A 57,671-nucleotide genomic window follows, 5' to 3' on the forward strand; every position below is an offset into this window, starting at 1 on the left:
CTGGAACAGCCTTATATAATATTAATGAACGTCTTATTGGGTTATTTGGGAAAGAAACGATGCTTCATATCGAAAGTGAATTAAATAAAGGGACGGAGATTACCTTTATTATTCCAAAAAAAGTAGGGGAGGAAGAGCCGGGTGTTAAAAGTATTAGTAGTTGACGATGAAATGTTAGCACGTGATGAACTAAAGTATTTATTAGAGAGAACGAAAGAAGTTGAGATAGTTGGTGAGGCTGATTGTGTGGAAGACGCATTAGAAGAACTAATGCAAAGTAGACCAGATATTGTGTTTTTAGATATTCAATTATCCGATGATAACGGATTTGAAATCGCGAATATATTAAAGAAGATGAAAAATCCACCTGCAATTGTATTTGCTACTGCCTATGATCAATATGCGCTGCAAGCATTTGAAGTAGATGCGTTAGACTACATTTTAAAACCATTTGATGAAGAACGTATTGTGCAAACATTAAAGAAGTATAAAAAACAAAAACAAGCGCAAATAGAAACGAAGCACGAAATAAAGGGGACAGATGTAGCAGCAGAGATGCATAAATTAGCATTATCAATTGAAGAATCAATCGTACTTGTGAATATTGAAGACATTATATATGTAGGGCTTGTAGATGGGAAAGTAACAGTAAAAACAATGAGGGAAACGTATGTAACACATGATACACTTGTAATTTTAGAGAAGAAGTTACCACAAGCAAGCTTCATGCGCATCCATCGTAGCTTTATTGCGAATATTAATCATATTACTGAAATTCAGCCATGGTTCAATTCTACTTATAATTTAATCATGAAAGAAGGATCGAAAGTACCTGTTAGCCGTACATATGCAAAAGAACTTAAGAAGCTGCTTCGTATTTAAGAAGCAGCTTTTGTATTTCATCCTTTTATATTTGTAACTGATTCTGTATATTTGACGTTCTGTTATGTAAACGCTTACTTAAGTGTTTATATCCTATACAATAAAGGTACCAAATCGAAAGAGGTGGCCGAAATGAGTACGAAAAAAGTATATAGTTTCTTATCACAAGCATTTATATTCTCAGCTATTATGTTAATTTCAAATATTATTGCAACGCATTTACCAATTCCAATGCCTTCATCGGTAATCGGGTTAGTTATTTTATTTAGTCTATTATGTTTAAAAGTAATTAAATTGGAGCAAGTTGAATCACTTGGAACAGCTTTAACCGGTATTATCGGATTCCTTTTCGTCCCATCAGGTATTTCAGTTATTAATTCTCTTGGTGTAATGGGGCAATACTTTGTACAAATTTTAACTGTAATTGTTGTAGCAACAGTTATTTTACTCGCTGTAACAGGATTATTTGCACAATTCATTTTAGGAAAAGATGAAAAAGAAACAGAAGATACAAAAGAATTGAAAGTAGTAAATAAAGGACGCAAGCACGGAAAGGTTGCGTAACCATTGAATTTATATATTGTTAGGAGGTAATGAACATGGCAAGCACAATGACTCCATATTTCGGAATCGTCGTTTCATTAATCGCATATGGAATCGGAACATTATTATTCAAGCATTCAAAAGGGTTCTTCCTATTTACACCATTATTCGTAGCGATGGTATTAGGGATTGTCTTTCTAAAGGTAGGTAACTTTACTTTTGAAGAATATAATACTGGTGGAAAAATGATTAGTTTCTTCTTAGAGCCAGCAACAATTGCATTCGCTATCCCACTATATAAACAAGTTGATAAGTTGAAAAAATATTGGTGGCAAATTTTATCAGCTATCGTGGTTGGATCTATTTGTTCAGTAATTGTCGTGTTCATTGTTGCAAAAGCAATCGGTTTAGATACAGCAGTAATGAATTCAATGCTACCACAAGCAGCAACAACAGCAATTGCGTTACCAATTTCAGAAAGTATTGGTGGTATTCCTGCAATTACATCGTTTGCGGTTATTTTCAACGCAGTTATCGTATACGCATTAGGAGCATTATTCTTAAAAACATTTAGAGTAAAACATCCGATTGCAAAAGGTTTAGCACTTGGAACAGCGGGCCATGCATTAGGAGTTGCAGTAGGAATTGAAATGGGTGAGGTAGAGGCAGCGATGGCAAGTATTGCTGTAACGGTAGTTGGGGTTGTAACAGTAGTTGTCATCCCGATGTTCATGCCATTCATTGGATAGTAAAACTTACTTAAAAAATAAGAAAAGCAAGCTATTTGTAGGACAGATTTCTACTGATAGCTTGCTTTTTATGTTACAGTAGTGGTAAGACCTATTTAAAAAAATGTAAGTTTCCTTAAATCTTCATTAATACTATGTAGAATACGTTTTGAATTAGGTCATTGTATTGTAAAATAAGAAGTAAGCTACTATATACCTGTTAAGGTAGGCATATAATGAGTTTATAAAAATCTTAATATGAATGAATAATTAAAAGTAGAAAAGAGAGAGAAATCTACTTATTAACGTTTTAGTTTATAGGACAGGAGAGAGTATTCGTCGATTATGCAAATAAAAAACCTGTTTCAAAGCAAAGGATTTCAGAGGTTACTCGTATTAGTAATACTTGCTCTCGTGTTATACGGGCTGCAAAGTATGTTGAATTTAATATTAATTACGTTTATTCTCACGTATTTAATGGATCGATTCCAAAAGTTTATTTCCCGCAAATTAGATCATTTCATGCCTATTAATCGAAAAATTATTATAGCATTTCTATATGTAATGTTAATTGGTGGAATTGCTATTACGTTATTTAAATATTTACCAGTATTAACGATACAAATTTCACAATTGATTTACCAATTCAATGTATTTTTAAGAAACCCACCAGATAGCGAGCTAATTAAGTATGCAGTTAATGCTGTCAATCATATGGAGCTTTCTAAATATGTAGGACAAGGCGTAGACATTTTGTATAAATCGATTACGAATGTCGGGAAATTTGGCCTTCAAGTTTTACTTTCTTTAATTTTAAGTTTATTTTTCTTATTGGAAAAAGCTCGTATTTCTGCTTTTACTGCAAAGTTTAAAGAAAGTAGGCTTGCAATTTTCTATACTGAAATTGAGTACTTCGGAAAGAAATTTGCACGTTCATTTGGAAAGGTAATCGAAGCACAATTTTTAATTGCCGTTGTTAACTGTGTTCTTTCAGTTATCGCATTATGGATATTAGGATTCCCGCAATTATTAGGTTTAGCGTTAATGATCTTCTTACTTGGCTTAATTCCAGTAGCTGGGGTTATCATTTCGTTATTCCCACTTTGTATGATTGCTTACAATATTGGCGGTATTATGTACGTTGTTTATATTTTAGTTATCGTAACAGTGATTCATGCGCTTGAAAGTTACGTATTAAATCCGAAGTTTATGTCGCAAAAAACAAATTTACCGATTTTCTATACTTTTATGGTATTAATTTTCTCAGAGCACTTCTTAGGTGTATGGGGACTGATTATCGGTATTCCAATCTTCATTTTCTTACTAGATGTTTTAGACGTGACAAGTGATGAAATTGAGAAGGATGTTGGAACAAAATAAAGTGAAGTAGAGAAAAAGCATCGATGTTCGATGCTTTTTCTTTTATAACATTATGTTTCTTATGCCATACTGTAAGGAGAATATAGAATAGGGGTGAAGTAATGGCTGTAAATGAAAAGATAGAATTGGCTACATTTGCTGGAGGGTGTTTCTGGTGTATGGTTTCTCCATTTGAAGAGATGGAGGGAATTATACAGGTTGTTTCAGGTTATACAGGCGGTCATAAAGAGGACCCAACGTATAAAGAAGTGTGCTCAGAAACAACAGGACATTATGAAGCGGTACAAATTACATTTGATGCAAATAAAATGTCGTATGAGGAATTGTTACATATATATTGGAGACAAATTGATCCGACCGATATTGGAGGACAATTCCACGACCGCGGACAGTCTTATGAAACAGTGATTTTTTATCATAATGAAGAACAACATAAAAAAGCTGAGGCCTCAAAAGAAGAGCTTGAGCAGAGTGGACGCTTTTCAAAACCAATTGCGACAAAAATACTACCAGCAGCTACATTTTATCCAGCTGAAGAATATCACCAAGGATATCATAAGAAAAACACATTCCGCTATGAGTTATATCGTAAAGGCTCAGGACGAGATGCTTTTATTAAGCAACATTGGCCAAAGGATAATGCTCATTTAAAAGAAAAACTCAATGAGATGCAGTTTTATGTAACGCAGGAAAATGGTACAGAACCACCATTTCGAAATGAGTATTGGAACCATAAAGAGGAAGGTCTTTATGTAGACATCGTTTCAGGTGAGCCGCTATTTACTTCTCTAGACAAATTTGATAGTGGATGTGGATGGCCTAGTTTTACAAAAACAGTTATGTCAGCAAGTGTGAAAGAAAAGATGGATGTAAGTCATAATATGACACGTACAGAAGTGAGAAGTAAAGAAGGAGACTCACATCTTGGGCACGTATTTCCAGACGGTCCAGGACCAAATGGCCTTCGTTACTGTATTAATTCCGCAGCTCTTCGATTTATTCCAAAAGAGGAATTAGAGAAAGAAGGCTATGGCGATTTCCTAATCTTGTTTGGAAATAAAAAATAACCTCGCAGTTAGCGAGGTTATTTTTTGTTATTTTGTTTTTTTCTTTTTAAATTTGCTTAATACTTCATAAACGATTGGAACAATAAGAAGTGTTAATAACGTTGAACTTGTTAATCCACCAATTACCGTTACACCAAGTCCTTTAGAAATTAAGCCACTACCTTCAAATCCTAATGCAAGCGGGATAAGAGCACCGATTGTTGCAATTGCAGTCATTAAAATTGGACGAAGGCGTGTTGCACCAGCTTCTAATAAAGCTTCACGTGTTGATAGACCTTCATTTTCTTTATGAATAACGCGGTCGATAAGCACGATTGCATTTGTTACAACGATACCGATTAACATAAGGGCACCGATCATTGCAGATACACTTAATGTTTCACCAGAGATTAATAAGGCAACAAGAGCCCCGATGATTGTGAATGGTAGCGAGAATAAAATTGCGAATGGTGCAAGAGCACCGCCAAATGTAACGACAAGAACGAAGTATACAATGGCAATCGCAGCTAACATCGCTAAGCCAAGTTGTTTGAATGATTCTTGAATATCTTTAGTAACACCGCCCATAGAAACATCTACACCAGAAGGAAGATCCATTTTATCTACTTCTTTTTGGACTGCAGCAGATGCTTTTGAAACGTCATCAGATGTTAATTTTGCACTAACCTCTGCATAAACACGGCCATCTCGGTGTGTTACTGTATTCGATGTTTCACCTTCTTTTACAGTCATAACATCTTTCACAGCTACTTCATTACCAAGTGGCGTTGTAATTTTACGATTTGTTAAGTCATCAATTGTTTCATAATTTTGTTTTTCAGCTTCTACATATACATTGATATCTTTACCGTCTTTTTTAATTGTTGTCAAAACAGGTCGATCATGTTGATTAGAAAGTCCCATTCCAATTTGAGCAGCCGTTAAGCCCATTTTACTCAGCTTTTCTTGATCTGCGACTAAAGTGTACTCTGCATATGTTTTTGCAATACTAGAATCTATATCTTTTAAGTCTTTATTTTTCTTCATGATATTTTGAATATCTTTTACGACAGGCTTAATGTCTTCTGAGCTATCTCCGTAAACGTATAGTTTAATTTCATTACTACCGCCACTTGCTCCGAAGTCTTGGTTTTTCCATTCGCCTTTGCCAGACATTTTCTGTAAATCTTTAACGACTTGTTCTTTTTCTTTTTCGAAGTTTTTCGTGTCGTTATCATATTGAACGAAGAACATAGCTTGATTTGTTTGACCAGGGCTCATTGGGTTCTCTCCACCTAATGAGAACTGAATTGTTTTCACGTCTTTATTATCTTGGAAGTGCTTTTCAGCTTTCGTTGCAATTTTTTCAACGTCTTCTAATGTTTGACCTGGTTCAGGTTTGTATGTTGCGATAATCATTTTTTCTTCTTCAGAAGGTAAGAAACTTACACCGATAACGGGCACAAGTGCGAGACTACCAACTAATAGAAGGACAGCAATACTAGATGTAATAATTTTGTGATTTAAAGCCCATTCAAGTATACGTTTATACCCATTTGCTAATTTGCTCGGTTTCTCTTCATGATGTACCTCTTTTTCTCTCATGCTTTCTTTCTTAAATAAGGAATGAGCAAGCATTGGTACGATTGTAACAGCCACTAGTAACGACGCTAATAAAGCGAAGACGATAGTTAAGGCAAATGGTAAGAACATTTCACCAATCATACCTTTTACTAGTCCGAGCGGTAAGAATACAGCAATTGTTACAATGGTAGAAGACATAATCGGGATAAACATTTCTTTCGTAGCTTCACGAATTAAATCTTTTCCTCGTAATTTCTCTTCTGATAACGACATACGTCGATAAATATTTTCAATAACAACAATCGAGTCATCGACAACGCGGCCTATAGCAACTGTCATTGCTCCAAGTGTCATAATATTAAGCGTAATATCCATTTGTTTTATGACTAAAACAGCAATTAATAAAGAAAGTGGTATTGAAACGACAGAGATTAACGTTGTTCGAATATTTCGTAGGAACAGCATAATAATAACAATCGCAAAGATAGCACCGAAAATTGCTTTGCTCAGCATTGTTTCAACTGATTTTTCAATAGGTGCACCTTGGTCGAATGTTGAAATGATCTCTAAATCTTTATATTTTTTCTCAAGATCTTTTACTTTATCTTTTACTGCATTTACAACATCAACTGTATTTGCATCAGAGGCCTTCACAATTTGAATTCCAATTGCTTCTTTTCCATTTGTTCGAGAAATGGATTCTGCTTTCCCAACTTCTTTAATGTCAGCAATTTCGTCTAATGTAACTGTTGGAATTCCGTTCATAGCAGCTGGATTCATTTGCGGCGTTTGTGCACCAGCGCCAGCATTTTGACTACCTTGACCGTTAGGTGATGAAGGTATAGCTGGGATTTTAAGTTCTTTTAACGCTTTAATCGTTGTAATATTGCCATCTACAACAACTGATTTTTCCGTGTCTTTAAACGTGTATAAGCCAAGTGGTAAAGATACGTCCGATCCCTTAATCACATTTTTTACAGTATCTTCACTTAGTCCTAATTCTTTCATTTTATCTTTCTTGAAGACGAGCTGTACTTCATCTACTTGTTGACCTGCAATTTGAACAGATGCAACACCATCAAGTCCTTTTAATCCTGGTACAACATTTTTCTCTACATTTTCAGTTAAGGTAGCTAAAGATTCATTCTTGCTTGCTACGCTTAACGAAATAACAGGAAAAGCATTGAAGTTTACTCGTGAAACTTTAGGATCTTTAACACCTTCTGGGAGTTTTACATTCGTGAGAGCTTCTTTAATTTCTGTTTCAGCTTTTTCCATATTTTTATCAAAATCGTATTCTACTTGAATAGAAGATGCGTTTTGAAAAGATGATGAGCTCACAACGTTAACACCGCTTAAATTTTGTAGTTGTTCTTCCATCGGCTTTGAAACTTTATCAGCTACTTCTTCTGGTGTAGCACCAGGATAGACCGTAGTTACTGTCACAATCGGTGTTGTAATATCAGGAATTGTTTCCAGCTTCATATTGAGGCCAGAGTAAATTCCCGCAATAGTAACAATAATGGTTAGTAGCCAAACTGCGAACTTATTTTTTAACGAGAAATTGATGATTTTGTTCATGTTTGCGCTCCCTTTTTATTATATTGACCAACTGGTCAGTCTAATACATAATATAACTGACCGTTTGGTCAATCGTCAATAAAAAGAGATGGTATAATAAATCCATAATAAGATGCGAGATTAAATTTAGGAGAGAAGATATGAAAGAAAAAGAGCGTTTAATTATAGAATCGGCTATGAAGTTATTTGCTACTAAGGGTGTAAATGCGACATCAGTGCAGGAAATTGTGACAGCTAGTGGTATATCTAAGGGGGCTTTTTACTTATATTTTAAATCAAAAGATGAGCTTTTATTAGCGACACTTCGATATTATTATGACAAAATTCAAAAGAAAATGCTGGATATTGAGCAAGAGTCTTTGTTACCACGTGAAAAATTTGCAAAACAATTACATTGTCAGTTTAATGATATACAAAGGCATAAAGAGTTTATTATTATGCATGCGAGAGAAAATGCGATTCCGTTTAATAAAGAAGTGGAAGAATTTATGATGCGGATGAAGTTAGAGTCTCATGCATTTTATCGAAATAGTTTATTGTCCATTTATGGTGAAAAGATTATGCCATATTTATTGGATTTAGTAATTATGGTGGAAGGCATATGCCGTGGGTATTTAGAATTAATTATTTTACAAGCAACAGAAATTGATTTATCTTACGTCTCTGCTTTTATTTTAAAAAGAGTAGATAATCTAGTAGATGGCTTGGTAGAGTCTTCGGAAGAGCCTATTTTACATGAAGAAAAGCTTGGAGAATTTCTTTGTAAATCAGAGCTCATTAAGGAACAAGTTAAAGAGCATTTTTTAAAAGAAATTATTGGATTTAAGCGCACTCTAGCTGATCAATTAGAGGACGATGAGTTGCTAGTAACATTAGATGTTTTAGAGGCGGAAATGCGATTGCTTAATCCAAGAATTCCGGTAATTAGAGGTATGTTAGCAAATTTAGAGGCGTATCCGGAATTAAAAGAATTTCGATTACGCCTTATAGGATACTACAATATAAAAAATTCTTAATAAAAACAAGTAAAAAACTCCTTGTCTACACAAGGAGTTTTTTCTTAAAGACTACTTACTATTTTGAGACCATTCTTCAACATCCCAAACCTTTGTGATCCAATCTTCATAGAATTCCGGTTCGTGACATACAAGAAGAATAGTCCCTTTGTATGCTTTCATAGCCTTCTTTAGTTCTTCTTTTGCTGTAACATCAAGATGGTTTGTTGGCTCATCAAATAGTAGCCAGTTACTTTCTTCACCCATTAACTTACATAAACGAACTTTTGCTTGTTCTCCACCACTTAATTGACTTAATGGGCGAGAAATATGTTCGTTTTTTAATCCGCATTTTGCTAACATCGCACGAATTTGATGCTGGTCTAGGCCAGGGAATGTATTCCATACATCATCAATTGGTGTTATATTATCAGCTTTAACTTCTTGCTCAAAGTATGCAGGCTCTAAGAAGTCACCAAGACTTGTTTTACCGTTTAAAGGTTTAATTTTACCTAAGATTGTTTTTAGTAACGTTGATTTACCAACACCATTACATCCAACAATAGCAATTTTTTCACCACGCTCAATTGTCATTGATAGCTTTGGTAGTAGCGGATATGTATATCCGATTTCTACATTTTCACCTTCAAAGACGAAGCGGCTACTTGCACGACTTTCTTTAAATGAGAATTCAGGTTTAATTGCTGTTTCCGGACGATCAATAAGTTCCATACGATCAAGTTGTTTTTGACGACTCTTTGCACGACCTGTCGTTGAATAACGAGCCTTGTTCTTTGCAATGAAGTCTTCTTGCTTTTTGATAAACTCGCGCTGCTTTTCATAAGCGTTTATATGTTGATTTTTATTGATTTCTGCTAGTTCTAGGAATTTTTCATATGTCGCTGTATAGCGTGTCATTTTTGTGAATTCTAGATGGAAAATAACATCAACACATTTGTTCATAAATTCTGTATCATGAGAAATTAATAAGAACGCATGTGGATATTCTTTTAAATAAGTTGTTAACCAATGAATATGTTCAACATCTAAATAGTTAGTAGGTTCATCAAGCAATAACACTTCTGGTTGTTCAAGTAATAGCTTTGCAAGCAATACTTTTGTACGTTGTCCACCACTTAGTGCTGAAACATCACGATCTAAACCAATAGCATCAATTCCAAGACCACGTGCAGCCTCTTCAATTTTCATATCTAGTAAATAGAAACCACCTGCTTCAAGTGCATCTTGTATTTCTGCCATTTGTTCAAGAAGTTCTTCTAGTTCTTCTGGTGTAGCAGTTCCCATTTTTTCTGTAACTTCATTTAAAGCTGTTTCCTTTTCGAATAACGGTAAAAATGCATCCGCTAGTACGTCACGAATTGTACGTCCAGGCGTTAAAACCGTATGCTGATCTAAGTAACCGTAATGTGTGCCTGGTGTCCATTCTACACGACCTTCGTCATGAATAAGCTGACCAGTAATGATATTCATGAATGTTGATTTACCAACACCGTTTGCACCAACTAATCCAACGTGCTCACCTGCTAATAATCGCATAGATACATCTTTAAATAATGTACGATCGCCAAATGTATGTCCTAATTTTTCAACTGTTAATAAGCTCATAGTATCCTCCGTCCAACTTGAAATAGTACCTTGAATCATGATACTAAATTCTTTCATATAATGCCATCATTTCAAAATGTATATTTTTTCAAAAAAAGGGTTGCATTAATTTTCTGAAAATATATAATATAATTGAACAGTGGTTAATTAAATGTGTGAGGTATGAAATATGTCGCCAAGGAAAGCAGTTAAACAAGAACTAACAAGAGAAATGATTATGAATGTAGCTAGGGGGCTATTTATAGCACAAGGATATCAACATACTTCAATGCGCAAAATTGCAACAGAACTTGGATATAGCCATGGTTCGATTTATTATCATTTTAAAAACAAAGCAGAGCTATTTTACGCAATGGTGGAACAGGATTTTCAATTATTAAATAAAAAGTTAGATGAAATTTGTAATCAAAAATTATCGAGAGAAGAGCAACTAAGAGCAGTTTTATTCGGTTTTATTGAATTTGGTCTAAGAAATCAGAGTCATTATGAAATTATGTTTTTAATTAAAGATGACGGATTAAAAGAGTGTTTGGCAAATAGTCCTAATGTTAGCTATGAAAAATTTGCGAAGGTTATTTCTTCTTTATGTGATGGGAAATTAAATGCGATGATAATATGGTCTGTTTTTTTATCATTACATGGATTTGTAGCACATTATTGCAGAAGTGGCCAAACGTTTGAAGAACTACAAGGTTTGGCTAAGGTACATGTAGAGTTTATTTCAAAATCGCTTCTTATGTAAGTGATTTTCTTTTTAAAATTAATTGAACGATGGTTAATTAATTTAGGAGGGGATTTATAATGAAAAAAGCTTTAGTATTAGGTGCTTCCGGTTCAATGGGTTGTGCAATTGTAAACGAATTATGTAGCAGAGGGATTCATGTAGTTGCTTTTGCAAGAAATAAGGAGAGATTAGGTGCATTATTTTCTGGGAACAAACATGTAGAAGTTGTAGCAGGCGACGTATTTATACAAGAGGATATAATGAATGCTGCTAAAGATGTTGATATTATATTTCATGCTGTAAATATTCCGTATTCAGATTGGGAGAAACAACAAGAGAAATTATTAATAAACATATTAGAGGTATCGAAACATTACGGTATCAAACTAGGAATAGTTGATAATATTTATGCGTATGGAAGGCAAGGGGAAGGGCTTGTAAAAGAAGATGCTAAAAAGAGACCACAAACAAAGAAAGGGAAGATTCGTTTACAACTTGAAGAGATGGCAAAACAAGCTAATGTACGAATGTTTATTGCTCATTTCCCAGACTTTTATGGTCCAAATGCAGAAAATACACTTGTCCATCATACATTAAAGGGAATACTTGCAAATAAAATGTCTAGCTTTGTTGGAGATAAAAAGATTGCCCGTGAATATATTTTTACACCAGATGGTGCAAAAGCGATGGTTGAATTAGCTTCACATGATGAGGCCTATGGACAAAATTGGAACATACCAGGTTATGGTGTCATTACAGGTGAGGAAATGATTCAACACATACGGGAATTAACGGGATATACCAAACGAATAATAGCTGTAAAAAGAGGAATGATCCAGTTCATTGGTCTGTTTGATAAGCAGATGAATGAATTTGTGGAAATGCTATATTTGACGGAAAAACCAGTTGTATTAAGCGGGGAGAAATATGAGAGGTGTATCGGGGAGATACCAAAAACTTCGTATTATAATGGGCTAAAAGAAATGATTATATCTATGCAAAAAAAGGGTGTGTAAATGTTAGGATATAAAAAAGTTACTTCTACCTATAGAAGTAACTTTTTTGTTATGCCTTTTGTTTAACTTCACTAACTTTCTTTTCAGCTACAATAAAATGTGGTCTACGTTTTGTTTCATAATAAATACGACCGATATATTCACCAATAACACCTAGGAATATGAGTTGAATACCGCCAATAAATAGTATAGCGGAAATGAGAGTAAAGTAACCAGGAACTTCCACACCACCAAGGATGATTTGAACGAACGTAGTGATTACATATAAAAGTCCAAAAATGGTTGTTAGTAATCCGAGATATATAGATAGACGTAACGGTTTATTATTGAATGAAATTACACCATCAATTCCGTAATTTAATAATTTCGAGAAGGTCCATTTACTTTCTCCATCAGAACGTAATACATTTTCATATTCAATGATTAATTCGTTATAACCGATCCAAGAGAATAAGCCCTTTGAAAATCGGTTGTATTCACTTAAAGATACTAAAGAATCAACTGCTCTTCGACTTAAAAGTCTAAAGTCACCAATACCATCTACTAATTCAATATCTACAAACTTATTCATCACCTTATAGTAAAGACGAGAGACGAAAGAGCGAACGGGTGAATCACCAGTTCTTGTCCTTTTTGCAATGACTTGGTCGTAGCCGTCGTTATATCCTTCTAACAGTTCTTTTATTAACGTAGGAGGGTGTTGTAAGTCAGCATCCATAATAACAATTGCATCGCCTGTAGCATATTTTAAACCTGCTAACATTGCAGCTTCTTTTCCGAAGTTTCGACTAAATGATATATAGTGTACTGACGAATCTGAACTAGCTAAATCGCGTAAAATATTTAAAGTATCATCTTTACTACCATCATTAACAAAAACAAATTCATAATCGGTAGTTAATTTATGAATTTCAAGAGAAGTCTCTGAATAAAAGGCACGAAGCACCTTTTCTTCATTGTAGCATGGTACAACGATTGAAAGAGTCATTTTTGACACTCCTTGTTTGTAATGGGTTAAAACAATGTTATGCGTTTTATATGAAGCTACCCAATTGGATAGCTTCATGATTCATTGAGTGCTCATTATTGCTTTTTAAAAGAAAATTTTCGTCGTGCTTTTGGATTTGTGAAAATTAGTAAAGCTACACAAATAATTAGTGAGATGATTGATATAATCATACCTAATTTAAAGTAAGGTGTAACGTAAGTCATTTCGATTACATGTGAGCCTTTTGTAATGGGAACACCGATAAAGGCAGAATTCGCTTTCGTAAATTCCGTTTCTTTTCCATCAACTTTTATAGTCCAACCTTTACTATATGGAACAGATAAATATAGGAGCCCGTCTTTATTTGAGTTGATATCTCCTTTTAAATAATTGTTCTTATAATAAATATTTTCAAGTCTACTTTCAGTTAATTTTTTTGTTTCTTTTTGTACACTTTCATAGTTTACAATATTTGCTTGTAAGTCACCTAATTCATACTCACCTGCCGCATCAATAGAGATAGTTAGGTTTTCTGGACGCTCATTGCCTAAATTGTAAACAAATCTTTCTAACGGATACGAGTATGCACCAGCATCGTCACCTTTTCCTATCGTTTTTCCATTAACAGCTGCATTGAATGTACCTGCATTTTTCAATTTTAATTCTATCAGTAGATCACCAGGCGTATTAGGATAATTGATAGGTACGATCATATTTCCATAGCCATGAACAATTAGTTTGTTTCCTTCTTTTTCCATGTTTTCGAATTTTGCTTTTTCCGTTTTAATAGATACTGCCTTTGATTTAAGATCTTGTTTATTAAAATGGTTTAATGAAAATTCTTTTGTATTATTAACGACAACAGCATGTAATAATAATTGATCACGCTGAGCGAAGTTTAATTTAGAAAACTCTTCTTCACTTATAGCTGAATCATATACATATCCTAACGGTAAAGCATAGTCGTTTTTGTAAATATTATACGGTCCTACTTGCTGTAATAGTTTATATCCATAAGGTACATTCTTTGGATCTGTATCAGCACTTAATACGCGATATTTTACACCTAGCATATTTTCAAGTAGTAGTCGACTATCAGCTTGATAAAACATTGAAGGTGTATCGTACATTTGGAATACGCCATATTTATTTTTCATAAAGTCATGGACATAATAATTAACCAAGCTTTGATACGTACTTACGCCATGATATCCTTGTAGCATTGGTGTGTTATATTCGCTATATGGATTAAGAATACGATAAAAGTCTTTATCATTTTCTTGTATGTAGCGAATTGCAGCAATTTCTTCTTTATTATCATAGCCTGGTTCGTGTAACTTTTCAGTTGAAATCTGGCTCTGTCCGTAAACGGTACTAAGTATATTATTCGCATACATATAATTCATAGAAATTGTGCTAACGAGTATGTTCAATACAACTAAAAATTGTATGAAGGGTTTAGAAATATAACGCCATAAACATACTGTAATAACAGAAAGAACGACAGTTCCGAGTAAAATGTTATCAACGTCTTGTAAAGGTTTATCAGTTACATTTATATTTGCTTTTCTATAAAATGCATAAATGAATAATCCAATAGACACTAATAAACTTATTAAATAAGGTAATTTGTAGTCTTTCTTATGAACAATCATCCAATCTAAGATGTATGCAATTGTTTGGGCAATGACAAATACAAATAAATAAAACCATCTAGATTGCATTGCTGAAAAACCATTAAATACAGAATATGTATATGGAAGCATAAATAGAATGAACATGAATAACGTAAAGAATACTTTATTTTTAACGAGTTTATCACGTATAAACATTCCAAATACGATTAAGAATAAAATTAAAGCTGGTAAAGCTAGTTGATGATTTTCAGCACTATACATGAAGAAAATATTTTCCATTAAATCTTTATAAAATTTATCTTCAAATAATAGTGGTATCTCAAACTTTTTTGATAGTCGATCGGCGCTAAATACGGCATTAACTGATGGTAGGAAGCAAACGGCGGCTAAACCGAGTGATAGTCCGTACAATAAGCCGATTCTAATATAATAAGTTAGAAAAGAGACAATCGTTTTATTTTGTTGTGTCGCAAAGTATTGGAATAATGCATAAATGAATATGAAAATACTTGTGATAAAAGCAAAATAAAAGTTTGATGCTAACATTAAAGTAGCAGCGATTAGGAAAAGTCCGCGCTTCTTTTCAATAATATATTTATCAAGTCCCCATATTACTAATGGTAAAAATACAATGGCATCAGCCATGAAATCCCATAGTAAAGAGTGGCGGATGAAAGTAATACAGCCACCATATATAATAGCAGCAACAAAAGATGAGAATGCTGTTTTATTATGGTAACGTAAAGAGCCATACATGAATAACATAGCTAAAAAGTTTTTTAAAATACTCATGTATAATTTCACGTCATACACTTGCTCAAGACTTAGTTTAGGTAGTAACAGTGTAATCCAGAAAAACGGTGATGTGCTGTAATAATAACTAAACTCTCCAAATAAATCTCCACCTAACCCATAATCAAAAGACCAGAAAAGGTTGCCATCTTTAAAGGCATGTTGCAGAAGAAACGTAAAGAAGCCAAATTGGCGTAATGCATCCCCTGTACCAGAAAAGGCTTGATTAGATGTTAAAAAGAAATAATGAAAAGCAAAAGCACACAATAATAATATTGGCATAATTATTATCGTTTTCTTGGAAAAGAACTTATTATTCGGCTTTATGCTCATAAAAATTGATAATCCTCCTTTAAAAGTTGTTATCATGTAGCAACTAGTTTTTAGGTAGCATATAAAAACACACCAATTTTTAAAGGTGTGTTCTTTAGTTTTAACATGAGAAAATATATATTTTTGTTGAAGCATATATATTTTTACAGGCGTTGAAATTCATAGTTTACATGTAATTTAGTATAAGGCATTTTCAGAAAGTAAGTCAATTTGACCTGGAATATATAGAATTTTTTTACTGAAGAAAAATGGTGGTATATAAAAAAACAAAAAGCTTTTCCTATTTAAAAATGGAAAAGCTTTTTGTTTTTAAGCATGTTTACGAATGAGCTTTTGTTTTATAAACCCTAAAACGAATCCACGTATTTGAGGGTCAATTAAAACCCCGATTATACCGTATAGTATACCAGTAAGCGTTAAAGCAACTAATGGTGGTAAGTTGATTAATGTAAATCGGTATATGCCATAACTAATAAGAAAGGCTAAGGAATTAAATATAATTCCTTTAACTAATAATTGTATGCCTTTACGAATAAAGAGGGTAAATCCGATTAATAGTGTAATTTCGGTAAGGATAGCTGCGACAGCTGCCCCCATCATTCCGTATTTACTACCTAATACAATATAACTTATGATGGCAACAACTAATCCAATAGTCATTGTTGTTGCACGTTTCCATTGCTGGCCAATTGTTGTTAAATTGTCGGCTAGTGGATAGTTAATTGATTGTAAAATAACCATAAACGCTAAAATAGCAAGAGCGTCACCAGCGGGAGCGTACTTTTCTCCTAATAAACTAACAATCCAGAAACTTGGATCAGCAATAAAGGGAATAGAAATTCCCATTCCTAAAAAAGACATAAGTTTTAATTCAAAACTTGATAATTTTCTATGTTCTTCAATGTTTTTCTCATTACCAAAAGCAAAAAGCCTTGGATAAAAGGCAGCTGCAATTACTCCAGGTATTTGATATAGTACAGCAGGTATTTTAGATGCAGCACCAAAGAATCCAACTTGATTATATGTTGAAACTTTTTCTAATATAATAGGCCCCAATTGTGGTAAGAGCATGATGATGATTCCATTGATTGTAAAAATAAGTAGTTGATCTAAAATACCTTTATCCCAACCCTTATGGACTTTCGTATAGCGTATTGTCATTATAAAGGCGATAACACCTGTTACAAGACTAGATACCCCGTACATGGCAGCAACCATCATAAGTGACCATTGAAAAGACATTCCTAGTAATAAGGCAGCAGCAGCTGTTACACCTTGTAGTACAGAAATAATAGCTGTAAATTGCATGCGTTCTGTTACTTGGAAGTAAGCCATTCCAACACCTTGTAAAGTTGCTCCGAACATTGTTGGTAGAACAACCCAATATACCATCGCACGTAAGTAAGCATCGGGATAGAAGAACTGGGCAAAAATGGCGAAGAGTACAGAAATTACGATAGCTAATATTAAACGAATACGTAAATAACTACTTATTAGTACACTAATATTAGCATCGCTTCTCGTTCCTTCACGCATAAACGTATGTGTCAAACCTGCATCTGTAAAGTAACAAATAACAGCTGAAACTGCTAATGCAGTTGTAAACATACCGTAATCCTCTGGAGAAACATATCTTGCAAAGAGAATTGTTGCAATGGCCAGTACAAAGCGGACAGTAATGTTTCCTACAAATAGGTAGGATGCGTTTTTTAGAATTTTATTTGTTTTCATGAGAAAGGACCTTTCTATTCTTTAGGACCCGGTTAGCTTGTCCTATTTGTAAATTTGATTTGTTCACAGAAAGAGAGAGTATCGTTATATTTTCGGTTTAAGAAAACAGAAATTTAATTCGTACAAACCAAAGCATTGCATATAGCTTTTTACTACGCTTTCCATTTTTTGAATAGATTTTACGGCAATATCTCTTTATATCTTTTTTGATTAATTGAACTTGGGCATTATTTAATTGAGAGTTTTCTTTAATGTATATACAAGCATTATTGATAACCGTATAAGGGAATAAATAAGTCTCAAGAATTTCAATAAGTGACTGAGAATCTTTTGTAATGAAATCTTGAGATTTATTATGTACCCAGTCCTTCATACGATTGAATACTTCCAGCTCTTTTGTTGTTTTTAATTCATAATCTTTATACTTAGAAGAAAGATTTCCTTCTGATAAGATTCTATAATATGTTAAGTATTCATCGACATAACATACATTTGTCACACTCATAAGCTTAAATAAAAACTCCAAGTCTTCGCCCCAACTACATCCTGGTGTAAAACGAATGTTATGATCCATTACGATGGATCGTTTGAAAATCCAAGTACTTGTTTGAGCAACAACTTGATGTGTTAGGAATGCTTTTGCCATATCGCCTTTAATAAAGTTTGTTGTATGTTCAACCTTCTCGCCTGTTTCTTCGTAGAAATTCATATAACCACAATAGCACGCGTCCATGTTGTTTTTATGCATACTTTCGACTTGCTTCTCAATTTTAGTTGGATGCCATAAGTCATCACTATCAAGGAAAGCGACATATTCTCCGCTAGCACTTTCGATACCTGTATTACGAGCTACCGAAACACCTTGGTTTTTTTGATGAACGTATTTTACTTGCCTTGGATATTTTTCGGCAAGGTTTTTCACGATAGAAGGTGATTGATCTTTACTTCCATCATCTACAATTACAATTTCAATGTTTTTATATGTTTGATCTAGTATTGACTGCATTGTTTCTTCAATATATTTTTCCGTGTTATACAGAGGTATGACAACAGAAACAAGTTGCTTTTGTTCCATCATAGAATTTTTATCTCCTCAAGTTTTTTATGTCTTGCACCATATATACAAGCCCTTTGAAAGGGAGAAGATTACAAGAACATCTGTATAAGTTTAACGCATATAAACTTTGTAAATCAACTTTCTATTAAAAAGGTGGCGGGAAGTGAGATTCTTATGGTTAATTCTCGTATTTCAAACAGCTTTAACATGTTTATTGCATATAAATTCTTATTTATACCATTTTAACTTATTAGTAAGTAGGATGTATTTATTGTAACGATTGTGAAGGCGAATAAATTATTATTGAGAATAAAAAAACCTCTTAATTTTTGAAATAAATTAAGAGGTTTTTTATATTAACTTTGAAATATTAGGTTAGTCTTTGTCTGGCTTAGTTGCATTTAATTTTTGCTTTAGTAACGCATAATCTTGCGTTAATGTTACAAGTTGATGATGTTGTTTAGAAATTTTTCTTGTTAGGTCAAAAATTAAGATGAAACAGAATAATAGTCCAAATAAGAATAAAATGGAAGGGGGATATTCTACTTTTAATAGTTTTCCAATCCAGTTTATAATTTTATCAGTAGAACTTAAAATAGCCATTGCAATACAAACTAAAATCCATAAAATAGCATATTTCGTTTCTAAAGTTCCACGGCGAATGGAATTAATAATTAATAATAATAATAATAAAATAAAGATGAATGAAAAGGTAATTATAGGCATTTATATTATCAACCTTTCACGATTTTTTGCATCAATATAGCAAGACTTACTTTAATCATGTAATATGCAGATTTAAAAGGTGTAATGGAAGATTGTCCACCTTGTCGCTCTTGCATATTTACAGATATTTCATTAATGCGAAGTTTTTTCTTTTTTAAATGAATAAGAACTTCTGGTTCTGGATAATCTTTTGGATAGTTGTGTGCAAAAATTTTAATTACCTCTCGATTGATAGCACGATATCCAGAAGTTGGATCCATAAATGTTTGTTTTGTTAGTACTTTCAATAGAGCAGTAAAATAAAAAATACCGATCCTTCTAGAAATACTACCTTTATATGCTGTTTTTTCTGTAAAACGTGACCCTAGCACCATATCGCATTCATCTTCAGCGATAGGCTTTATAATTTTATATAAATCATCTGGATTATGTTGTCCATCAGCATCGAACTGAATCGCAATATCATATCCGTTCTCATATGCGTATTTATATCCAGTTTGTACAGCTGAGCCAATACCTAGGTTATATGGTAAATTCACAAGGTGAACAGGAAAATCTTTTACGATTTGAGCTGTTTTATCGTGTGATCCATCATTAATAACGCAAATGCTTAATCCTGTAAAATGCTGTTTTAGTTTTAATAATCTTGTTAATGTATCTGCAATTGCTTCTTCCTCGTTATACGCTGGAATAATAATTAACGTTTTTGGTATTGAAATTGGTACTTCAATAGTCATTACCGCACCATCCCTTATATACTTAATCATATTATGGTTATTTTTAAACGAACTTTATTTAATATACCATTAACAGTATAACAAAATAAAGGAAAAGCTGATGCATGATTTAGGAGAACAGATTGAGAATAAAATGGTAAGAGGTGATATTTTGTATAAAAAAATACATGCAAGGAAGAACCTGTGCATGTATGATGAAAAGATTGTATTAAATATTCCAAGGCTTACTTAAAGTTAAAACTTCAGCCATCTCCTTGCTTTTTAAACGTCCTTTTTTTCGATTTTCCGCGCGTTCTGAACCGGTTGTGTGTAACCAATGTTCTTCCTCAGTTTCAGGAAGTACTTGTGGTACAGATGAAGGTTTTCCATCTTTTATTGCTACAAATGTAATAAAGCAAGTAGCAGCAATTCTACGCTCGCCTGCTAATAAATTTTCTGCAATTACTTTTACGAAAACTTCCATTGAAGATTTCCCTGTATAACATACGAATGCTTCATAACAAACAGAATCAGCTTGGTGAATTGGAGTTAAAAAATCAACTGAATCGATAGATGCTGTTACGCAATGTTTACGACTATGTCTTGCAGCCGCAATTGAAGCAATACTATCAATTTCTGCTAATAATTTCCCTCCAAAAAGTGTTTGGTGATTATTTAAATCGTTAGGAAAAACACGTGTTGTCTTAATTGCTTTAGATTCTCGCATGAATTTCTTTTCCATATATTCAGCCCCTATAGTCTGTTTTCAATCAGAATAATATGTGTAAGCGGAGTACTCATATTAGATATTTAATGAAGTAAAGTGTATTCCAAAAGAGGATTATTTAAACTTCTGTATTTGTATTCATGTAACTGAAAGAAAATTTATTTTATCTAAAATGTAGTGTAAAAGAGGATTCGCTTACATTGCAAGTGAAAAAGTAATGACTATGTATTTGTCATAGAAATTTCCTATCAGCCGTGTACCCATTCATGATAGAATCGTTTTGTTATGAATGGAAATAGAGGTGCAATGGACATATGAATCATATACAAACAAATTTTTCATCTTTTTTCAATAAAATTATGATCGGTGCGATGCTCGCATTTTTTGTTTATAGTTGTTGGGCAGCATTTGAGACAAGTAAGCAATTTTTTGGAGGAAGTACAACAAGTGTAACAATCATATTGGCAATTTTCGTCATACTCATTTTGTTAGTAGCATCAATACTACAATATCGTTTTACAGATAAACAATTTCTTATTTTTCTTATAAGTATATCTATAGTTGTGAGACTTAGTATGCTTTTATTTGTAGATGCTCCAATAATTGGTGATATGAAAGTGATGTATGAGTCTGCAAAGCAGATTGCAATTGGTAATAATATAGGGACTGTAACTCATTTGCCTTTTATTATATATGAGTCAGTAATTATTCGTATATTTGGTGATACATTATTCGCTTTACAACTATTTAATGTGTTATTTTGCGCAGGGACCGTATTTTTTATTTATCGTATTGCGGCAATGGTTTTTGGAGAAGAATGCGGTCGTATTGCTTCCATATTTTATGCTCTGTATATTCCAAATATATTCATGAGTTCCGTATTAACTCCTGAGTCACTTGCAATACTTTTATTTTATTTTGCTTGTTACATACTTTTGTATAAAGGATTAGATCATCCTTATATGTGGGTGTTTTCAGCGATTTTATTTGCATTTAGTAATATGATTTTCCCAATGGGATTATTTCTTCCTATTTTTATCGCTGTATATGTATTATTAATTGAAGTGTTTCAATCAGCAACGAAACAAAAGGTGTTACTAAAGATGATAGGGATACTTATTCTATTTTATAGTGTTCATTTTGGTGTGAATTATGGAATTAAGACAATGGGAATGTCACAATATACGATTTCAAATGAGGCGTATGTTCAATCGGTCTTAATTGGCAAAACACAACATGAGGAAAAAATGCCGAAAAATCAAAGTGTAACAGAGCATATTGATCAAAAGTTAAAAGAGATTGAGGGAGAAAGGTTTAAACTTTTAGAACCGATGATAAATCAGTTTTCAGATGAGGGGATAAATTCTCTTCTTTTCAAATGTGAAAAACTGATATATATAGCCGTAACATTGTTTATGGCCATAGCTCTATTACACTTCCTTATTAAGAAACAACAAAATGAGGGATATATGTTGTTCTTGTTTTTAATTAGTGGCTACGTATTGTTAAGACTCTTCCAAGTAGATGTGGCGTATTACAATATAATTATGCCAGCACTGTTTATTTTGCAGAGCTTTGGTGTTTATATGAGTTATATGTATTGTCAAAAAATATTTTTCAGAAAATAAAAAGAATCCATTCTGGATTCTTTTTTTGATGGAAGATGAAATTTAGTAGTCAGTGCAGATGGAGAGTACGCCTGGCCTGAATTTTATCTCGCTATTTGCCGGGCAGCCCTCACTTTATCTTATCGGTTTAGTTCTAGTTGTAAATTATCGGCTGTTAGAGCCATTTTTGAGGAATCATCTTGAATCCCTTTCATTACTTGTGAAATAGTTTGTAGCTCATGTTCAATTTTTTTATTCTGATCTTTTGAGTTAGACATATCTTTTACAATTTCTTGGAAGTATCGATCTGTTGCCGACATACTATCTGTTCCTTCTGATACGAGAGAACTAATTTGTTTCACGGAAGACGAGACACGAGTAATTTGCTCATTTGTTTTTTCAACGAGCTTTGTAACGTTAAATATAGATTCCTTCGTTTGCTCTGATAATTTTCGAATCTCACCAGCAACAACAGAAAAACCTTTACCAAATTCTCCAGCACGTGCAGACTCAATAGCAGCATTTAATGCGAGTAAATTTGTTTGCTCCGCAATCGATTTAACAATATCTATGATTTCATTAATTTTGTTAGAAATATCGAGAAGTTCATGAGTATCTGTAATAATCGTTTCCATATTCATTTGAATAGATCCCATTCGTTTGTTTTGCTGGTTTAATTGTTCTTTCCCTTTATTCGCTTTTTCTTCAGATGTTGTAGCTAATGATGTGCCTGTTTTAGCAATCTCTACAATAGTTTCAGATTTAGCGGTTAGTTTTTGAATAGAAGAACTTGTTTTTTCAGATACAGCAGCTAGTTCTGTTGCAATATGCGTAATTGTCATAGCAGTTAGTTCTTTTTCTTTCTCGTGCTCTTTTTGTATTCTTTCATATTCAGATTCATAAGCTGCAAGAACAAGTTCTTGTTCAAGAGTGAATAATTTATTTATAACATTTATAGAATAGGAAAAATCATCGATTGTTGTTATTTTTGTTTGCAAAATCTTAATGATAGAGCGGAATAATTCTTGATAAGCAGCAGTATACCATTTTCGATGTAAACCAATTTGTACATGTCTTTTGGCAATCCTAACACGCTGTTCAATAAAATCTTCATGCATATTGCCGCTGAATAATTCTTTAATATGTGTTTTTAAAGTTTGTTTTAATTTTGGAATAGAGCTGTAACGTTCAATAATAGTAATTAAATTAGGTTGTTTTGTAATGTTGGCATAGAATTTTTCAGTAATCCAATCTATTTCTGCATAAATAAAAGGCTGTAGTACTTTTACAACTTGTAAATCTTCTTTCGAAATATGTAGCATATCCATTTGGATTTTTAGTTCAGAATTAGTAGGGACATTAAAAGTTATTTGTTGGTCCTTACTTAATTCAATTATACTGGCGTTTGTTTTATTAATATTTTTTTTGAAAACCCCAAGCATCATTCTTCCCCCTGTGTATAAAACGTTTTCAATTTTAAAACTAATATAGAGTAATTATATATGCTTATATATAATTACTCTATATTAGTTTGTAGAATAGTATATAAATTAAGAGAATTCTAGATAGAATTCTCTTAATGGCCTTTATTAATTTTAGCATGTGTTTTAAAGAAAACAGGGAAATGCACATTATATATTACAGTGACGACACGAATAACGAATGTTACTAATAAACAAACATAGAAAGCTAATATGTGTGCCCCCATTGCATGTGTGATTAGGAAGCTAATTGCTCCTAAGATAGAAGCGATTGCGTAAATTTCTTTTCGGAATACGTAAGGGATATCTTGAGCACAAATGTCACGCAAAATACCGCCCCCAATACCTGTAATGACTCCCATTGAAACAACTAGAAATGAGGCGTCAACATGATGTGACATTGCCGCATTTGCACCAATAGCTGTAAAAACGCCTAAGCCGACAGCATCAGAAAGCATAATAACGACTTGAAGTTTATTGATGCGCTCAAAAAACATACAAGTAAATAATGCTGATAATACACTTACGAAAAAGTAAATGGGTTTTACAAATGCGACAGGGGGCAGGTTACCAATCATAATATCACGAATAATACCGCCGCCGAGCGCAGTAGCTACAGCTAAACAAAGGACACCAAATAAATCTAAATCTTTTTTTAAACCAACTAATGTACCAGAAATGGCAGCGGCGATAATGCCAAGAAACGTAAATATATCGATTAATAACATGGCCTTAATCCCTTCCTCTTAAAGATGTTCCAGAGAAAAAATATACACTAAAGTATTGGAAATAACAATTACTTTTCGTTACATGTAGAAAAACGGATAAAATACATAAAGAAAGCGTTTGAAAATGCTTAGGAGAAAACGAAGCAAGGTTAATCTTTAGTTGTAGGATAACCGAGTTGGTGTTTGTATGTAATTATTAAATTTTATATATTTATAAACAAATTAACAAATGTTACTATAATGATGATAATAAGTGGAAGAGTGTTAGATAGTTTTTATAGAGATAGGGAAGGATAGCTAAAGGATAATGTTTTCTAGTACTACTTAAGCTGGATTTGGTTAGTTTCGGCATAAAAATAAGTTCTCAATTTAAATATGAGTTATGTTATAATTGCTAGGTGTGTTTTGAAGATAAAAATTATGATTAAAAGATAATGTTAAGATTTTGTATGGAGGTCTTGGAATGTTAGCAAATCAAGCTAGGGTTAGATTTGAGCATTTTTTGCTCTTTTTTATTATTTTACAGCCTGTTTTAGATTTATTAACGTCTCTTAGCATCACTTTATTAAAATCAAATGCTACCGTTGGAATTTTAGTAAGATTCCTTATTATGGCTGTTGGTGGTATTTACATTTTAATTCAGGCAAAAGAGAAGGAAAATAGAAAGTTTTTAATTTATCTTATATTATTAGCCGGAGTTTTAGGAATAGGATTTATTAATAACAAAGTAGTTAAAAATCCTATTGTACTTAGTGAAGAAGTTAAATTCGTTGCGAAAGCATTATATATATATATTATGCTTGGATCATACATTTTAGCTTTAAAGTCATTGAAAAAGACAGTTAATATTAGTGATAAGGTTCGAAATAGTATTGTATATTCTACATTAATCATTAACGCAATTATGGTTATTTCTATTTCAACATCTACTGACTTTGGTAGTTATGAATGGATGAAGGTTGGTTCTCGAGGTTGGTTCTATGCAGGGAATGAACTAGGTTCAATCTTAGCTATTATTTTCCCTATTGTGGTACTATATTCTATTCAAAAAACAAAGAGCTGGAAACACATTTTATATTGGATTCCATCGCTTTTAATGATTTACTCATTAATTCAAGTTGGTACAAAAGTAGGAATGGGCTCAATTGTTGCTACGTTAGCAGCAGCAATCGGGATCATTGTACTACAATTATTATTTAATAGAAAAAATCCGAACAAAAAATCTCTTGCACTTAACGCAGTAATTGCTATTGTCCTATTAGCTGGTGTAGTTGGGACGTTTAAACAAACACCATTAGCACAAAATATGGGCATTCATAATAATTATTTATCAGAGCAAAATGTGGCTCAGCAAGGCCAAAAAGAACAAGAAATTAAAGATAAGTTGAAAAAAGAACAAGAACTTAAAGCAAAAGAAGAAAATCATCATAAAGTTGAAAAGCCAGAAGAAAAGGCGAAGATAGAAGAGGAAGTTAAGAAAGAACTTGAGAAAGAGCAAAAGAAAGAAAATCAAGAAAACCTTATTTTCAGTGGACGTCAAGTATATGAAGAAAGACATAAGCAGTTCTTTAAAGAAGCGCCAATGTCACAAAAGTTATTAGGAATGGGTTATGCAGGTAACTTTAAATACAATGAACAAAAGCAGCCAGATCCAAAACTAATTGAAATGGACTTCCATGATTGGTTTTACGATTTCGGGATTATTGGCTTTGTATTACTAATGATTCCATTTATTTATTACGGGCTAAGAATTTTACTAGCATTTGCTACGAGATTTAAGGACATATTTAATATAAAATATGGAATGATTTCAGCAAGCTTATTGTTAGCGTTAGGTATTGCTTATATTGCAGGACATATTTTAACAGCACCAGGAGTTGGAATTTACTTTGTAGTGGTGTTAGCTTATCTAATAGTAGACTTAGAAATTGAATGATAAAAATAAAAGCTAACTTTTGTTAGCTTTTATTTTTTAGTACAGTAAAATAAAAATAGATGGAAACGTAGCGAGGATTTAAAGGAGGAAAAAATATGAGAATATTGCATATGAATGCAGGAGCAGAAGATGGGGGAGGGAAAACACATATTATTTCACTTCTCGATCAGTTTCCAACTGGTGAAGTAGAATTAGCAGTATTTGAAGATGGAATTGTTGCGAAGGAAGCAAGGGAGTTAGGTATAAAAGTCCATGTGTTTTCACAAAAATCGCGCTATGATTTATCCATTTTAAAGAATATAAGTGAATTTATTAATAAAGAAAAATTTGATGTAGTTCATACGCATGGTCCTAGGGCTAATTTCTATGTTTCTTTAATGAAAAAGAGAATAAAGGCAAAATGGGTAACGACTATTCATAGTGATCCATTTCAAGACTTTACTAAACAGGGCTTAAAAGGTTGGATTTTTACGAAATTAAATTCGAAAGCCTTAAAAAATATAGACTTATTTTTCGTTGTAACAAATAGATTGAAAAAAAGCTTGGCAGCACTAGGCATTTCAAATGACAAGATGCATGTTATTTATAATGGAATTGAATACGATCAGGAAAAAGCAGAAGGCTATAATAAAAAAGAAATGTTCAATATTGATGAAGATGTATTTACGGCAATCCAAGTAGCACGATTACATCCTGTCAAAGGACATGAAGTTTTATTCGATGCGTTACAACAAACAAAATTAGAGAAAATTAAAGTATTATTAGTTGGCGATGGCCCATTAGAAGAAAATCTAAAGTCATTAGCTACTGAAAAAGGGATTAATGATAAAGTAGAGTTTTTAGGACATCGTCAAGATGTAAAACAATTATTTGCGTCGTCACATGTAAATTTATTAACTTCCCATAGTGAAGGGTTCCCACTAGTTTTATTAGAAGCGGCAAACCAACGCGTACCATCAATTGTGACTAGGGCTGGAGAAATTGAGCCATTAATCGTAGATGAAACTTACGGATGGATTGTGCCAACAGGTGATGGAAAGGCATTAGCATTAGCTTTAGAAGAAGCGTATGATAAGTGGAAAACTGGAGAATTAGCAGCAATGGGTAAACATATTTATGAGCATGCTACTATGAACTTCTCACTTCAAAAACTATATGAAGATACAAAAGAAACATATAAGCAATTAATAGCGAAAAACTTGTAATGATAGAGAGGATAGTTAACTATGGCAGTACAAACAGTTGATATTCTAGGCGTTCCTTTTTCTACAATGACAATGGATGAAACGGTCCAATATTTAAAAGAACAACTAGAGGTGGAACGAACTCATACGTTTCAGGTAGTAACAGCAAATCCTGAAATTGTTATGTGCGCAAAAAAGGATGAAAAGTTCTATCAAACATTATTGAATACAGATTTAATTACACCTGATGGCATTGGGGTTGTAAAGGCAAGTGGTATGCTTGGTACACCTTTAAAAGAGCGTGTGGCAGGTTTTGATTTAATGTGTAATTTACTTGCGAAGTTATCAGAAGATAGTAAACCAGTATCTGTTTTCTTATTAGGTGCAAAGCCGCATGTTGTACAAGCTGCAGCAGATCATTTAACAAAGACATATTCAGCTGTATCCATCGCCGGTACACAAGATGGTTATTTTAAACAAGAAGACGAAGAGAATATTATTTCTCGCATTCAAGAAGCAAAACCAGATTTATTACTTGTTGCACTCGGTTTCCCGAGACAAGAGAACTTTATCCAAAACAATAAGCATCGTTTAGAAACGAAAATGGCTGTTGGAGTGGGTGGAAGTTTAGACGTATGGGCTGGAGAAGTAAAACGTGCACCAAGATGGATTCAAGCGATTCATTTAGAGTGGTTTTATAGATTATGCAGTAATCCAACACGCTGGCGTCGTCAGTTAGTATTAGCGGAATTTTTAAAAGAAGTAATGCGTTCGAAAAAGTAGCGAAATATCGCTGCTTTTTTATTTGTTCATTTTTAATAAATTGAAACTTTAATCAGTGAGGCATCCCTATTGATTATTAGCCCTCACCAATCGGGATAGACGTTTTACTTTTTGGGAATGATGAAGGAGAAATTTTTTACACAAAAGTATTTTACTTATACAATTCACACATGTAAAATTATGTGTAAAGACACCTGTGTGAGGAGGACTTCTAGTGGGCAAGGTAAAAGAAATTTCGAAGCGTAAACTACTTGGTATAGCTGGGCTTGGATGGCTATTTGATGCAATGGATGTTGGAATGCTTTCATTTGTAATGGTAGCCTTGCAAAAGGATTGGGGATTAACGAGCCAGGAAATGGGCTGGATAGGTAGTATTAACTCAATCGGTATGGCAGTAGGAGCGCTTATTTTTGGGATACTATCAGATAAAATAGGGCGAAAATCAGTCTTTATTATTACATTATTATTATTTTCTATCGGTAGTGGTTTAACTGCGTTAACGACGACACTCGCGATGTTTCTCGTTTTACGCTTTGTAATTGGTATGGGGCTCGGCGGAGAGCTTCCGGTTGCCTCTACACTAGTATCAGAGAGTGTTAAAGCACATGAGCGTGGGAAAATTGTTGTGTTATTAGAAAGTTTTTGGGCAGGTGGATGGTTAATTGCAGCTCTTATCTCGTATTTTGTTATTCCGAAATATGGTTGGGAAGTTGCGATGGTATTGAGTGCAGTCCCAGCGCTATATGCTTTATATTTAAGATGGAATTTACCGGATTCCCCAAGGTTTCAAAAAGTTGAAAAAAGACCATCTGTTATTGAAAATATAAAATCAGTTTGGTCTGGGGAATATCGTAAAGCAACAATTATGCTATGGATTCTATGGTTTTGTGTTGTCTTTTCCTATTATGGAATGTTCCTTTGGTTACCGAGTGTAATGGTGCTAAAAGGATTTAGTTTAATAAAAAGTTTCCAATACGTACTTATTATGACATTAGCTCAACTTCCAGGATATTTCACTGCTGCTTGGTTTATTGAACGTCTCGGTCGTAAATTTGTTTTGGTTACGTATTTAATCGGGACAGCTTGCAGTGCCTATTTGTTTGGGGTTGCGGATTCATTAACAGTATTAATCGTGGCAGGTATGTTACTATCCTTCTTTAACTTAGGTGCTTGGGGAGCATTATACGCCTATACACCTGAGCAGTATCCAACCGTTATTCGTGGTACAGGTGCAGGAATGGCAGCAGCATTTGGGCGTATTGGTGGTATTCTTGGGCCACTATTAGTGGGGTATTTAGTTGCCTCAGAAGCTTCACTATCATTAATATTTACGATTTTCTGCGGATCAATTTTAATTGGTGTATTCGCTGTAGTAATACTTGGACAAGAAACGAAGCAACGAGAATTAGTATAAAGTGAAATTTTAAATGTATGCCTGAGCGTTTATTACCCTACACTACTCGGCTCTTTCTAGGCAGTTAATGTAGGATAAAGGGGGAAAGGAAACCGAAGGGGTTTCCTTTTTTCTGTTTTTTTAGATAAATAATGGTATAGTAAGAAAAAGGGATTATTTCTTATAAAAGCGAATGTATACAGCAGGACATATGGACAAAGAATTAGGTGGTTGAAGAAATGAAAATTTTACTGATCATGGAAGAGGCAGAAGAGAGAAGAGAGTTAGCTGAAAATTTCACTGAAAATATGAGAAATGTAGAATGTTTTGAAGCAAAGACAGGAACAGAATCTTTATTTATGATGAAAAAACATATACCAGACTTTGTTTTTTTAAGTTCCAAATTACTAGATGGTACTGGTTTTGAATATGCAAGTTTATTACGAGAAATAAATTGCTATACAAAATTTATTTTTGTAGGTGAAAACATAGAGGAATCTATTACAGCTTTTCGTTTCCAAGCATTTTATTATTTATTACGACCATTTCGTGAAGAAGATTTACAATTTCTTTTATATAAAATAGGTAAAGAACAAGGTGAGAAAGCAAAGAGTTATTTGCGGAAACTACCGATAGAAAGTCAAGAAGGTATACGATATATGCTTCCAGAAGATATCGTATATGTAAGTAAAAATAAAGAAAATAAAACTGTTTCAATTTACACAACGAATAATCAGTATATTTCAACATATACACTTCAGGAATTAGAAAATAAGCTAAATGCATATGATTTTTTACGTGTGCATAAAAGCTATTTAATTAATATGTCATATGTAAAAGAACTGAAACCTTATTATAATGGCACGTATAATTTGTATTTAGATAGGTATGATGAGCAACCGATTCCAGTCAGTCGTAATTATGTAAAACGCCTTCGAAATAACATTGAATTATAGTAGGTAATGAGAGTATTTTAACATGATAAAGTGAAAATCCTTCATGATAAGGAGGATTCAAGTTAAATATTCAGAAAATTTAGTACAATCTCCACTAAGAAATAGTATTGGGGGAATTGTATGTGAAGACATTGAAATCGATCTTACTTTGGGGCGTTATTACAGCAGCAGGAGCAGGTGCTTTTGGGGTAATAGCTTTATCACAAGGTGAAACCATTAATGCTGTATGGCTCTTAGTAGCTGCCGTATGTGTATATGCAGTTGCTTATCGTTTTTATAGTAGATTTATAGCGAGAAAGGTTTTTAATTTAGATGATAATCGGCAAACACCAGCCCATACATTAAACGATGGGAAAGACTATGTTCCGACAAATAAGTGGGTATTATTTGGACATCACTTTGCAGCGATTGCTGGGGCGGGACCTTTAGTAGGACCGATTTTAGCAGCACAAATGGGATATTTACCAGGGACCATTTGGATTATTGTTGGGGTAGTTGTTGCGGGGGCTGTCCAAGATTTTGTCATTTTATTTGCTTCGATGAGACGTAATGGTAAATCGTTAGGAGAAATGATTAAGGATGAGATTGGACCTGTTACAGGACTAATTGCAATGATAGGTATTTTAGGAATTATGATTATTTTATTAGCAGTATTAGCGTTAGTCGTAGTAAAGGCACTGATCGGAAGTCCTTGGGGAATGTTTACGATAGCAGCAACGATTCCTATCGCTATTTTAATGGGAGTTTATATGCGCTATATTAGGCCTGGTCGTGTTGGAGAAGGGTCAGTAATTGGTATTATCCTACTTATTTTATCTCTTGTTGGAGGACAGTATGTAGCAGAAAACCCGACACTTGCAAGTATGTTCACATTTAGTGGTGAAACAATTGCTATTATGCTTATTGTATATGGATTTATTGCATCTGCATTACCAGTTTGGATGCTATTAGCACCACGTGATTATTTAAGTACATTTTTAAAAGTTGGAACAATCGTTGGATTGGCGATAGGTATTTTAATTGTAGCACCCAATTTACAAATGCCAGCAGTTTCGCAATTTATTGATGGAACTGGTCCTGTTTTCTCCGGTAATTTATTCCCGTTCTTATTTATTACGATTGCCTGTGGTGCGGTCTCTGGATTCCATGCTCTCGTTTCATCTGGTACAACTCCAAAAATGATTGAGCAAGAGGGACATGCACAGCCAATTGGTTACGGAGCAATGTTAATGGAGTCGTTTGTAGCAGCGATGGCAATGATTGCAGCTTGTGTATTAACGCCAGGAACTTATTTTGCGATTAATAGTCCGGCGGCACTTATTGGTACGGATGTATCGCAGGCAGCTCAAGTTATTTCTTCATGGGGATTTGCTATTACACCAAATGAATTAAAAGAACTTGCTGTAAATGTTGGAGAGCAAACAATTTTATCACGTACAGGTGGAGCACCAACGTTAGCAATAGGTATGGCATATATTTTCTCACAAGTAATAGGTGGAACGGCGATGATGGCATTCTGGTATCATTTTGCCATTCTTTTTGAAGCCCTATTTATTTTAACAACGATTGACGCAGGAACTCGTGTAGGACGATTTATGATTCAAGATATTTTAGGACATGTATATAAGCCGTTTGCGAAAACAGATTCTACATTAGCTAATGTAATCGCTACAACGTTATGTGTATTAGGGTGGGGATATTTCTTATACCAAGGGGTAATAGATCCGCTCGGTGGAATTAATACATTATGGCCACTTTTCGGTATTGCAAATCAAATGCTAGCAGGTATTGCATTATTACTTGGAACGACAATTTTGTTCAAAATGGGGAAAAAGGCGTACGTTTGGGTAACACTTATTCCAACTGTGGGATTGCTTATTGTAACAATGACAGCTGGTTATCAAAAGTTATTTCATGAAAATCCTAAAATCGGATTTCTATCTCACGCAAAGGTGTTTCAGGGAGCGTTAGATGAAGGGAAAGTGTTAGCACCAGCTAAAAATGTTGCTCAAATGAAGCAAATTATTTTTAATGATTATATCGATGCAGCGCTTTGTGGAATTTTTATGATAGTTGTAATCGCTGTGTTAATTTCAGCACTTCGAATTTGGATACAAGTATTAAGAAATAAGCCAATGCCGTTAAAAGAGGCACCATATATTCCTAGAGATGAAAGTGAGTCGAGGAACTATGCTTAAAAAGCTGTGGCAAGTATGGGGGAGAAGGAAGCGCTTTATTAGTTTGCTCGTTGGGGTACCAAGTTATGAAGTATACGTAGAGCATATGAAAAAGCATCATCCAGAGGAAGAGGTTGTATGTCAAAAGCAATTTTTTGCTGAGGCACAAGAAGCAAGATTTAATGCAAAGGGTGGGAAAATATCACGCTGCTGTTAATGAAAAAGGGCGAGTTTTCGCCCTTTTTATTTTTTTGCTGTTTCACGTGGAACAGCAAAAAAATAAACAAAAAACTTTGGGAATTATAGGGATTTCGTATACAATAAAGTGAGGAAGGGGATAGATGGAAAAGTAGGGAGATTATTTTATGTTAAGGGACTTATTTGTAAATACAACAATTATTATTTCCTTTATTTTTGTTGGAGGTCAGCTTTTAAGGGATAAGCCGTTAAAAGAAGAATTCTCTTTTTTGCAGAAGTGTGTAGTCGGTATCTTTACTGGAATATTAGGTGTACTGTTAATGCATTTTGGTGTACACATTGAAGATATTATGTTGGATTTACGTTATTTAGCTGTTATTTTGGCAATTATAGTTGGAGGTCCGGTAGCTAGTAGTATAACAGTTACTATAATTTTAATTACTCGGCTAATTTTTACTGAGTACTCTTTAGCTTCCGAATTGGCTTGCTATACAATTTTACTAAGTGGAATTGGTGTTATCTTTATTGCAAGAATAAAAACTTCGATTACGTTAAAGTTAGTATGGTTACACGTATACTGCCTTTCTATTTTGATAGTACCGATGTATATATTATTTAATGATATATCTGTAGTTTTACTATATTTAATTTCAAGTATTACTACAGGTTACATAACATTCGTAAGTACAAATTATGTTTTACAATCCAATGAGTTATTTCAAAAGATGAAACAATACGCAACGATAGATGCATTGACAGGTTTAGGAAACGTAAGACAGTTTGATTTAGAGATGAATCGTTATATTAGTAATAAGAACATGAAAAATGATTCGCTTTGTTTACTACTTATAGACATTGATCATTTTAAGTATGTAAATGATACGTACGGGCATCCTGCAGGGGACGAAGTGTTAAAACAAGTAGGATGTATTTTACGAGAAATTTCACAATTTCCAGATTTAGCTTTTCGAAAGGGTGGAGAGGAGTTTGCGCTTTTAATACCGAATAAGGGATTAGCTTACGGAATTCGTATGGGCGAGAAAATTCGTACAACTGTTGAAAAACATTCATTTCAATTGTTAGATGGAACAAAAATAAAAATTACGGTTTCGGTAGGGGTTTCAGAGTATGAAGGGTCATCAGAGCAATTTATTCAAGCGGCGGATGATGCGTTATACTACTCAAAACGAAATGGCAGAAATAAGGTCAGCTCTGCATCTTAAAGATAAGATGACCAGAAGACATAAAGCTTATAAAAAACACTCACAGAGTCAATGTATGAGACTTGTGAGTGTTTTTATTTATATATTAGACAAGTTCTTTTGATACAACGAATTTACGATATGCACCATGGTGAGTTGGACCTACGTATTCGTTAATTTTGAATGAGTAACGAATAGCAGCTGTGATGAATTCTTTAGCAGTTTTTACTGCTTCTTTCACAGGTTTTCCTTTTGCAAGTTCTGCTGTAATTGCAGCAGAATATGTACAACCTGCACCGTGTGTATTGGTTGTATCGATTTTTTCTGATTCTAGAAGTTCGAATGTTTCTCCATCATATAGGACGTCGATTGCAGTTTCCGTACCAAGCTTGCTTCCGCCTTTAATTAGTACGTATTTGGCACCTAAAGCGTGGATTTTCTTCGCTGCTTCTTTCATGTCCTCAAGAGAATTAATTTTCACACCGCTTAATTGGTAAGCTTCAAATAAGTTTGGCGTTACAACTAATGCCTTTGGCACAAGAACGTCACGTAAGCAATCGTTCGTTTCAGGATGTAATGCTTCATCTGCACCTTTACATACCATAACAGGGTCAACTACTACATTTTTGAAATTGTGCTTTTCAATTGTTTCTGCAACCATTTCAATAATTTCTACTGATCCAAGCATACCTGTTTTTAAAGCGTCTACGCCAACACCTTCAATTGTTGTTTCTAGTTGTGGTTTTAATGTAGAAGCTGGGATTGGAAATACGTTATGTGCCCAACCGTTATGTGGATCCATCGTTACGATTGTTGTAAGAGATGTCATTCCGTATACGCCAAGTTCTTGGAATGTTTTTAAATCTGCTTGTATACCAGCACCGCCACTTGTGTCAGAACCAGCGATAGTAAGTGCTTTATTTAATGTCATTATGAAAGCCCCCTCAAGTGATATAATGAAAACTATGTTTTCACCATTATATCAATGTTACGAATAAGTACAAAGTGAAAAGTAGATGATTTATTTTAAGAGCTATTTAAAATCTTGTATGCAGGAGACTGAGTATGTTTCGAGATAATCGTACAAATGAATTAGTTATATTAAAGGAAATTGCAGAAACATTAAATACATCAAATGATACATATCATGTATTGCAAGCTGTCCTAGAGAAATTACTAAGTGTAACAGGCTTAACGACAGGATGGATTTTTCTTGCAGATGAAAATGGGAAGTATACGAAGTTGATTGATTACCAATTACCAGAGGCACTTACATATGAAAATAAACGCCCGATGTGCGAAGGTGAGTGTTGGTGTTTACGAGGTTTTGTAGATGGGAAATTAGAGAGAGCCGTTAATATTATCGAATGTAAAAGAATTAATAATGCAATTGAATATAATTGGGGAGATACGGAGGGCATTCTTCATCATGCTACGGTTCCTTTAAAAGCTGGAGGAGAAAAATTTGGGTTGTTAAATGTTGCAAGTCCGGGTAAAACACATTTTTCGGAAGAAGAATTAGTATTACTCCAATCGGTTGCTTTCCAAATTGGTACGGCTTTAAAGCGAACAAAATTATATGAAAATGAAAAAAGAAGAGCACATTATTATGTGAAATTAGAGCGTTTCATTCAAGATTTAAAAACGATTCATAAGTTTAATGTATTACCTGAAAAGGTGGTAAATCACGTAGGTGAAGTATTTCAATGGAATCAAGTAGCGCTTTTTATTAGGGAGGAAAAAGAATTATCTCTGCGAGCGTCTTACGTTCAGGAAGAGTTACAAGAGGATGTAAAAGAGGCGGCCAAGAAGGCGTTAGAACGAGATGAACCAGTTCTAATAAAACATCAAATAGGACATAATGTAAATCTAAATCGAGTTGATATTGCTACACCAATACATATTCAAAACCATATATTTGGTGTTTTATGTGTTAGCTTGAATAATGGAGAGTTTGATGCTAATACAATAGATGTAATTCAAGCGCTATCGAACCATGTTTCGTTAATAATAGAGAATTTAAGGCTAAACGAGCAGCGCCGTGAACTTGTACGAATGGAAGAAAGAAATCGGTTAGCAAGAGATTTACATGATTCTGTTTCGCAAAAATTATTTTCATTAACCTTCATGACAAAAGGCGCCGAGGCAGTTTTAAAAGGTAAAAATGAAAAGGTAGATCAATCTTTGCATGAGATGCGTGAACTTGCGCAAGGAGCTTTGAAAGAAATGAGGACATTAATTTGGCAGCTTCGTCCGGCAGGATTAGAAAAAGGATTATTGCCAGCGCTAAAGCAGTACGGTGAAAATTTGGGACTGAAAATAAGGGAGCAAGTTACGGGTGTTCGTGATTTACCTCGTGTAGTAGAAGAAGCTTTGTGGCGCATAGGCCAAGAAGCACTTAACAATGTAAGTAAGCATGCAGGTGTAAAAGAAGCGACGATTTATTTTACAGTGAATGAGAAAAATGTATCATTAGAAATAGTTGATCAAGGAAAGGGCTTTGTGGAAAAGAATATAAAAGAAAAGAAATCACTAGGTATGACTACGATGCGTGAAAGAGTAGAATTAGCTGGTGGAACAATTAAAATTGTAAGTAGTAATAAACGAACGAGCGTAAAAGTAAATGTACCATTATGATGTGAAAATGAGGGAAGTTTGTGAAAATAAAAGTATTGTTAGTTGATGATCATACAGTCGTTTTAAAAGGATTAGCATTTTTCTTAAGTACACAGGAAGATTTAGAGTTAGTTGGAGAAGCGAATAATGGGAAAGAAGCGTTAGTGAAAGTAGGAGAAACAAATCCTGATGTTATATTAATGGATTTATATATGCCTGAAATGGATGGTGTTGAGGCGACGGCATATATTAAAAAAGAGTATCCAAATGTGAAAGTAATTGTATTAACTAGCTTTTCTGATCAGGCGCATGTGTTACCTGCATTAAGGGCTGGAGCAAGTGGGTATATTTTAAAAGATGTAGAACCGGATCAGCTTGTTGAGGCTATTCGAAGTGCATATAAAGGTAATATTCAATTACATCCGGATATAGCAAATGCTCTTCTCTCTCAAACATTACCTGTAGAAGAAAAGGAAGAAGAACATTCTATTCAAGTGGATGTGCTAACAGCGAGAGAAAATGAAGTATTGCAACTATTAGCAAAAGGGATGAGCAATAAGGAAATTGCATCTGTTTTAGTTATTACAGAAAAGACAGTTAAGGCGCATGTAAGTAGCATTTTGAGCAAGTTGAATTTATCTGATCGTACGCAAGCGGCATTATATGCAGTGAAAAATGGAATTGTATAAGACGAAAGTCGTAAGACCAAGTTCGCCTTTAGAAGGTGGACTTTTTTTATGGAAAAATACGTCTATGTGAGGACGAAATTGTCTTTATATAAAGATAAAATATGATTGTAAGCAACAAAACAACAATTACAAGGGATACCTTTTTTGAAAGCATATAACAACATAAGAGTGAGTACTAGGAGGAAGAAATAATGGCAACAGTTTTATTCGTTAAAGCAAACAACCGTCCAGCGGAACAAGCAGTTAGTGTAAAATTATATGAGGCATTTTTAGCAAACTATAAAGAAGCACACCCAAATGATACAGTAGTAGAACTGGATTTATATAAAGAAGAATTACCATATGTAGGTGTAGACATGATCAATGGTACATTCAAGGCAGGTAAAGGATTTGATTTAACAGAAGAAGAGGCAAAAGCAGTAGCAGTTGCTGATAAGTATTTAAATCAATTCCTAGAAGCTGATAAAGTTGTTTTCGGCTTCCCATTATGGAACTTAACGATTCCAGCAGTGTTACACACATATATTGATTATTTAAACCGTGCTGGTAAAACGTTTAAATATACGCCAGAGGGTCCAGTTGGCCTAATCGGTGATAAGAAGATTGCATTATTAAATGCACGAGGCGGCGTATATTCAGAAGGTCCAGCAGCTGAGGTAGAAATGGCTGTTAAATATGTAGCAAGTATGATGGGCTTCTTCGGCGCAACAAACATGGAAACAGTAATTATTGAAGGACATAACCAATTCCCAGATAAAGCAGAAGAAATCATTTCTGCAGGTCTTGAAGAAGCAGCTAAAGTAGCAAGTAAATTTTAATTAAAATTATAATCGTCACTCGAAAAGGCAGCATTAACATGTAAACGTTAATGCTGTTTTTTTATATTTTTAGTTCATCAGCAAGTTTTTTTAATTGAATTCGATCTCGTATGTAATAGGTTCTTCCGTCTTTTTTTAAGTAATTTTGTTGGCAAAACTGATTTAATACATATAAAAGATGACGGTAGCTGACATTTAAATATTCCGAGGCCTCGGTATGCTTTTCTATATAACAATTATTTTGCTCTGTTAATAAAATAAAAGCAGCTAATCGATTTTCAAAAGGATAACTATAGTTTTTTGCGTAATTTTCAGTGCGAGTAATTGTCTTTTCTCCAATAAATTTACATAAGTGCTGTAAAAACGTTGCATCTTGTAATAAAAGTTGCTGACAATCTTTAAGAGGAAGTGCCAAACAAACACAATCTTCTAGTACTTCAACGGACTTAGTAATATTTTCTACTCCTATTAATCCTAATTCCCCGATAAAAGATGGTGCTTGAATAAAATTAATTGATGAAACCTTCCCGTTTTTATGACTCATATATATTTTTGCCTTCCCAGAAATTAAGTAATAGAGATAAGGGAGAGTATTTCCTTCGCTACATATCATCTCTTTCGTTTGAAATGAATGTAGCTCTACATATGGCAAGACATGAAATGAAAATAGGGTATGGAATTGATGGATTTGCATGTATTGATAAATTTCTTCCTCATTTTTGCTGATTTTCATATTTTCACCCCTATTTATAGTATGAGATATCTCCTATTATCTTTACAAGAAGGAATGATACGATTTATGTAAATTTGTTTTTGTAGAAAAGAGAGTGTGATGAGTTTATGAAAAAATATAAAACATTGCTATTTGATGTAGATGATACATTATTAGATTTCCAAAAGGCTGAAAAAGTGGCTTTACGGGTGCTTTTTGAAGAGAAGGGAATCCCTTTAACAGACGAGATAGAGGCTCGTTATAAAAAAATAAATAAAGGTCTTTGGGATACTTTTGAAAAAGGTGAACTATCACGCAATGAAGTTGTAAATACACGATTCTCTCTGTTGTTTAAAGAGTATGGAGAAGAAGTAGACGGAATATTATTCGAAAATAATTACCGTAACTACTTAGAAGAAGGAAATCAACTCATGCAAGGTGCGTTTGAATTTATAAATCAAATTCAAGGGGAGTATGAGTTGTATATAGTGACAAATGGTGTTTCTAAGACGCAAGATAAACGTTTGCGTAATGCAGGGTTACATTCATTGTTTAAAGATGTTTTTGTTTCGGAAGATACAGGTTTTCAAAAGCCGATGAAAGAGTATTTTGATTATGTTTTTGAACGGATTCCTAACTTTGCACCTGAAGAAGGGCTGATTATTGGGGATTCATTAAGCGCGGATATTAAAGGTGGATATGTAGCGGGAATTGATACTTGTTGGTTTAATCCAGAAAGGAAATTAAATGATAGTGGGATTATACCGACATATGAAGTGCATAATTTTGAGGAGTTAGAAGCGTTATTAAAGCAGCATGTGTAATAAAAAATAGACATTGGAGCTTTCGTCTCCAATGTCTATTTTTGTTAATTTGTATTTTCGTTATGTTTTGGGAGTGGAAAGGCATTCCCGATAGCAGCTGCACCAAGCATTGGCAATAGTAAATTAAGCGGGAAAAACATAAGTAATAGTAATGTTATAGCTATTGGCTTTCGTAACGCATAGCTCGAAATTGCTGTCGTTACGATGGCAACAGATGCTACTGGATCTATAGGAAGAATAGATGCTACAGCGTATCCGATACTTGACCCAGAAAATATAATTGGGAAGATATGTCCACCTCGCCACCCTGTGTTCAAACAAACGGCAGTAATACACAACTTTAAAATCCCTGAAAGAAGTAGTATCCAAAAAGATAAATGGCTCCATTCAACAACTAACTCTTTTAATTGATGTTCCCCTGAAAATAATGTGTACGGAAGAAAAGTTCCTGCAATTCCTAATAAAATACCACCGATAATTCCGAGTGTCAGCTTGTATTCCCTAAAAGGGTGAATTAACTTCTCTAATGTGAATTCTAACTTGAAATAAAAGCAACCAACTATAGCACCGATACTAGCAAGTGGAAGAAATGCGATCCATTCATTGAAAGAAAGTGCACCTTCCCCGAAATCAACAATAAAGGATCCACGATTATCGAGTTTACTCAGTAGTAAATAAACAGAAAAACCTGCGAAAGTAGTAGCTAAGTATACAATCGCCTTTTTTCCTTTAGAAAAAGCAGCAATTTGTTCCCCCTCATTTTCATTCGGTGCTAAATAACCGAATAATGGTGCGTTAAAAATGACACTTAAAGTAGCGCCAATTCCAATCTCGGTTAGCTCATTCATACCCTTTAAGGCAAATTTAAAGCGATCCCCTACCCATGTGCACAGTCCGCCTATAATTCCAACTAGTGCGGCTTCTGGACCAAGACTAGCTCCGAAAATTAAAACAATAATCGCTGTTAAAGTAGCCTGATGGACAAAGCGATATTCGATTCGACCAGTTTTTTTATATTCAGTCATCACTTCAGGCATAAGGCGTGGATATGTACCGAAATATTTTTGTGATAGACCAACGAGGACCCCGCCAATTATTGTTACGTAAAGGGTGTAATAAGCGGGAGAAGAGAGAACTTCAGGCAAGTATCCCCAAATAAAGTGGATTCCAATATTTATTGTGACTAAAAATAACCAGACTGTAGCTCCTACTATAGATCCTAGAAGAATGCCATATAGAGCAAGTATGTACTGCATATCTTTTTTATTTGTCATGTTATACCTCCGTTATGTAAATCTTAGTAGGTAAAAAAGTGAAATATACTAGTGAAAAATGGATTGAATATATATAGTATCTTTTTGAGAAGATGGCCTATTCAACATATAGGCTAACTTTAGGGGAATTTGAATTTATAGGTTAAATTACTTATTTAATTTTATAGACTGATTTGAGGTTTTTAAAGGTCTTTTTTGAAATAGACTAGAATATATTTCTTTTGTTGCTTTATATGAAACTGTTAACATTTATTTTAGAACATTCAGAAAAACAGTTTGACATTAGGAAATTATTGCTATAAAATCAACGGTAATTGCATAGTCTTATCAAGAAAAGGTGGAGGGACAGGCCCGATGAAACCTTGGCAACAGCCGTATAACGGAATTGTGCCAAATCCTGCAGGTAGTAATCCTGAGAGATAAGAAAGAGCCTTTAGAGCGTGTTTTCAAACTGCTCCTTTCTTGTTTTCAGGAAAGGGGCAGTTTTTTATTTTGTATAAAAGAAAGGAGAATGAGAGATGGGAGAATCATGGGGAAAAGGAACGATTTGTGTGCAAGGTGGCTATACGCCAAAGAATGGTGAACCACGTGTTTTACCACTTTATCAAAGCACAACGTATAAATACGATACTTCGGATGATTTAGCAGCTCTATTTAACTTAGAGGCAGAAGGATATATTTATACGCGTATTGGAAACCCTACTCTAGCCGCATTTGAGCAGAAGTTATCAGATTTAGAAGGCGGTGTAGGAGCTGTTGCAACGGCTTCTGGGCAAGCAGCTATTATGCTCGCGGTTTTAAATATTTGTAGTAGTGGGGATCATTTACTTTGTTCTTCAACGGTTTACGGGGGAACGTTTAATTTATTTGGAGTGAGTTTGCGTAAACTGGGTATTGATGTTACGTTCTTTAATCCAAATTTAACGGCAGATGAAATTACGGCGCTTGCTAATGACAAGACGAAACTTATCTATGCAGAATCGTTAGGAAATCCAGCGATGAATGTTTTAAATTTTAAAGAATTTTCAGCTGCCGCTAAAGAATTAGAGGTACCTTTTATCGTTGATAATACATTAGCAACTCCTTATTTATGCCAGGCCTTTGAACATGGGGCAAATATTATTGTTCATTCTACGACTAAATATATCGATGGGCATGCGAGCTCCTTAGGCGGTATTGTAATTGACGGTGGAAACTTTGATTGGACAAATGGGAAGTATCCTGAACTTGTTGAACCAGATCCAAGTTATCACGGTGTAAGTTACGTTCAAAACTTTGGTGCAGCAGCATATATTGTGAAAGCACGTGTTCAGCTATTAAGAGATTATGGGAATTGTATGAGCCCATTCAATGCATATATTAGCAATATTGGCTTAGAAACATTGCATTTACGAATGGAACGTCATAGTGAAAATGCTCTTGCAGTTGCTAAGTGGCTTGCTAATCATGAACGTGTTGAATGGGTGAATTATCCGGGCTTAGATAGTAATGAAAATTACTCATTGGCACAACAGTACTTGAAAAAAGGTGCTAGTGGTGTTTTAACTTTCGGTATTAAAGGCGGATTAGAAGCAGCAAAAGAATTTATCGCAAATGTAAAACTAGCAACTCTTGTAACGCACGTAGCTGATGCACGAACTTGCGTTATACATCCTGCTAGTACGACGCATAGACAATTAAATGCTGAAGATCAGCGTTTAGCTGGTGTTACATCTGATTTAATTCGTTTATCGGTTGGTATAGAAGATGTTTCTGATATTATTGCAGATTTGGAAGCAGCTCTAGTTGGAGGCAAAACACATGCCGATCATAATTGATAAAGATTTACCGGCTCGCAAAGTGTTACAAAAAGAAAATATTTTTGTAATGACGAAGGAGCGAGCGGAAACACAAGATATACGCGCTTTAAAAATTGCTATATTAAATTTAATGCCAACGAAGCAAGACACAGAGGCGCAATTACTCCGTTTAATTGGAAACACACCGTTACAATTAGATGTTCATTTGCTTCATATGGAATCACATCTATCTCGTAATGTAGCGCAGGACCATTTAACGAGCTTTTATAAAACGTTTCGTGATATTGAAAATGAAAAATTTGATGGGCTCATTATTACAGGAGCGCCAGTGGAGACCCTTGCTTTTGAAGAGGTAGATTATTGGGAAGAGCTTAAACATATTATGGAGTATTCAAAAACGAATGTAACATCTACGCTCCATATTTGCTGGGGAGCACAGGCTGGCTTGTACTATCATTATGGTGTTCCAAAGTATCCCCTTAAGGAAAAAATGTTTGGTGTATTTGAACATGAGGTTTGCGAGCAACATGTGAAACTGTTACAAGGATTTGATGAATTGTTTTTTGCTCCGCATTCTCGTCATACAGAAGTACGAGAGAATGATATTAGAGGAGTGAAAGAATTAACATTGTTAGCAAACTCTGAAGAAGCAGGTGTTCACCTTGTTATTGGGCCAGAAGGAAGGCAAGTGTTTGCCCTCGGACATAGCGAATATAGTTGTGAGACGTTAAAACAAGAATACGAACGAGATCGTGACAAGGGATTAAATATTGATGTGCCAAAAAACTATTTTAAACATAATAATCCAGATGAAAAGCCGCTTGTTAGGTGGAGGAGTCATGGTAATTTATTGTTTTCTAATTGGTTGAATTATTACGTGTATCAAGAAACCCCTTATATATTGTAAAGAAAGATTGTGTAACACGTGGCAACGTTTTCCTTGTAAAGATTAACTTATATTTTTCCGAATGTTCAAAATACATTGTTTTTCAGATTTTTTACTCATATAATTTCATCTAAACACAATTTTTGAGGGGTGGACAGTACTATGAAAGAAATTCAAGTTGGGTTATTAGGTCTTGGGACAGTTGGTAGTGGGGTAGTTCGTATTATTACGGATCATCAAGAACGACTCATACACCAAGTAGGTTGTCCAGTGAAGGTAACGAAAGTATTAGTGCAAAACATTGAGAAAGAGAGAGAGGTAGAGGTACCTTCTACTCTATTAACACAAGATGCAAATGAAATTTTAGATAATCCAAATATTGATGTTGTCATCGAAGTGATGGGTGGCATTGATGATGCAAAATCATATATTTTACAAGCCTTAAAAAGCGGAAAGCATGTTGTAACTGCAAATAAAGACTTAATGGCATTACATGGAGCTGAATTATTAGCGACAGCAAAAGATAATAAGGCTGATTTATTCTATGAGGCGAGTGTGGCAGGGGGAATTCCAATTTTACGCAGTATCGTAGAAGGACTTTCTTCAGATCTTATTACCAAAGTAATGGGAATTGTAAATGGAACGACAAATTTTATTTTGACGAAAATGTCAGACGAAGGGAGAGCATATAACGACGTGTTAAAAGAAGCCCAACAACTTGGATTTGCAGAAGCAGATCCAACATCAGACGTAGAAGGTTTAGATGCAGCAAGAAAAATGACGATTTTAGCTACTCTCGGTTTCTCTACAAATGTAGAGCTTGGAGATGTGAAAGTAAAAGGAATTACCTCTATTACAGAGGAAGATATTGAATACAGTAAGAGCTTAGGTTATACAATTAAATTAATCGGTCTTGCAAAACGAGATGGTGAAAAATTGGAGGTTACGGTTGAGCCAACTTTACTGCCAAATACACATCCTCTTGCGGCGGTACAAAATGAATATAACGCTGTGTATGTGTATGGTGAAGCGGTTGGAGAAACGATGTTTTATGGACCAGGTGCAGGAAGTTTACCGACAGCGACAGCTGTTGTTTCTGATCTAGTTGCTGTAATGCAAAATATTAGATTAGGGGTAACAGGAAATAGTGCTGTAGTCCCACAATATCAAAAAGTATTAAAAGAGCCAGACGAAATTGTCGTGAAAAAGTTTTTAAGACTTCATGTAAAAGACGAAATTGGTGTATTTGCAAAAATTACTTCATTGTTCTCTGAGCGCGGAGTTAGTTTTGAGAAAATTATTCAAATGCCGCTTGAAGAGAAAGGAAAGGCTGAAATTGTAATTGTAACGCATCGTGCGTCGCTTGCTGATTATGATTATATTCTACATACGTTGCAAGGGTATGAAGAAATAGATTGTTTGAAAGCGAACTATCGAATTGAAGGGGATGCTAAGTAGTATCTCTTACCATAAAACAGAAAGAGCCTATTAAGCAGCTTGCTTAATAGGCTCTTTTCTATTTAAAATCTGCGTACCAATTTGAATAAATGCTTGGATAATCCAGCCTGTTGTAAAGGATAAGATGATTGTTCCAAAATAGATAGGTCCATCTAATAAAAAGCTTAACGTTAAAAATAAAAAGGCTAATGAAATCTCTGTTCTTCTAAACGTCCATTTTTTCTTTTCAGCAACCGTTAAAACGAAAGCTTCTTGAGGCGCTGCGCAAAGGTTTGTAGAGACGTAAAGACCAATTCCAGCTCCAACGAATAGATTTCCGCAAATAAGTGTTATATATTTTGGAAGAGAGCGGATAGCGTCCATAATAGTTGTAATGGAATCAATCCAATCAACAAAAAGAGAAATAAGAACCATCGTTATAATTGTACCGATTGTAATTTGTTTTTTATTCCAAAAGAGTACGATAAGTGTAAAGGCAAAGTTAATCATGAAAATCCAAAAACCAATACTTATCCCAAAATTTTGATATAGTGCAATAAAGAAGGAATCATAAGGACTAAGTCCAAAGGAAGTAATTGTCGTCATCATATTAATACCGATGGCAAGAATGAGTAAACCGCTAATGAAAAATATATATTCTAATTTGAATCGAAGCATAGTTGTATATCCTTTCTAAATGTATTTGCTAGGAAAGGATATATTGTGGAAAGCTTACCAGGTCAAGGGAGAATTTTTGTGAGAAGGGGAAAGTGAGATGACAAATATAAGAAAGATTGCTGAACTTGCTGGAGTATCTGTTTCAACTGTTTCACGTGTACTAAATAATCATCCGTACGTAAATGAACAGAAACGAAAAGAAATTTTAGCGATTATAGAAGAATTAAATTACACGCAAAACGTGAATGCAATTCATTTAGTGAAAGGAAAAACGAATGTAATTGGCGTTTTATTGCCACACGTAAATGATCAATATTATAGCGCTATTATCGAGGGGATATCAAAAGAGACAGCAAAGAATAATTATAATATGATGCTTTGCCAGACGAATTATAGCGAAGAAAGAGAACTAGAAATTTTAAATATGTTAAAAATGAAAAAGCTTGATGGGGTTATTATTTGTTCTCGGGCAAATAGTAAGGAGAAGCTTGAAGAATATACGAAATTCGGCCCGATTGTTATGTGTGAAGAAATAGATTCAAAATGCATTTCAAGTGTCCATATCGATTACTACAAAGTATTTTCACGTGGGATGAAAAGCTTAATAGATGCCGGTCATATACGTATTGGATATTGTATTGGAAGAAGTAATAGTGTTAATAGTCAAAGACGAAAGAAGGCGTATGAAGATTCGCTTCAACAGAGTATGGTAACACCGTTAGAGACCTGGAAATTTGAGGGTTGTTTTACAGTGGAAGATGGACGCAATGTAATTAGAGAATGGGCTCATATGTCAGTAAAACCAACGGCGTTCCTTGTATCTTGTAACCATATTGCAGCGGGGATGGTTACAGAAGCAAAAAAACAAGGAGTTCGTATTCCAGAGGATATTACGATTATCGGGTGTGATGATCAAGAGGTGGCAGATATATTGGGTATAACGACGATTTCGCATTCTAGTAAAAACGTTGGAGCGAAAGCGTTTGAATTATTATATGAAAAGATTAATGAAGAGAAATTAGATGTGAAGCATATAGAGTTATTACCAGAATTAGTAGATAGAGAAACGACATAATTGAGAAGGTGTGAAAATCGCTTTTCAAAATTTCGTTTGGTATAATTATGGACAATCTATGAGGGCTAAAAGGGGTTTTGATATGAGATCAAAAGTAGTAAAAGTAATTCTACTCATTACAATTGCATCTTTCTGTTTATTTGCATATGGCTTTGTTTCAGGTGTAAATGATGTATTAAATCCGAAAGCTTCAAATTTAATTAAAAAGACCGATGTAGTGGCAAAAGAGAAAAAGAAAACGGGAACGTTACAAATCGTTAGTTTAGGTGATTCATTAACGCGTGGCGTTGGTGATAAAGAAGGAATTGGCTATGTTGGGCGAATGAAAGAGGATTTACAAAAAGATTATAAGCAAAAAATTGCATTAACAAATTTAGCAGTTAGTGGTGCAAAAATGCCCGATTTATTAAAACAAATTGAAAGTAGTGGCGCTCAATATTCAATTAAGCAAGCAGATGTAATCGTGTTAACGATTGGTGGGAATGATTTGTTCCCAGGCTGGGAATCGCTTGGGAAAATAGATTTAGAGACGTATCGTCCTGACACAGAAACGTTTCAAAATGAAGCAAAGAAAATTATAGAAGAAATTCGTAAATTAAATACAGATAGTCCGATTTTTTGGCTTGGTTTATACAATCCTTTTGAAGATGTAGAAGATTTAAAAGGGTCTTCAAACATTGTTGTGGACTGGAATGCATCTTTAGAGAAGTTAGCGCTAAACGATAAAAATGTGTATATTACACCGACATTTGATTTATTCCAAAACCGCGGGAAAGATTTATTATACTCTGATCATTTTCATCCGAACGAAGTAGGTTATACGTATATGGCAGAACGTTTAGTTCAAAATGTTGTAAGTAAATTAAAACTAGAACAAGGAGGGTTAAAATGACGACGATACTTTCCGTACGAGACTTGAAGAAGGTAATTGGAAAGAAGACTCTTGTAGAGAATATTTCCTTTGATGTAAAGCAAGGAGAAGTGTTCGGGTTCTTAGGACCAAATGGTGCTGGAAAGACGACTACCATTCGAATGTTAGTCGGATTGATTAAGGCGACAGAAGGTAAGATTTCTATCGGTGGTTATTCGATTAAGGAAAATTTCAGAGAAGCGATGCGTCAAATTGGGAGTATCGTTGAAAACCCAGAGTTGTATACATATTTAACAGGATGGGAAAATTTAAAGCAATTTGCTCGTATGTTAGGTGATATATCAGATGAACGTATTATTGAAATTGCTGAAATGGTTCATTTAGATGAAAGAATTCATGACAAGGTAAAAACGTACTCACTTGGTATGAAACAACGCCTTGGAATTGCACAGGCGCTCCTTGGGAATCCTAAATTGCTTATATTAGATGAGCCAACGAATGGTTTAGATCCAGCTGGGATTAGAGAACTTAGGGAATTTATACATAAGCTTGTGAAAGAAGAAAATATGAGCGTGTTTATTTCAAGTCACTTGCTAAGTGAAGTGCAAATGATATGCGATCGCGTTGCTATTATTCATAAAGGAAAGATGATAACAGTTGCCAAGGTTGAAGAATTAATTAAAACAGCAAGTGATCGTGTAGAATGGATTGTTACACCAATTTCTAAGGCGAAAGATATGCTAGAAGCGGCCGAGGAAATAAGAGAAGTGAGTGTAAAAGGCGAGCGATTACTATGCCGCATGGATATTGCATCTATAAGTAGTTGGAATAAAAAATTTGTAGAAAATGAAATAGATGTACATAGCGTTAAGGAGCTTGTATTTACGCTAGAAGATTTATTTATTGAACTCACAAGGGGTGAGCAGCATGCGTGAATTTGCGAATCTAGTTTTAAATGAATCAGAAAAGATTTACCGTAAGAAACGTATTTTTGTTGTCATGCTTATTTTAGCAATCTTGATCCCGCTTTTTGTGTACGCGCAGTATCGTGAAATAGAAACGACACAAAAAAGACTCGGTACAACTGATTGGAAGGTTTCATTGCAACAGCAAATTGTTGATTCTCAGAACCGGTTGAACAATTCTAGGTTGCCAGAAGAATGGCGTGATTGGTTAAAGGTAAGAGTTGAGCAACAACAATATTATTTAGATCATGATATTAACCCGATGGCACCGGGTGCACCGACTTTTGTCAGAGCATTTATTGAACAAGGAATTACATTATTTATTCCGCTTCTCGTAATGATTGTCGCTATTGATATCGTTTCAGGAGAACGAAGTGATGGGACGATGAAGATGTTACTTACGCGGCCGATTCGGCGCTGGAAAATACTCCTTAGTAAATACGTGACGATGTTATTTTTCATTTCGCTCATACTGTTTCTTGTAGGTTTGTTTGCTTACATATTATCAGGGCTTGTATTTGGGTACTCGGGATGGAATTTACCTGTTTTAACAGGATTCGTCATTGATAAGGAAACGTTAAATACGAACTTTGTGCATCTTATTCCGCAGTGGCAATACATCTTAATGGCGTATGGACTAGCCTGGTTTGTTGCTATCGTTGTCGGAACTATATCATTTATGGTCTCTGTTTTAATTCGTAATACACCAGCTGGTATGGGCGTTATGCTAGCTGCATTAATTGCAGGCGGTATCTTAAGCTCGTTCGCAACATCTTGGGAAGGCGCGAAATATATTTTTAGTGTGAATTTATCATTAACGGATTATTTATCAGGAAAATTACCTGCGTTACAAGGCTTATCAATGGGATTTTCTTTGATGAATTTAACTGTTTGGGCAGTTGTTTCCCTTATTATTTCGTTCGTAGTATTTACAAAACAGGATATGTTGAATTAATTAGACAGGAAGTGACAGTATGGAAAATGTTTTAAAGAATGATTGGGGACCATTATTGGCACCAGAATTTGAGAAAGAGTATTATCGTACTCTATCCAGTTTTTTGACAGAAGAGTACAGCACGCATGTTGTTTATCCGAAGGTAGAAGATATTTTTAACGCTCTTCAGTATACAAGTTATGAAAATACAAAGGTTGTTATTTTAGGACAAGATCCATATCATGGACCGAATCAAGCGCATGGTTTAAGTTTTTCTGTACAACCTGATGTTAAAACACCACCGTCATTGTTAAATATGTATAAAGAACTTCGAGATGAATATGGTTATGAAATCCCGAATAACGGTTATTTAGTAAAATGGGCGGAACAAGGAGTATTACTACTAAATACCGTATTAACAGTTCGTCAAGGCGAAGCAAATTCTCATAAGGGAAAAGGATGGGAGCACTTCACAGATCGTGTGATTGAACTGTTGAACGAACGTGAAAAGCCAGTTATTTTCATATTGTGGGGGCGCCATGCGCAGGCGAAGAAGAAGTTAATTACGAATCCGAATCATCATATTATCGAATCTGTACATCCAAGCCCATTATCGGCAAGACGTGGTTTCTTTGGTAGTAAGCCATACTCTAAAGTAAATACGATTTTAGCTAATATGGGAGAAAGAGAAATTGATTGGGAAATTCCAAATTTATAAATAGAAAAGGTAGTTAACAGTCGTTAACTACCTTTTTATTATTGTTGTTCGTTCTTTAATTTTGCATCTAGTACAAAAGTACCAAATGGGATAACTGATGAAACGAATGCTCCAAGTGCCCATAAAATTGATTTACGGTGTACGATTGTTACTTGAATTACTGCAAAGATGAATAGAATAAACAGAACACCATGAGCCATGCCTGTAATTTTAACAGCTGTTGCAAATCCTGCGAAATATTTCAATGGCATTGCTACAAATAATAGTAATAGGAAAGAAATACCCTCAACTAGTCCAATTGCTCTTAATCGTCCGATTGGTGTAGATAACATAAAGTGGCCTCCTTTAACGTATGCTTGTATATAGTAAATTTGTATTCTTTATCAAAATAAAATAGTCTATTTTGTTTCATTATATACAAAAAGAAAGTTTACACTACGAGAATAGTGCAAAGTTCAAAATATAGTCACAAAAGCATGAGAATTTAAATAAAAACCTATTTGAAGTATTTGACTTCAAATAGGTTTTGTGAATGAAAATATTAAACAAGTACATCCGTTTTTAAAACGAATTTCTCTACAACTTTTGCAACACCATCGTTCATATTTGTATCTGTTACGTAGTTTGCAATTTCTTTAATATCATCAGGTGCATTGCCCATTGCAACGCCAAGACCAGCAAATTCAATCATTGCTTGGTCGTTATAGCTATCGCCCATTGCGATAACTTCTTCACGCTTAATGCCAAGCTTTTGAATCAGTTTGTTTAAGCTCGTTCCTTTTGTAACACCGGCTTCAGTAAATTCTAAGAAGAATGGTTTCGAACGCATCACGCTTAATTGGCCTTCTAGTTGTTTTTGTAGTTTCTTTTCAACTTCAACAAGGCGTTCAGCTTCTTTATTCATTAATACTTTTACTACAGGCTCTTTAACTGCGGCTTTAAAGTCATCTACTATAACAATTGGCATACCAGTAATATCGCCCTCAATTTCAGTATAAGGATTATTTTCTTCTGTTACGATATCATCGCCCATATAAGTATGAATCCATACATCTTCAGTTTTACTAATTTCAAATAAGTTGTGAACGATTTCAGGAGATAGTGTACTACTAAAGATTTCTTCGTTTGTTTTACAGTTAATAATTTTTGCGCCATTAAAAGATAGAATGAAACTGCCGTATTCTTCTAAGCGAAGTTCTTTGGCTACATTGCGCATACCAAACGTTGGACGTCCAGAAGCAAGTACAACCTTTACCCCTTGCTTTTGTGCAGTCATTAACGCTTCTTTCGTACGAGGTGAAATAGTATGGTCATCACGTAATAAAGTATCATCTAAATCTAAAACAATCATTTTATAAGTCATATAGAAAATTCCTTTCTTTAATTGAAATCAAAATACATGTTCATGAAGATGTTGAGGAATAATAGTAAGACATCAAACCTCTTTGAAAAGAAGTAGATAAATCATTATGAGTGTGTTGCTCATAATATCGGTTAATAATCATTGGGGATGGATAAAACCCCAATGATTCAAGTTTGATTTTATCGTAACAACTCTAAAGGTAGAGTGCAATAATGGAAGTTTTCCAATTTACGATATTTGTTTTGCTGTGGAACGAGAAAATAGTATTTCTAGCAAAATGGCCATTACAGATCCAAGAACGAGACCGTTACTTAAAAACGATGCTAGAAATGGTGGAAGTGTGGAATATGCTCCTGCTGGAACAAACATAACTCCGACTCCTGTGAAGATTGAAAGACCGGCTACTTTAAATAATCGTTCTTTATCCTGGACAGTTTCGTATTCTCTAAAGGCGAGGCCAATCATGCTTGCGAATACAGGATAAATAGCGGCATAACCAACTGCAACAGGAATTGCTGCAAAGAATGAAGTAATCTTTGGGAATATACTAACGACAATAATAAAGCTTGACCCTAATATAAAAGGGAGACGTTTATAAATATTAGTCGTTGCAATAAAACCTGCTGATCCAGAAATAGCGACAGGTCCAATAGCTGAAAACAGGCCGCCTAGCAATTGATTGATTCCTGTTATAATGCCGGCTTGTTTAAAACGATCTGATGCAGCATTTTCTTCATATTTAGAGACAACCTTTTGTACAACGCGAATACTTGCTAACATATTTGTTAGAAGTAAGAGTGTAACAAATATGACCGTAATTACCATGTTCCATTCAACACGAGGCATGCCGAAAACAAATAAGGACGGAAAACGGATTATGTCTGTCACGGGTGTTATTGGATTAGATAATCCGAAGCATGCGAATAATATCCAGCCGCATACGATACTGAAAAGAACGGAATATTGTCCAATAATAGGTAGCTTCATGATGAAAAAGGATAGTAAAATAACAATGAGTGAAAGGATAAATACGTTAGGTTGTACTTCTGTATGTTGTCCATCAAGGCCAAACATTCCTTTTAAGAAGGAGCCACTGAGTTGCGCGACAAGAAGAAATAAATACGTTCCAATGACTGTTGGTGTAAAATAGCGAACGAGTTTATCAATAAGTCCAAAAACGCTAAGAATAATACAAATAATACCGCTTAATAAGAAAGCGTATTGAAGAACTTTAAGTGTCTCATTGCTTGATCCAAATAATACGACGCCTAAACTTGCGTAAAGGGAGAAAATTCCCCACCAAAGGCCAGCAGGACCTTCTTGAATAGGAAGTTTATGCCCAAATATAGCTTGCAAGAGACCAGCAAAGCCAAGAACAAATAATGTTCTTTGTACGAATGCGATAGCTTCAGCGCCATCAAGACCATAACTAGTTGCGACACTAATTGGTACAATAAGGCTTCCAGCTAAAATAAATAGTGCCCATTGTAAGGCGGAAAGAAATGTTTTCATTATATCAACCTCTTTCATAGATTCCGTATCTAGTATATACGTATTTTATTTCCACTGGCAAAGATTGTAGATAGAGAAAAGAGTTGAAACACGGTATGAATGCACGTAAGCAATTATGGATAGCAGTTATATGTATGACTTTTGTTGTAATTCTAGGAACGATAGGATTTATGACAATTGAAGAGATTAGTTTGTTTCAAGCATTTTGGATGACGATGATTACTGTATTGACTGTTGGATACGGAGATGCCGTTCCTGTAACGCAAGCAGGGAAAGTATTTGCGCTCCTTATTATTCCTGTTGGTGTAGGTATTGTTACGTATGCAATTGGGGTAGTGGCAGCTATGATTATTGAAGGGAATTTATTTCATGCAGTACGGAGGAAGAAGATGGATAAACAAATAGCGCAGTTGAAAAATCATATTATAGTATGTGGTTGCGGTAGAGTGGGGCTTCAAGTTGTACATGAATTGCAAGAAAAGAAAATTCCATTTGTTGTTGTCGATAAAGATGAAAGTATATTAGAGAAGGAAAAGCTTTTGTATATACATGGAGATGCAACGGAGGATCAAGTTTTACATCATGCTGGAATTTCAAAAGCGGCTGGTTTAGTTGCTATTGTTGCAAATGATGCCGAAAATGTATTTATTACATTAACAGCAAGAGGATTAAACGATGCAATTAAAATTGTGGCTAGAGCTGAAAAACCAGAAACTGAAGAGAAATTAAGGCGTGCGGGTGCAAATAAAGTTATTAATCCATCCAGTATGGCAGGAATTCATATTGCAAAAGGTATTGCGAATCCATTAACAGTTCATTATATTGATACAGTGCTGTATGGGATAGAACAGTCATTTGTCATTGAAGAAATTTTAGTTGGAAAAGATTCAATATTAGTTGGTAAATCGTTACTAGAGAGTGATGTGAGGAATCAGTTTGATGTAACGATATTAGCGATTTTGAGAAATGGGGATATTATACATAATCCAACGGGGCAGGAAAAACTGCAAGAACATGATATGATAATAGTATTTGGTTCAGTAGAGAAGCTGAGGCAATTTGAGAAAGAACTACAAAGTACGAGGTGATAAGGAATGCAAATATCGAGCGATAAGATTTTAAATAAAATGGCGAATGAAATTGCAAAGGCAAAGAGTAGTGAAGGACAAAAATCAAAAGATCATTTATTAGTTGTGCGTGCTTTATGCGATTTACTATTAGATGAACAGGTTGAAACTTCTACGTATAGGGAGCCGCAAATTCAATCGCAAGTAATTGGATCGCAGCATATAACGACAGTTCAACCAGTTATGCCAGTGTCTGGAGAACCTGTGTATATTAAAGAAGAAGGTGCAAATGGTAATTCTTTATTTGATTTTTAAGGATTAAATCGTTTGGCTTATATGAAAAAATTGCTTATGATAAAAGTAAAAAAGGGGAATTAAGATGAAGATTTTCTTTTTACTAGGTTGTATTGCAGCGGGGTTATCTGTTGCGTTGGGAGCTTTTGGAGCACACGGTTTAGAAAATAAAATTTCTGCGAAAATGTTAGAAGTTTGGAAAACAGGCGTTACATATCAAATGTTTCATGCAGGTGGACTATTCGTAGTTGCTTTATTGATGGATAAGGTTCAATCATCACTTTTAACTACTGCTGGTTGGCTAATGGTAGCTGGGATTATTATGTTCTCAGGTAGTTTGTACGCATTAAGTACGACAGGCATTAAGTTCTTTGGTCCAATTACACCTCTTGGTGGTGTAGCGTTTATTGTGGCATGGATTCTAGTAGGGACTGCAGTTGTAAAAGGATTATAAAAAACAAAAGCTGGCATTTGCCAGCTTTTTTTATGGTCTTGGAGTATAAGTTGCTTGTTGACTAGGTAAATACGTAATTTCTTCTGGAAATTCTACGTAATCTAAGTAGATCATTAATAGTAAATAGCGTTTTCCTGATTGCGGTTCACTAATAACGATATGGTCACGGCCAGCTGCTTCAATAATACCTGTATAAGATTGTGTACCAAGGGAACTGCCACGTTCATAAGTCATTACAACTGTAGCTTGCTTACCTTTGTTTAAACGAAGGATATTTTCAATATAGGATTGCTCTAGAGGTAACATGCCTTGAGAAATTGCATATTGAGCCTGCGCAGCTTGAGCTGTTTGTTGTTGCATTGCTTGCTGCTGTTGTTGAGTCATTTGTTGCGGTTGGACATAAGTTCCAGATGGTTGATAAAAACCTGTTCCATAGTACGGATTTTGTTGCTGTGCCATTCAAAAATCCCTCCTCATTTTTATTCCTTAATATACGCTAGGGCAGTCTCCAGCAGATGGCTGGAAGAAGCAGTGCTTTTTAAAGCGACCAGAGTTTTGTTGGTTATACCAAGTTGGTGGACATGCACCTTCAGGTCTAAAGAACCATAAGGCAAAGTTGGCAGGCCAAAAACGTTGCCCTTGAATGGTCCGTCTCGCCAGGGCAATATCTTGTTCACGTGCCCGTTGATAAAAATATCCTTTTTGCGTTGCTTCAAAACCGCCGGGGTTTTGATAAACCATTTGACGTAAATTACGAATACTTTTAAAGTCTAAACAATTTCCGCGGACACGATTTACCCCAACGTTTCCGACCATTAACATTCCTTGTTGCCCTTCTCCTTCGGCTTCAGCACGCATCAGTCTAGCTAACAACTTTACATCTGCTTCGTTATAAGCAATAACACCCATTATGTGTCACCTCTCTTTTTGTAATACCTTTTGGAAAGAGGTTTATTTCTAGATGAAGTGTGGAACAATTACTAGTTCATACGTATGAGGAAAAGGACTCAGATATGACAACCAAACGAAGTTTTACACTGAGAGAGGAAAATAAAAAAAGCTAGCGTGAGCTAGCTTTTCATCATTAAAATACTTTAGACCATAAGTTTGAGAAGAAATCTCCAATAGAGCGCATTGTTAGCACAAACCAATTTGCTTTTTCAACTTCCTCTGTTGTTTTTGCAGTAACTTTCATACTTTTACTACCGTCTAAGAAACCATATTTATCAGTTGATTCTAAAGTAATTGAGCCTACTTTGGCATCTTTCTTAACAGGAGCAACTAAATGTCCATCTTCAGCAAGAGATTTATCTAATTCAGTCCCGATTTTATAAGGATCTTTGCTACCTTTTTTCGCAATTACTGTTATTTCTTTTTCAGGTGCAACCGTTACTTGATCTTCTTTCCCTTTTACTACAGAGATTGTGTTATTTTTATCAACCTTGAGCTTTTGTTTTTCGAAGTTATTAAATCCATATTCAATTAATTCACGAGATTCCGTGAAGCGTTCATCCATTGATTTTGTTTTAATAATAACCGAGATAAGACGTACATCACCACGTTTCGCTGTAATAGTGAACCCATATCCAGCGGTATCAGAACTACCAGTTTTTAAACCATCCGTTCCATCATAAGAGAAGGCAGCGCCTGGTAACATCCAGTTCCAGTTTTCCATACGAATTGGTTTTGGATGATTGTCTGGGAAGTTTCTAAATCTTTGTTTTGTATCCTCTAGCATTTCTGGATACTTTGTAATCATTGCTTTTGAAAGTATACCCATATCGCGAGCTGACATAGAGTTTTCTGCATTTGGATCAGTACCCTCGGGATGTTTCCCTTTTAAGTCAGCGTTATTTAAACCAGTAGCGTTTACAAATTTATATTTCTTTAACCCTAGTTTTTTTGCATGTTCATTTGCAAGATTTAAGAAGTTTTTCTCACTTCCTGCAAGTAGCTCTGCTAAAGCAATACTAGACCCGTTTGCAGAGAAGATAACAATAGAATGATATAATTCTTTTACAGTATATTGACGTCCTTTTTCGAACGGTACATTAGAGAATTCATTATTACGAGAGACTTCATAAGCGTAATCAGAAATATTTACTTTCGTATCCCATGTGATTTTTCCTTCTTTAATTGCTTCTAAAACAGCGTAAACAACAATTAATTTCGACATACTAGCAATAGCTAGCAATTCATCTGGATTTTGCTCGTGAAGTATTTTTCCT

Annotated in this window: 54 protein-coding genes, 1 pseudogene and 1 riboswitch (2 of these 56 running past the window's edge); of the genes and pseudogenes, 33 read left to right on the forward strand and 22 right to left on the reverse strand. The window is 34.5% G+C overall.

Annotated elements, in window-relative coordinates; translation table 11 throughout:
- The 6 genes from lytS to msrB all read left to right on the forward strand — a co-directional run.
- Positions 1 to 164, forward strand: partial view of a two-component system sensor histidine kinase LytS gene (gene lytS / locus ACTJJY_RS10650; RefSeq protein WP_000933592.1) — the final stretch only. The gene continues 1,606 nt to the left of window position 1, outside the view; only the last 164 of its 1,770 coding nucleotides appear in the window; its start codon lies beyond the left edge, outside the window; it ends in the stop codon at positions 162 to 164.
- Positions 142 to 882, forward strand: a complete 741-nt coding sequence (locus ACTJJY_RS10655) for a LytR/AlgR family response regulator transcription factor (protein ID WP_440605472.1) — start codon at positions 142 to 144, stop codon at positions 880 to 882. The genes lytS and ACTJJY_RS10655 overlap by 23 nt, the downstream gene beginning before the upstream one ends.
- Before the next feature lie 132 nt (positions 883 to 1,014).
- Entirely contained in the window at positions 1,015 to 1,446 is a 432-nt protein-coding gene (gene lrgA, locus ACTJJY_RS10660; RefSeq protein WP_000104901.1) for an antiholin-like murein hydrolase modulator LrgA, read from the forward strand.
- Between the two features lie 35 nt (positions 1,447 to 1,481).
- Positions 1,482 to 2,174: an antiholin-like protein LrgB gene (gene lrgB, locus ACTJJY_RS10665; protein ID WP_000168869.1), complete on the forward strand. Its 693-nt coding sequence runs from the start codon at positions 1,482 to 1,484 to the stop codon at positions 2,172 to 2,174.
- Between the two features lie 324 nt (positions 2,175 to 2,498).
- Positions 2,499 to 3,533, forward strand: coding sequence for an AI-2E family transporter (locus ACTJJY_RS10670; protein WP_440605473.1), 1,035 nt, complete (start codon positions 2,499 to 2,501; stop codon positions 3,531 to 3,533).
- Positions 3,534 to 3,634: 101 nt separating this feature from the next.
- Positions 3,635 to 4,600 (forward strand): peptide-methionine (R)-S-oxide reductase MsrB, encoded by a 966-nt coding sequence (msrB, locus tag ACTJJY_RS10675; RefSeq protein WP_440605474.1) that lies wholly within the window; start codon positions 3,635 to 3,637, stop codon positions 4,598 to 4,600.
- 27 nt (positions 4,601 to 4,627) lie between these two features.
- Here the strand turns inward: msrB and ACTJJY_RS10680 are convergent, their stop codons facing one another.
- Positions 4,628 to 7,744 (reverse strand): efflux RND transporter permease subunit, encoded by a 3,117-nt coding sequence (locus ACTJJY_RS10680; protein WP_001033497.1) that lies wholly within the window; start codon positions 7,742 to 7,744, stop codon positions 4,628 to 4,630.
- Between the two features lie 140 nt (positions 7,745 to 7,884).
- Between ACTJJY_RS10680 and ACTJJY_RS10685 the strand changes: the two genes are divergently transcribed.
- Positions 7,885 to 8,760, forward strand: coding sequence for a TetR/AcrR family transcriptional regulator (locus ACTJJY_RS10685; protein WP_440605475.1), 876 nt, complete (start codon positions 7,885 to 7,887; stop codon positions 8,758 to 8,760).
- A 51-nt stretch (positions 8,761 to 8,811) separates the two neighbouring features.
- Here the strand turns inward: ACTJJY_RS10685 and ACTJJY_RS10690 are convergent, their stop codons facing one another.
- On the reverse strand, positions 8,812 to 10,365 hold the full coding sequence (locus tag ACTJJY_RS10690) for an ABC-F family ATP-binding cassette domain-containing protein (protein ID WP_440605546.1): 1,554 nt from the start codon (positions 10,363 to 10,365) through the stop codon (positions 8,812 to 8,814).
- A gap of 169 nt (positions 10,366 to 10,534) precedes the next feature.
- Between ACTJJY_RS10690 and ACTJJY_RS10695 the strand changes: the two genes are divergently transcribed.
- A complete protein-coding gene (locus ACTJJY_RS10695; protein ID WP_440605476.1) occupies positions 10,535 to 11,107 on the forward strand; it encodes a TetR/AcrR family transcriptional regulator in 573 nt (190 codons plus the stop codon).
- A gap of 59 nt (positions 11,108 to 11,166) precedes the next feature.
- On the forward strand, positions 11,167 to 12,105 hold the full coding sequence (locus tag ACTJJY_RS10700; RefSeq protein ID WP_440605477.1) for an NAD(P)H-binding protein: 939 nt from the start codon (positions 11,167 to 11,169) through the stop codon (positions 12,103 to 12,105).
- A gap of 49 nt (positions 12,106 to 12,154) precedes the next feature.
- Here the strand turns inward: ACTJJY_RS10700 and ACTJJY_RS10705 are convergent, their stop codons facing one another.
- The 7 genes from ACTJJY_RS10705 to ACTJJY_RS10735 form a co-directional block, all read right to left on the reverse strand.
- Positions 12,155 to 13,093 carry a glycosyltransferase family 2 protein gene (locus ACTJJY_RS10705; protein WP_000175828.1) on the reverse strand — a complete coding sequence of 313 codons (939 nt, stop codon included), beginning with the start codon at positions 13,091 to 13,093 and terminating at the stop codon, positions 12,155 to 12,157.
- Between the two features lie 95 nt (positions 13,094 to 13,188).
- The gene (locus ACTJJY_RS10710) at positions 13,189 to 15,855 is read right to left on the reverse strand and encodes a YfhO family protein (protein ID WP_440605478.1); all 2,667 of its coding nucleotides are present in this window, start codon (positions 15,853 to 15,855) and stop codon (positions 13,189 to 13,191) included.
- Between the two features lie 309 nt (positions 15,856 to 16,164).
- Positions 16,165 to 17,586, reverse strand: a complete 1,422-nt coding sequence (locus ACTJJY_RS10715) for a flippase (protein WP_098614779.1) — start codon at positions 17,584 to 17,586, stop codon at positions 16,165 to 16,167.
- 97 nt (positions 17,587 to 17,683) lie between these two features.
- On the reverse strand, positions 17,684 to 18,664 hold the full coding sequence (locus ACTJJY_RS10720) for a glycosyltransferase family 2 protein (protein WP_097961414.1): 981 nt from the start codon (positions 18,662 to 18,664) through the stop codon (positions 17,684 to 17,686).
- A gap of 354 nt (positions 18,665 to 19,018) precedes the next feature.
- Positions 19,019 to 19,369, reverse strand: coding sequence for a DUF2304 domain-containing protein (locus ACTJJY_RS10725; RefSeq protein WP_097961415.1), 351 nt, complete (start codon positions 19,367 to 19,369; stop codon positions 19,019 to 19,021).
- Positions 19,370 to 19,377: 8 nt separating this feature from the next.
- Complete coding sequence (locus ACTJJY_RS10730; protein WP_000151535.1) at positions 19,378 to 20,106, reverse strand: glycosyltransferase family 2 protein; 729 nt, start codon at positions 20,104 to 20,106, stop codon at positions 19,378 to 19,380.
- A gap of 208 nt (positions 20,107 to 20,314) precedes the next feature.
- Positions 20,315 to 20,827, reverse strand: coding sequence for an acyl-CoA thioesterase (locus ACTJJY_RS10735; protein WP_440605479.1), 513 nt, complete (start codon positions 20,825 to 20,827; stop codon positions 20,315 to 20,317).
- 299 nt (positions 20,828 to 21,126) lie between these two features.
- On the opposite strand from ACTJJY_RS10735, the gene ACTJJY_RS10740 reads away from it, so the two are divergent.
- Entirely contained in the window at positions 21,127 to 22,440 is a 1,314-nt protein-coding gene (locus ACTJJY_RS10740) for an ArnT family glycosyltransferase (RefSeq protein WP_440605480.1), read from the forward strand.
- 119 nt (positions 22,441 to 22,559) lie between these two features.
- Here the strand turns inward: ACTJJY_RS10740 and ACTJJY_RS10745 are convergent, their stop codons facing one another.
- The 3 genes and pseudogenes from ACTJJY_RS10745 to ACTJJY_RS10755 all read right to left on the reverse strand — a co-directional run bounded on the left by ACTJJY_RS10745 (position 22,560) and on the right by ACTJJY_RS10755 (position 24,628).
- On the reverse strand, positions 22,560 to 23,261 hold the full coding sequence (locus tag ACTJJY_RS10745; RefSeq protein WP_440605547.1) for a methyl-accepting chemotaxis protein: 702 nt from the start codon (positions 23,259 to 23,261) through the stop codon (positions 22,560 to 22,562).
- A 54-nt stretch (positions 23,262 to 23,315) separates the two neighbouring features.
- Positions 23,316 to 23,864 (reverse strand): annotated as a pseudogene (locus tag ACTJJY_RS10750) (protoglobin family protein); the annotation flags it as partial.
- A 131-nt stretch (positions 23,865 to 23,995) separates the two neighbouring features.
- The gene (locus ACTJJY_RS10755; RefSeq protein ID WP_213746326.1) at positions 23,996 to 24,628 is read right to left on the reverse strand and encodes a trimeric intracellular cation channel family protein; all 633 of its coding nucleotides are present in this window, start codon (positions 24,626 to 24,628) and stop codon (positions 23,996 to 23,998) included.
- 463 nt (positions 24,629 to 25,091) lie between these two features.
- On the opposite strand from ACTJJY_RS10755, the gene ACTJJY_RS10760 reads away from it, so the two are divergent.
- The 8 genes from ACTJJY_RS10760 (at position 25,092) to ACTJJY_RS10795 (ending at position 34,478) form a co-directional block, all read left to right on the forward strand.
- Positions 25,092 to 26,564, forward strand: a complete 1,473-nt coding sequence (locus tag ACTJJY_RS10760; protein WP_440605481.1) for an O-antigen ligase family protein — start codon at positions 25,092 to 25,094, stop codon at positions 26,562 to 26,564.
- A gap of 95 nt (positions 26,565 to 26,659) precedes the next feature.
- Complete coding sequence (locus ACTJJY_RS10765) at positions 26,660 to 27,769, forward strand: glycosyltransferase family 4 protein (protein ID WP_098399089.1); 1,110 nt, start codon at positions 26,660 to 26,662, stop codon at positions 27,767 to 27,769.
- A gap of 21 nt (positions 27,770 to 27,790) precedes the next feature.
- Entirely contained in the window at positions 27,791 to 28,531 is a 741-nt protein-coding gene (locus ACTJJY_RS10770; RefSeq protein WP_440605482.1) for a WecB/TagA/CpsF family glycosyltransferase, read from the forward strand.
- 214 nt (positions 28,532 to 28,745) lie between these two features.
- Complete coding sequence (locus tag ACTJJY_RS10775; RefSeq protein WP_440605483.1) at positions 28,746 to 29,945, forward strand: MFS transporter; 1,200 nt, start codon at positions 28,746 to 28,748, stop codon at positions 29,943 to 29,945.
- A gap of 218 nt (positions 29,946 to 30,163) precedes the next feature.
- A complete protein-coding gene (locus tag ACTJJY_RS10780; protein ID WP_000698259.1) occupies positions 30,164 to 30,880 on the forward strand; it encodes a LytR/AlgR family response regulator transcription factor in 717 nt (238 codons plus the stop codon).
- Between the two features lie 122 nt (positions 30,881 to 31,002).
- The gene (gene cstA / locus ACTJJY_RS10785; RefSeq protein ID WP_440605484.1) at positions 31,003 to 33,078 is read left to right on the forward strand and encodes a carbon starvation protein CstA; all 2,076 of its coding nucleotides are present in this window, start codon (positions 31,003 to 31,005) and stop codon (positions 33,076 to 33,078) included.
- Complete coding sequence (locus tag ACTJJY_RS10790) at positions 33,071 to 33,274, forward strand: YbdD/YjiX family protein (RefSeq protein ID WP_440605485.1); 204 nt, start codon at positions 33,071 to 33,073, stop codon at positions 33,272 to 33,274. Before cstA ends, ACTJJY_RS10790 begins: the two co-directional genes overlap by 8 nt.
- 148 nt (positions 33,275 to 33,422) lie before the next feature.
- Positions 33,423 to 34,478, forward strand: coding sequence for a GGDEF domain-containing protein (locus ACTJJY_RS10795; protein ID WP_440605486.1), 1,056 nt, complete (start codon positions 33,423 to 33,425; stop codon positions 34,476 to 34,478).
- Between the two features lie 85 nt (positions 34,479 to 34,563).
- Here the strand turns inward: ACTJJY_RS10795 and pdxK are convergent, their stop codons facing one another.
- Positions 34,564 to 35,388, reverse strand: coding sequence for a pyridoxine/pyridoxal/pyridoxamine kinase (pdxK, locus tag ACTJJY_RS10800; RefSeq protein WP_000174259.1), 825 nt, complete (start codon positions 35,386 to 35,388; stop codon positions 34,564 to 34,566).
- 134 nt (positions 35,389 to 35,522) lie between these two features.
- Between pdxK and ACTJJY_RS10805 the strand changes: the two genes are divergently transcribed.
- The 3 genes from ACTJJY_RS10805 (at position 35,523) to ACTJJY_RS10815 (ending at position 38,580) form a co-directional block, all read left to right on the forward strand.
- A complete protein-coding gene (locus ACTJJY_RS10805) occupies positions 35,523 to 37,094 on the forward strand; it encodes a sensor histidine kinase (protein ID WP_440605487.1) in 1,572 nt (523 codons plus the stop codon).
- Positions 37,095 to 37,114: 20 nt separating this feature from the next.
- Complete coding sequence (locus ACTJJY_RS10810; RefSeq protein ID WP_000695798.1) at positions 37,115 to 37,762, forward strand: response regulator; 648 nt, start codon at positions 37,115 to 37,117, stop codon at positions 37,760 to 37,762.
- A 191-nt stretch (positions 37,763 to 37,953) separates the two neighbouring features.
- Positions 37,954 to 38,580 (forward strand): FMN-dependent NADH-azoreductase, encoded by a 627-nt coding sequence (locus ACTJJY_RS10815; protein WP_440605488.1) that lies wholly within the window; start codon positions 37,954 to 37,956, stop codon positions 38,578 to 38,580.
- Positions 38,581 to 38,641: 61 nt separating this feature from the next.
- Here ACTJJY_RS10815 and ACTJJY_RS10820 read toward each other — a convergent pair whose 3' ends face one another.
- Positions 38,642 to 39,313 carry a transcriptional regulator YeiL gene (locus ACTJJY_RS10820; RefSeq protein ID WP_440605489.1) on the reverse strand — a complete coding sequence of 224 codons (672 nt, stop codon included), beginning with the start codon at positions 39,311 to 39,313 and terminating at the stop codon, positions 38,642 to 38,644.
- 107 nt (positions 39,314 to 39,420) lie between these two features.
- Here ACTJJY_RS10820 and ACTJJY_RS10825 point away from each other — a divergent pair, with 107 nt between their 5' ends.
- Positions 39,421 to 40,116 (forward strand): YjjG family noncanonical pyrimidine nucleotidase, encoded by a 696-nt coding sequence (locus ACTJJY_RS10825; protein WP_440605490.1) that lies wholly within the window; start codon positions 39,421 to 39,423, stop codon positions 40,114 to 40,116.
- A gap of 44 nt (positions 40,117 to 40,160) precedes the next feature.
- Here ACTJJY_RS10825 and ACTJJY_RS10830 read toward each other — a convergent pair whose 3' ends face one another.
- Positions 40,161 to 41,390: a chloride channel protein gene (locus tag ACTJJY_RS10830; RefSeq protein WP_440605491.1), complete on the reverse strand. Its 1,230-nt coding sequence runs from the start codon at positions 41,388 to 41,390 to the stop codon at positions 40,161 to 40,163.
- 321 nt (positions 41,391 to 41,711) lie between these two features.
- A riboswitch (SAM riboswitch) is annotated at positions 41,712 to 41,816 on the forward strand.
- A gap of 92 nt (positions 41,817 to 41,908) precedes the next feature.
- On the opposite strand from ACTJJY_RS10830, the gene ACTJJY_RS10835 reads away from it, so the two are divergent.
- The 3 genes from ACTJJY_RS10835 (at position 41,909) to ACTJJY_RS10845 (ending at position 45,533) form a co-directional block, all read left to right on the forward strand.
- Positions 41,909 to 43,207, forward strand: coding sequence for a bifunctional O-acetylhomoserine aminocarboxypropyltransferase/cysteine synthase (locus tag ACTJJY_RS10835; protein WP_440605492.1), 1,299 nt, complete (start codon positions 41,909 to 41,911; stop codon positions 43,205 to 43,207).
- Entirely contained in the window at positions 43,191 to 44,096 is a 906-nt protein-coding gene (gene metA, locus ACTJJY_RS10840; RefSeq protein WP_440605493.1) for a homoserine O-acetyltransferase MetA, read from the forward strand. Before ACTJJY_RS10835 ends, metA begins: the two co-directional genes overlap by 17 nt.
- A gap of 141 nt (positions 44,097 to 44,237) precedes the next feature.
- Positions 44,238 to 45,533 carry a homoserine dehydrogenase gene (locus ACTJJY_RS10845; protein ID WP_000659109.1) on the forward strand — a complete coding sequence of 432 codons (1,296 nt, stop codon included), beginning with the start codon at positions 44,238 to 44,240 and terminating at the stop codon, positions 45,531 to 45,533.
- 30 nt (positions 45,534 to 45,563) lie between these two features.
- Here ACTJJY_RS10845 and ACTJJY_RS10850 read toward each other — a convergent pair whose 3' ends face one another.
- Complete coding sequence (locus tag ACTJJY_RS10850) at positions 45,564 to 46,190, reverse strand: YczE/YyaS/YitT family protein (RefSeq protein WP_440605494.1); 627 nt, start codon at positions 46,188 to 46,190, stop codon at positions 45,564 to 45,566.
- Between the two features lie 97 nt (positions 46,191 to 46,287).
- Here ACTJJY_RS10850 and ACTJJY_RS10855 point away from each other — a divergent pair, with 97 nt between their 5' ends.
- From ACTJJY_RS10855 to ACTJJY_RS10875, 5 genes are read left to right on the forward strand one after another with little or no spacing between them, the layout of a single operon-like run.
- Positions 46,288 to 47,265, forward strand: coding sequence for a LacI family DNA-binding transcriptional regulator (locus tag ACTJJY_RS10855; protein ID WP_440605495.1), 978 nt, complete (start codon positions 46,288 to 46,290; stop codon positions 47,263 to 47,265).
- A gap of 10 nt (positions 47,266 to 47,275) precedes the next feature.
- Positions 47,276 to 48,157, forward strand: a complete 882-nt coding sequence (locus tag ACTJJY_RS10860) for an SGNH/GDSL hydrolase family protein (protein ID WP_440605496.1) — start codon at positions 47,276 to 47,278, stop codon at positions 48,155 to 48,157.
- Positions 48,154 to 49,071 (forward strand): ABC transporter ATP-binding protein, encoded by a 918-nt coding sequence (locus ACTJJY_RS10865; RefSeq protein WP_000207708.1) that lies wholly within the window; start codon positions 48,154 to 48,156, stop codon positions 49,069 to 49,071. Before ACTJJY_RS10860 ends, ACTJJY_RS10865 begins: the two co-directional genes overlap by 4 nt.
- Entirely contained in the window at positions 49,064 to 50,056 is a 993-nt protein-coding gene (locus ACTJJY_RS10870) for an ABC transporter permease subunit (RefSeq protein WP_023523591.1), read from the forward strand. The genes ACTJJY_RS10865 and ACTJJY_RS10870 overlap by 8 nt, the downstream gene beginning before the upstream one ends.
- A 19-nt stretch (positions 50,057 to 50,075) precedes the next feature.
- Positions 50,076 to 50,753, forward strand: a complete 678-nt coding sequence (locus tag ACTJJY_RS10875; protein WP_063549195.1) for a uracil-DNA glycosylase — start codon at positions 50,076 to 50,078, stop codon at positions 50,751 to 50,753.
- 38 nt (positions 50,754 to 50,791) lie between these two features.
- Here the strand turns inward: ACTJJY_RS10875 and ACTJJY_RS10880 are convergent, their stop codons facing one another.
- The 3 genes from ACTJJY_RS10880 to ACTJJY_RS10890 form a co-directional block, all read right to left on the reverse strand.
- On the reverse strand, positions 50,792 to 51,085 hold the full coding sequence (locus ACTJJY_RS10880; RefSeq protein ID WP_000953396.1) for a DUF3817 domain-containing protein: 294 nt from the start codon (positions 51,083 to 51,085) through the stop codon (positions 50,792 to 50,794).
- A gap of 209 nt (positions 51,086 to 51,294) precedes the next feature.
- The gene (locus ACTJJY_RS10885) at positions 51,295 to 52,116 is read right to left on the reverse strand and encodes a Cof-type HAD-IIB family hydrolase (RefSeq protein WP_440605497.1); all 822 of its coding nucleotides are present in this window, start codon (positions 52,114 to 52,116) and stop codon (positions 51,295 to 51,297) included.
- Between the two features lie 228 nt (positions 52,117 to 52,344).
- Positions 52,345 to 53,628, reverse strand: coding sequence for a purine/pyrimidine permease (locus tag ACTJJY_RS10890; protein ID WP_440605498.1), 1,284 nt, complete (start codon positions 53,626 to 53,628; stop codon positions 52,345 to 52,347).
- A 95-nt stretch (positions 53,629 to 53,723) separates the two neighbouring features.
- Between ACTJJY_RS10890 and ACTJJY_RS10895 the strand changes: the two genes are divergently transcribed.
- The 3 genes from ACTJJY_RS10895 to ACTJJY_RS10905 all read left to right on the forward strand — a co-directional run bounded on the left by ACTJJY_RS10895 (position 53,724) and on the right by ACTJJY_RS10905 (position 55,443).
- Complete coding sequence (locus ACTJJY_RS10895) at positions 53,724 to 54,716, forward strand: potassium channel family protein (RefSeq protein ID WP_440605499.1); 993 nt, start codon at positions 53,724 to 53,726, stop codon at positions 54,714 to 54,716.
- 6 nt (positions 54,717 to 54,722) lie between these two features.
- Complete coding sequence (locus ACTJJY_RS10900) at positions 54,723 to 55,010, forward strand: YwdI family protein (protein ID WP_440605500.1); 288 nt, start codon at positions 54,723 to 54,725, stop codon at positions 55,008 to 55,010.
- A gap of 64 nt (positions 55,011 to 55,074) precedes the next feature.
- On the forward strand, positions 55,075 to 55,443 hold the full coding sequence (locus tag ACTJJY_RS10905; RefSeq protein ID WP_000688315.1) for a DUF423 domain-containing protein: 369 nt from the start codon (positions 55,075 to 55,077) through the stop codon (positions 55,441 to 55,443).
- A 30-nt stretch (positions 55,444 to 55,473) separates the two neighbouring features.
- Here ACTJJY_RS10905 and gerQ read toward each other — a convergent pair whose 3' ends face one another.
- The 3 genes from gerQ to ACTJJY_RS10920 form a co-directional block, all read right to left on the reverse strand.
- Complete coding sequence (gene gerQ / locus ACTJJY_RS10910) at positions 55,474 to 55,902, reverse strand: spore coat protein GerQ (RefSeq protein WP_000068652.1); 429 nt, start codon at positions 55,900 to 55,902, stop codon at positions 55,474 to 55,476.
- A gap of 27 nt (positions 55,903 to 55,929) precedes the next feature.
- Complete coding sequence (gene cwlJ, locus ACTJJY_RS10915) at positions 55,930 to 56,352, reverse strand: cell wall hydrolase CwlJ (RefSeq protein ID WP_089172048.1); 423 nt, start codon at positions 56,350 to 56,352, stop codon at positions 55,930 to 55,932.
- A 175-nt stretch (positions 56,353 to 56,527) separates the two neighbouring features.
- Positions 56,528 to 57,671, reverse strand: partial view of a serine hydrolase gene (locus ACTJJY_RS10920; RefSeq protein ID WP_440605501.1) — the 3' portion only. 128 nt of this gene lie beyond the right edge of the window; the window shows 1,144 of its 1,272 coding nt (coding positions 129-1,272); the start codon falls outside the window, past its right edge — the gene reads right to left on this strand; it ends in the stop codon at positions 56,528 to 56,530.

Origin of the sequence: Bacillus sp. 22475 (assembly GCF_052044835.1) — a bacterium.
Classification (GTDB): Bacteria; Bacillota; Bacilli; order Bacillales; family Bacillaceae_G; genus Bacillus_A; species Bacillus_A cereus.

Excerpts from the sequence above, each read along its gene's own strand:
- ACTJJY_RS10895 (WP_440605499.1), top strand. The coding sequence starts at position 53,724 with ATGAATGCACGTAAGCAATTATGGATAGCAGTTATATGTATGACTTTT.
- ACTJJY_RS10780 (WP_000698259.1), top strand. The coding sequence starts at position 30,164 with ATGAAAATTTTACTGATCATGGAAGAGGCAGAAGAGAGAAGAGAGTTA.
- ACTJJY_RS10695 (WP_440605476.1), top strand. The coding sequence starts at position 10,535 with ATGTCGCCAAGGAAAGCAGTTAAACAAGAACTAACAAGAGAAATGATT.
- ACTJJY_RS10795 (WP_440605486.1), top strand. The coding sequence starts at position 33,423 with ATGTTAAGGGACTTATTTGTAAATACAACAATTATTATTTCCTTTATT.
- ACTJJY_RS10710 (WP_440605478.1), bottom strand. The coding sequence starts at position 15,855 with ATGAGCATAAAGCCGAATAATAAGTTCTTTTCCAAGAAAACGATAATA.
- ACTJJY_RS10905 (WP_000688315.1), top strand. The coding sequence starts at position 55,075 with ATGAAGATTTTCTTTTTACTAGGTTGTATTGCAGCGGGGTTATCTGTT.
- msrB (WP_440605474.1), top strand. The coding sequence starts at position 3,635 with ATGGCTGTAAATGAAAAGATAGAATTGGCTACATTTGCTGGAGGGTGT.
- ACTJJY_RS10855 (WP_440605495.1), top strand. The coding sequence starts at position 46,288 with ATGACAAATATAAGAAAGATTGCTGAACTTGCTGGAGTATCTGTTTCA.
- ACTJJY_RS10740 (WP_440605480.1), top strand. The coding sequence starts at position 21,127 with ATGAATCATATACAAACAAATTTTTCATCTTTTTTCAATAAAATTATG.
- lrgB (WP_000168869.1), top strand. The coding sequence starts at position 1,482 with ATGGCAAGCACAATGACTCCATATTTCGGAATCGTCGTTTCATTAATC.
- ACTJJY_RS10805 (WP_440605487.1), top strand. The coding sequence starts at position 35,523 with ATGTTTCGAGATAATCGTACAAATGAATTAGTTATATTAAAGGAAATT.
- metA (WP_440605493.1), top strand. The coding sequence starts at position 43,191 with ATGCCGATCATAATTGATAAAGATTTACCGGCTCGCAAAGTGTTACAA.
- ACTJJY_RS10815 (WP_440605488.1), top strand. The coding sequence starts at position 37,954 with ATGGCAACAGTTTTATTCGTTAAAGCAAACAACCGTCCAGCGGAACAA.
- ACTJJY_RS10790 (WP_440605485.1), top strand. The coding sequence starts at position 33,071 with ATGCTTAAAAAGCTGTGGCAAGTATGGGGGAGAAGGAAGCGCTTTATT.
- ACTJJY_RS10690 (WP_440605546.1), bottom strand. The coding sequence starts at position 10,365 with ATGAGCTTATTAACAGTTGAAAAATTAGGACATACATTTGGCGATCGT.
- ACTJJY_RS10835 (WP_440605492.1), top strand. The coding sequence starts at position 41,909 with ATGGGAGAATCATGGGGAAAAGGAACGATTTGTGTGCAAGGTGGCTAT.
- gerQ (WP_000068652.1), bottom strand. The coding sequence starts at position 55,902 with ATGGCACAGCAACAAAATCCGTACTATGGAACAGGTTTTTATCAACCA.
- ACTJJY_RS10870 (WP_023523591.1), top strand. The coding sequence starts at position 49,064 with ATGCGTGAATTTGCGAATCTAGTTTTAAATGAATCAGAAAAGATTTAC.
- ACTJJY_RS10890 (WP_440605498.1), bottom strand. The coding sequence starts at position 53,628 with ATGAAAACATTTCTTTCCGCCTTACAATGGGCACTATTTATTTTAGCT.
- ACTJJY_RS10705 (WP_000175828.1), bottom strand. The coding sequence starts at position 13,093 with ATGACTCTTTCAATCGTTGTACCATGCTACAATGAAGAAAAGGTGCTT.
- ACTJJY_RS10875 (WP_063549195.1), top strand. The coding sequence starts at position 50,076 with ATGGAAAATGTTTTAAAGAATGATTGGGGACCATTATTGGCACCAGAA.
- ACTJJY_RS10885 (WP_440605497.1), bottom strand. The coding sequence starts at position 52,116 with ATGACTTATAAAATGATTGTTTTAGATTTAGATGATACTTTATTACGT.
- ACTJJY_RS10845 (WP_000659109.1), top strand. The coding sequence starts at position 44,238 with ATGAAAGAAATTCAAGTTGGGTTATTAGGTCTTGGGACAGTTGGTAGT.
- ACTJJY_RS10900 (WP_440605500.1), top strand. The coding sequence starts at position 54,723 with ATGCAAATATCGAGCGATAAGATTTTAAATAAAATGGCGAATGAAATT.
- pdxK (WP_000174259.1), bottom strand. The coding sequence starts at position 35,388 with ATGACATTAAATAAAGCACTTACTATCGCTGGTTCTGACACAAGTGGC.
- lrgA (WP_000104901.1), top strand. The coding sequence starts at position 1,015 with ATGAGTACGAAAAAAGTATATAGTTTCTTATCACAAGCATTTATATTC.
- ACTJJY_RS10725 (WP_097961415.1), bottom strand. The coding sequence starts at position 19,369 with ATGCCTATAATTACCTTTTCATTCATCTTTATTTTATTATTATTATTA.
- ACTJJY_RS10700 (WP_440605477.1), top strand. The coding sequence starts at position 11,167 with ATGAAAAAAGCTTTAGTATTAGGTGCTTCCGGTTCAATGGGTTGTGCA.
- ACTJJY_RS10850 (WP_440605494.1), bottom strand. The coding sequence starts at position 46,190 with ATGCTTCGATTCAAATTAGAATATATATTTTTCATTAGCGGTTTACTC.
- ACTJJY_RS10865 (WP_000207708.1), top strand. The coding sequence starts at position 48,154 with ATGACGACGATACTTTCCGTACGAGACTTGAAGAAGGTAATTGGAAAG.
- cwlJ (WP_089172048.1), bottom strand. The coding sequence starts at position 56,352 with ATGGGTGTTATTGCTTATAACGAAGCAGATGTAAAGTTGTTAGCTAGA.
- ACTJJY_RS10880 (WP_000953396.1), bottom strand. The coding sequence starts at position 51,085 with ATGTTATCTACACCAATCGGACGATTAAGAGCAATTGGACTAGTTGAG.
- ACTJJY_RS10715 (WP_098614779.1), bottom strand. The coding sequence starts at position 17,586 with ATGAAAACAAATAAAATTCTAAAAAACGCATCCTACCTATTTGTAGGA.
- ACTJJY_RS10765 (WP_098399089.1), top strand. The coding sequence starts at position 26,660 with ATGAGAATATTGCATATGAATGCAGGAGCAGAAGATGGGGGAGGGAAA.
- ACTJJY_RS10685 (WP_440605475.1), top strand. The coding sequence starts at position 7,885 with ATGAAAGAAAAAGAGCGTTTAATTATAGAATCGGCTATGAAGTTATTT.
- ACTJJY_RS10830 (WP_440605491.1), bottom strand. The coding sequence starts at position 41,390 with ATGACAAATAAAAAAGATATGCAGTACATACTTGCTCTATATGGCATT.
- ACTJJY_RS10680 (WP_001033497.1), bottom strand. The coding sequence starts at position 7,744 with ATGAACAAAATCATCAATTTCTCGTTAAAAAATAAGTTCGCAGTTTGG.
- ACTJJY_RS10670 (WP_440605473.1), top strand. The coding sequence starts at position 2,499 with ATGCAAATAAAAAACCTGTTTCAAAGCAAAGGATTTCAGAGGTTACTC.
- ACTJJY_RS10720 (WP_097961414.1), bottom strand. The coding sequence starts at position 18,664 with ATGATGGAACAAAAGCAACTTGTTTCTGTTGTCATACCTCTGTATAAC.
- ACTJJY_RS10770 (WP_440605482.1), top strand. The coding sequence starts at position 27,791 with ATGGCAGTACAAACAGTTGATATTCTAGGCGTTCCTTTTTCTACAATG.
- ACTJJY_RS10730 (WP_000151535.1), bottom strand. The coding sequence starts at position 20,106 with ATGACTATTGAAGTACCAATTTCAATACCAAAAACGTTAATTATTATT.
- ACTJJY_RS10760 (WP_440605481.1), top strand. The coding sequence starts at position 25,092 with ATGTTAGCAAATCAAGCTAGGGTTAGATTTGAGCATTTTTTGCTCTTT.
- ACTJJY_RS10745 (WP_440605547.1), bottom strand. The coding sequence starts at position 23,261 with ATGACAATTACGCATATTGCAACAGAACTAGCTGCTGTATCTGAAAAA.
- ACTJJY_RS10755 (WP_213746326.1), bottom strand. The coding sequence starts at position 24,628 with ATGTTATTAATCGATATATTTACGTTTCTTGGCATTATCGCCGCTGCC.
- ACTJJY_RS10820 (WP_440605489.1), bottom strand. The coding sequence starts at position 39,313 with ATGAAAATCAGCAAAAATGAGGAAGAAATTTATCAATACATGCAAATC.
- ACTJJY_RS10825 (WP_440605490.1), top strand. The coding sequence starts at position 39,421 with ATGAAAAAATATAAAACATTGCTATTTGATGTAGATGATACATTATTA.
- ACTJJY_RS10735 (WP_440605479.1), bottom strand. The coding sequence starts at position 20,827 with ATGGAAAAGAAATTCATGCGAGAATCTAAAGCAATTAAGACAACACGT.